Here is a 56797-nt window from a genome sequence, read left to right as displayed (position 1 = left end):
CGACAGCTCGGAGTCGAGGAGCTCGGACTTCAGCTCCGCGACCTCCGCGTCGCCGATCGCGTCGTAGTCGGCGTCCGGCAGGGGGTCCTGCCAGAGCATCGTCTCCTCCGGGACCTCGGGACCGAGGAACCGCTCCGGCGGGCCCATGTCGCGGTGGATGAGCTTGTACCACGCCTTCGCGAACGTCTCCTGGAACTCGTCGGGGTCGTCGCGGAACTCCTCTAAGACGGCCCGGAAGTCGTCGTCGTGCTTCAGGGCGACGTCCGTCGTGAGCATCATGATGTCCTCCTTGTCGGAGGGGTCCGCGACGCCGGGCGCGGCGTCGTCGAGCTCGTCGTTCTTCGTCGTCCACTGCCAGGCGCCGCCGGGACCCTTCTCCGGCTCCCAGTCGTAGCTGAGCAGGTTGTTGACGTAGCTCATGTCCCAGACGGTCGGGGTGGCGTTCCACGGTCCCTCGATGCCGCTGGTGATCGCGTCGGGACCCTTCCCCTCGCCGAACTCGTTGTCCCAGCCGAGACCCTGGAGGTCGATGGGGGCGTCCTCGGGTTCGGGACCGAGGTTGTCGCCGTCGTCAGCGCCGTGGACCTTCCCAAACGTGTGGCCGCCGGCGATGAGCGCGACGGTCTCTTTGTCGTTCATCGCCATCCGGCTGAACGACTGCCGGATGTTCTTTGCCGAGCCTTCCAGATCTGGCTCGCCGTTGGGACCCTCGGGGTTGACGTAGATGAGGCCCATCACGGTGTTGCCGAGCGGGGGCTTCAGGTCGCCGTTCTCGTCGAAGCGCTCCTCGGAGGTCACCTCCCACTCGCTTTCGGGACCCCAGTCGACGGCGTCGTCGCCCCGGAAGTCGTCCTCGCGGCCGCCCGCGAAGCCGAACGTCTCGAAGCCCATCGACTCGAGCGCGACGTTCCCGGCGAGCACGATGAGGTCGGCCCACGAGAGCTTGCTGCCGTACTTCGTCTTCACCGGCTCCAGCAGCCGCCGGGCCTTGTCGAGGTTCACGTTGTCCGGCCAGCTGCTGATCGGCGGGAGGCGCTGGTGTCCGCCGGACGCGCCGCCGCGCCCGTCGAGCGAGCGGTACGTCCCGGCGCTGTGCCACGCCATCCGGATGAACAGCGGTCCGTAGTGCCCGTAGTCGGCCGGCCACCACTCCTTCGAGTCGGTCATCACGTCTTCGAGGTCGGATTTGACCTCCTCGAGGTCGAGCTCCTCGAACTCCGCCGCGTAGTCGAAGTCCGCGCCGTACGGACTGATGTCGGCGGAGTTCTGATCGAGTAGCTCCAAGTCCAACTGGTCCGGCCACCAGTTTTGAGTATTACTAACCATCAAGAAATAGTCGGTCCTCGTCGCTCATAATATTGTCTAATTCGGAGAGAGAAACATCGTTATACCAGAGGGATTGTATCGAAATAATGAAGTTCTATTTGTGGATCTGCGAAGTCGGTGCCGGGGACCGCCGCGTCTATCTTCGAGGGTTGAGGGACCGAGAGACGGCAGTCGGAGCGCAGGCTGTTCGGGAGTCTGACAGGTTAGGGAGCAAAAGGGAAGATCGCAACCGCGACCCAGAAGGGCTGTCAGTCACCGCGAGTGCGACGCGTTCTCATCGGACCGCGAGAGCGACGCGTTCGGCGGTTCAACGTCAACTGCGATCCGATCAGCGGTTCAGCGTGTGGATCGCCTGCCCGCGCGCGTTCTCGGCGGCCTCCATCACGGCCTCCGCGAGCGTCGGGTGGGTGTGGACGGTCGCCGCCACGTCTTCGAGCGTCGCGCCCATCTCGATCGCGAGCGCGACCTCGGCGATCAGCTCCGAGGCCTCCGGCCCGACGATCTGCGCGCCGAGCACGAAGCCGGTCTCGTCGTCGGCGACGATCCGGACGAACCCCTCGGTGTGGCCGGTCGTCATCGCCCGCCCGGAGGCGTTGAACGGCATCTCGCCGACCGCGGGGTCGAAGCCGGCGTCTTCGGCCTCGCTCTCGGTCATCCCCACCGTGCCGATCTCGGGGTCGGTGAAGACGGCCGCGGGGATCGCCTGCTGGTCCATCGCGGCCGGCTCGCCCGCGATAACCTCGGCGGCGACGATCCCCTCCTTCGAGGCGGCGTGCGCGAGCATCGGGTCGCCGGCGACGTCGCCGACGGCGTGGATGTGCTCGACTCCCGTACGAGTGCGGTCGTCGGTGTCGATGAACCCTCTCTCGTCCGTCTCGATCCCGGCGTTCCCCAGGTCGAGACCGTCGGTGACCGGCTGGCGGCCGACCGCGACGAAGATCTTGTCGACGCCGTACGACGACTCCTCCCCCTCCTCCGTCTCGGTGTGGAGGAGGTAGCCGCCGTCGGGCGCCTCCGACCACTCGCTCGCGCCCTCGCCGAAGTGGAACTCGACGCCCAGCTCCTCGGCGCGGTTGCGGACGATCCGCTTCACGTCGTCCTCGTAGGGGTCGAGGATGTCGGCGAGCATCTCGACGACGGTCACGTCGGCGCCGAGCTTGGCGTACGTCGTCGCCAGCTCCATCCCGATGTAGCCGCCGCCGACGATCCCGAGCCGGTCCGGGACGGTGTCGGCGTCGAGCGCGTCGGCGGAGCTCCAGACGTGGTCCTCGCTAAACTCGAAGCCGGGGATCTGGATCGGCCGCGAGCCGGTCGCGACGATCGCGTGTTCGAACGACAGCGTCTCGGACCCCTGCCCGTCGCCGCCGTGCGCGACGCGGACGGTGTTCTCGCCGACGAACGAGGCGGTCCCCGGAACGAGGTTCACGCCGTTGGCCTTACAGAGCTTCTCGACGCCGCTCGTCAGCCGGTCGACGACGCCGTCCTTCCACTCGACCATCCTCCCCATGTCGACGGCGGGGTCCGCGTGGACGCCCATGAACTCCGCGTTGCCGGCCTCGTGGGCGAGTCCGCTGCCGGTGATCAGCGCCTTCGAGGGGATGCAGCCGCGGTTGAGACAGGCGCCCCCGTAGGCGTCCTTCTCGACCAGCGTCGTGTCGAGTCCCTCCTGTGCGGCGCGGATGGCGGCGACGTAGCCGCCCGGTCCCGCCCCGATGACCAGTACCTCCGTTCCCGTGGTGACGTCTCCGACGACCATTATTCGTTGAGTAGCAGCAGGGGGTTTTCTAAGCGTTCCATGACGGTGTTCGCGAACTCGGCCGCGACCGCGCCGTCGACGACCCGGTGGTCGATCGACAAGGAGAGCGGGAGCGTCGGCGCCGGGACGACCTCGCGTTCCCCGTCGCGCTCGCGCACGACCGGGCGCTCCTCGATGGCGCCCAACCCTAAGATCGCGGTCTCGGGGTAGTTGATGATCGGCGTGGCGTACTCGCCACCGATGGCGCCGAAGTTGGTGATGGTGAACGTGCCGCCCTTCATCTCCGCGGGCTTGAGCTTGCGCTCGCGGGCGCGGGAAGCGAGGTCGTTCACCTCCGCGGCCAGCTCGAAGAGCCCCTTCTCGTCGACGTCCTCGACGACCGGGACCATGAGTCCGGCGTCCGTCGCGACCGCGATCCCGAGGTTGTACTCGCCTTTCAAGACTATCTCCTCGTCGTCCTCGCGGAGCTCGCTGTTGAGGTACGGGTGTTCCTTCAGGCCGGCGACGATGGCCTTCATCACGAACGGCATGTAGGTGAGCTTCACCTCCGCCGCTTCCGCCTTCGGCTTCAGCTCCGCGCGCGCCTCCACGAGCGCGTCGACCTCGGCGGTGTCGTGGTGGGTGACGTGCGGCGCCGTGAACTTCGACCGCTCCATCTGCTTCCCGATGGTCCGCCTGACGCCGCGGTAGGGGACGGTCTCGTCGCCGGACACGGGCGTGGTAGAACCTGCGGAAGCAACGTCCGTCGCGGTCGGTTCCGCGCCCTCGTCGACTTCGGCCGCTCCCGGTTCGGGCGTCGACTCCGCGGCCGACTCCAGCGCGTCCGCGTACGCCCGGACGTGGTCGGCCGTGACGAACGCCTCGCCGTCGCGGGTCTCGTCGGTCGGCACGTCGTCGAGGTCGACGCCGCGGTCGCGCGCGACCTTCCGCGTCGCGGGCGTCGCGAGCGTCGTGTCGCGGCCCGCCGGCTCGGGACCCCCGGCAGAAGTCGTCGCCGAGGCGTCGGCGGAGCCGTCGTCGCCGCGCTTGCTGACCGCGGACTTCCGCCCCGCCGATCCGGCGTCGGTCGGCGTCGGGGAGGGTCGCGGTTCGGGACCGTCGTCCGGACCGTCCGCCTCGGCGGATCCGGCGTCGCCCTCGGCGTGCGCTCGCACGTCGGCCTCGGTGACGCGACCGCCGGGACCGCTCCCGTCGACGGACGCGACGTCGACGCCGAGTTCGCGGGCGAGCCGGCGGGCCGACGGCGGCGCGAAGGTGCGCCCGGAGGGCGTGTCGAGTTCGCCGGGTTCGGCGTCGCCCGGCCCGCCGGCGGCCGCGTCCGGTTCCGGCTCCGGCTCGTCGGCCGGAGCCGAGTCGACTTCCGGTTCGGCCTCGGTCTCCGCGTCGTCGCCGGCCGCGTCGTCGCCCGGCGTCTCCTCGCCGCCCCCCTCCTCGTCCACGCGGAACGAGATGATCACGTCGCCGACGGGGACCATCTCCCCCTCCTCGACGAACAGCTCCTCGACGACGCCGTCGTAGCTCGACGGCACCTCGACGAGCGCCTTGTCGGTCTCGACCTCGGCGACGGGCTGGTCCTCCTCGACGCGGTCGCCGGGCGCGACCAGCCACGAGACCAGTTCGCCCTCCGCGACGCCCTCGCCCACGTCCGGCAGCTTGAACTCCTTGACTGTCATGCGTTCCCCTCCTCGGCGGTCACGCGTCGCCCCGCGACGGTCGTGTTAGCCTCCTCGACTGTCATGGGTGTATCTGCGGCGGTCATCTTAAAATTCGACCGCCTCCAGGATCCCCTCCTCGATGCGCGCCGCCGACGGGAGGTAGTAGTCCTCCAGCGCGTACAGCGGGTACGGCACGTCGAATCCGGCGACGCGGCCGATCGGCGCCTCCTGGTGTAACAGCGCCTCCTCCTGGAGGATCGCCGTTATCTCGCCGCCGAGTCCGCCCGTCTTGGGCGCCTCGTGGACGACGACCGCGCGGCCGGTCTTCTCGAACGCCTCGACTATCGCCTCGCGGTCGAGCGGCGATATCGTCCGGAGGTCGACCACCTCGCACTCGATCTCCTCCTCGCCGAGCGTCTCGGCGGCCTCCAGCGTGGGGCGCGTCATCGCGCCGTAGGTGAACACGGCGACGTCGTCGCCCTCGCGCCGGGTGGCCGCCTCGCCGATCGGCACGGTGTACGGCTCCTCGGGGACCGCCTCGCGGAACGCCCGGTAGATCAGCTTCGGTTCGAGGAAGATCACCGGGTCGGGGTCGCGGATCGACGCCGCGAGTAACCCCTTCGCCTCGTAGGGGGTCGAGGGGACGACCACCTTCAGCCCCGCCTCGTGGGCGTAGAACGCCTCCTTCGACTCGGAGTGGTGCTCCGGCGCTCGAATTCCACCGCCGTAGGGAGCTCGCAGCGTCATCGGGAGCGTGAACCGGCCGCGGCTGCGGGCCCGGAACCGCGACATGTGCGAGACGATCTGGTCGAATCCGGGGTACATGAACCCGGAGAACTGGATCTCCGGGACCGGTCGCATCCCCATCGCGGCCATCCCGACCGCGGTGCCGACGATGCCGGACTCGGCGAGCGGGGTGTCGATCACTCGGTCGCCGCCGAACTCGTCGAACAGCCCCTCCGTCGCGCGGAAGACGCCGCCGTTCTTCCCGACGTCTTGCCCCATCACGACCACGTCGTCGTCCTCGCGCAGTTCGGTGTGTAACCCGTCTCGTACCGCCTGTACCAGCGTGAGGTTCTGTGTGTCGGTCATTTACTCCTCCAGGAACGCCGCGTCGCCGCGGTCGTCGCGCAGCGCGGCGAGCGCCTCGTACTGTCGCTGCAGTTCGGGCGGCATCTCCGCGTAGGCGTGCTCGAACAGCTCCCGCACGTCGGGACGCGCCATCGACTCCGCCTCGTCGATGGCGTCCGCGACCCGCGCTTCGACCGACGACTCGATCTCCGCGACGCGCTCGTCGTCGAGGACGCCCTCGTCCCGGAGGTACGACTCCAGCCGGTCGATCGGGTCCTTCGCCTTCCAGCGCTCGACCTCCTCGTCGTCGCGGTAGACGGTGGGGTCGTCGGCGGTCGTGTGCGCGCCGAAGCGGTACTGGACCGCCTCGATGAGCGTCGGCCGCGGCCGGTCGGCGTCGGGGTCGCGCGCCTTCTCCAAGGCGGCCGTCGTGACGCCGTAGACGGCGAGCGGGTCCATCCCGTCGACCTGAACGCCGTCGATGCCGTACGCCTCCGCCTTCTGCGCCAGCGTCGCGCTCCGGGTCTGCCGCTCGCGGGGCACGGAGATCGCCCACTGGTTGTTGTTACAGAAGAAGATGGTCGGCGTGTCGAACACGCCGGCGAAGTTGACCCCCTCGTGGAAGTCGCCCTCGCTCGTCGCGCCGTCGCCGAAGTAGCAGATGAACGCGTCGTTCTCCCCGCGGAGCTTCGAGGCCCACGCGGCGCCCGTGGCGTGGGGCACCTGCGACGCGATGGGGACGGCGACGGGGAACACGTTGACGTCGTCCGGCGCGTGGTTGCCGTCCTCGTGGCCCATCCAGTAGAGCAGCGTCTGTTTCAGCGGCAGCCCGTGGACCAGCGCGGCGCCGTGTTCGCGGTACGACGGGACCATCCAGTCGTCCGCGTCGAGCGCGTACGCCGACCCGATCTGGGCGCCCTCCTGGCCGGACAGCGGGGGATACGTCCCCATCCGGCCCTGCCGCTGGAGGCTCACCGCGCGGCCGTCGAAGTGACGCGCCAGCCGCATGTGCCTGTACATCTCGACGAGCGAGTCGTCGTCGAGGTCGGGGACGTCGCCGACGACCTCGCCGTCCTCGTCGAGGACGCGAACCGTATCGTCGTACGCCCTGTCGAACACGGTCACGGTCGAACCCACCTTCGCATGTGCGATCCGTCCACCGCCCGGGTAATATCGTTTTCGTAAATAATTTAGTATACGCAGAAATAGCGGCCTCGCGCTGAGAAACCGTCCATCAGACGGGGAGAGAACCGGACGTTTCTGAACAAACTACGAGCAATTCGGCAATATTTTCGTCAAGATGGGCGTTTCGCGGGTCAGTAACGGACGAACAGGAAGGTTTCGGCGCGAGGGAGCGCGAACCGCGACGCGGCGGCTCGGCGGTCGAGGGCGACGCCGCAAAACGAGTGACGCGGGCGAGTTCGCGGAGCCTGAGCGTCAACCGAGCCGGAAGGAGGGTTCGTCCGGTTCGCCGTCGAGGTCCTCCAGGTGGATCACCTCGTCGTCGCCGTCGTCCAGCTGCTCGCGGAGGTAGTTGACGTACCGCTTGTGCTCTTCGAGCTGCTCGCGGAGGTGTTCGGTCTCGAGCTCCAGGCGCTCGTGTTCGCGGACGAAGCTCTTCGGGACCTCGATCTTCGGGGGGAACGACTCCCCGCCCTCGCCGGTGCTCTCCAGTTCCGCCTCCGGGATGACCCGGACCTGGCCGTCGTGGGCAACGAGCGTGTCCACGTAGTCCCGGAAGACCGCCGACAGCGAGATGTCCCGCTCCTCGGCGATGTCGCGGAGGGCCTCGAACGCGCCCTCGTTGACGCGGAACGAGATCGTCTTGTTCTTGTTGCCCATTACCGGACCGTTCGTTCCGCGTCTCACTTAAGCGTTTGTCAGACGGTGCCAAGAACGAAGCCCGCGTTCGACGACCGGGTCGCGCCGACTACCGCAGATCTCCCCGGCGCGCCGGCCGCCTCACGGCTCCGGCGTGCCGGCCGGATCCGTCTCGTCTACGGTGGCGTCGTCGCCCGCGGCGTCGTCGTCCGCGGACTCGTCGCCCGCGAGTTCGTCGCCGGTCTCGTCGAGGTCCTCGAGCGCCGACAGCGCGGCGGCCTTGTACGTCTCGGGGTCGTAGTCGTACTCCTCGCGGGCCATCCGCGCGTACTCGTTGCCCTCGTCGTCGAACGCGGCGACGCGCTCGACGGTGCGGCGGGCGGTCTCCGCGACCCAGCGGTCGCGGGTGGCGGCGTCGACCTCGGTGATCGACTCGGGGCGGACGGAGACCCGGACCGTGCCGTCGTCGGTCTCGTAGGTCCGGGGCTTCCCCACGACTGCGACGTAGGCGGGCGGCTCCAAGTCCCGGAGTTTGGAAGCGGCCTCGGGCTGATACTGGCCGGCGTACACGAAGAACGTGCCCGTCGGGTCGACGATGCGGCCGCGCCAGTACTCGCTGTCGTCGCCGACGTCCTCCTTCTCCGTGAGCGTGCCGACGAAGAACACGCGGTTCGAGGACTCGCCCGTCGGCAGCAGCGCGTAGACGGGGGCGCGCTCGTCGTCGGACTCGGTGAACGTGAAGCCGGCGTCGTTGAACTCGGTGGCGAACACGCGCCGGGCGACCTCTCGGGTGGGTGCGGATTGGCTCATTTCAAATCGACCTCGCTTCGATCAGCGCGCTTTCAACGTCGACCGTACCGGGATCTTCCATCTCGTCGACCAGGACGTACCGGCCGAAGGTGGGACCGGTGACGCGGTAGTAGCGGCCGAGCACGTCCTCGCCCATCTCCTCGGCGACGACGGTGGTGTCGAGCGCGTCCATCGCCATGTCCTTGGCCTCCTCGAGGGTCATGCCGGTGAGGTCCTCGGTGGCCTCGCGGTCGAAGATGACCTCGGTGACGGTCTCGCCGTCGTCGAGGACGCCCTTGATCCGGAGGTCGAACTCGCCTTCGACCTGGCCGTGCTCGGAGCAGCGCCCGTTCTGGAGGACGCGCGTACAGTCCTCCTCGGGGCAGCGCTTGATCAGCCCGGAGCCGGACTGGATGTCGACGAGGGCGCCCTCGACGGTGTCGGCGTTGTCGCCGACCTCGATCTCCTCGTCGATCTCGGTGATACCGGTCGTCCGGTTGAGCTTCACCGAGTAGCTGCCCTCGTACTCGTCGGTGACGACGTTGGAGAGCTCGTACGCCTGCCCCTCCGTCAGCTCGGGGAGGTCCGAGGTCTCGAAGGCGACGAACTTGATCGTGCCCGACTCGTCGCCGAGGAGGCCGACCTGCGAGACCGAGTCGCTGCGCGGCTCCCAGAGGTCGACCAGCTTCACGCGCAGGTCGACCCACTGCTCGTCTGCGTCGATGTCGTTGACGAGGACCTCCTCGCTGCCGCCGCGGCCGAGCTCGTCGCGCTCCATCCCGGCGTCTTCGAGGTAGCTGTTGGTGACGCTCCGGCTGGCCTCGTCGAGGGGGACGCGGTACTCGTCGACGAGCGTCTCCAGCCGCTCCTCGACGTCGTCGGGATCGACGTCGGTGTGGTCCGAGAACTGTTCCGCTATCGCTTCCGCTTCCTGTCGCAGTTCGCTCATGGGGTGTCTCCGCCTCCGGTCTTGTTTCGGTGGGAGGCGTACGGGGGTTGGGTCCAGATGGTATTAAAACGTACGTGACCGCGGTGAAAGTGGAACGAAACGCCTGTTTGAGGGCCGCTGCGCGGTGTTCTTCCAATCCGTGGAGATCGGCCGACGGGACTACCTCGCTCGCGTCAGACGCCCGTCAGCCGTGCGCGGGCTTCGTTTCGAGTGGAACTATCACACGGGTCGGAGTCACACAGATGACGGTCCGACGGAGGTGACGAAGCAGAGCGGTGGCGCGTGCCTCCGAGTGGCCGCCTTTGGCGGCCGCGAGGAGCACGCGCGAGGGAGTCGGTGGTTCGGAGCGAAGCGGAGAACCACCGACGAGGCTGGGGAGGTGTGAGGTGCTGTGCGGTACGGAGGTGGGACTCGAAGGGGCAGCCGCGAGGCGGGCGTAGGGGAAGCAAGGACCGCAAGGAGCGAGCGAAGCGAGCGACTGAGGACCGCAGCGAGCGTGCGCCCGCCTCGTGGCTGGGGCTTCGGTGGCGTTCGTGCCGATCGGCTATTTATAAAAGCGCTCGTCATACAGCCGAGCGACCGGGGCTTCGGCGGTCCCCATGCCGGTCACGAAGTCATCCGAGTGGAACCGGCCGGTCGAACCGTCAACGTCTCAGTCGGCGTCGGGGAACGGCACCTCGATCAGGTCGCCGTCGTCGGGCAGGATACACTCGCCGTCGAACTCCTCGCGGGCGTCCCGGCGGATCGGTCGCGCGTCGGCCGCGTAGCGCGAGGAGATGTGAACCAAGGCGAGCCGCTTCGCGTTCGCGCGGGCCGCGATCGATCCCGCCTCGCGGCCGGTGGAGTGCGCCGTGTCGCGGGCGCGGTCGGCCATGTCGTCGGCGAAGGTGGCGTCGTGGATCAGCAGGTCGGCGCCTTCGGCCGCCTCTACCGTGGTTTCTCGCGGGCGCGTGTCCGCGGTGTAGGCCAGCTTGCGACCCGGGCGCGGCGGGCCGACGACCTGCTCGGGTTCGACGACCGTGCCGTCCTCGGTCTCGACCGACTCGCCCTCGTGGAGACGGCCGAACTTCGGCCCGACGGGGACCCCCAGCTCCTCCGCCTTCGGGCGGTCGAACCGGCCGGGGCGGTCGTCTTCCTCCAGGACGTAGCCCTGAGACTTCGTCCGGTGTTCCGTCTCGAACGCGCGCACGACGTACTCGTCGGCCTCGTAGGCGACCTCTCCGGGCGCGACGGGGTCGATCCGGACGGGAAACGCCGGGTCGTGGCCGACAGCGTGGACGAGGTCGCGGAGGTGGTCGCCGGTCCTCGGGGGACAGTGGACCGTCAGCGGGTCGGTGCGGTCGTTGAAGCCGAGCGTCTGGACGAGACCGGGGATCCCGAGGACGTGGTCGCCGTGGAGGTGCGAGACGAACACGCGGTCGACGGCGAACCCGGTGCCGCTGCGCATCATCTCGCGCTGGGTGCCCTCGCCGCAGTCGAAGAGGAAGCGGTCGCCCTCGCGGTTGACGAAGACGGCGCTCGCCGCGCGCTCGACGGTCGGGACGGCGCCGCCCGTCCCGAGGAAGGTGACGCGAAGGGACATGGCGACTCGTCGGGGCGGCGGTTGTAAACCGGTGTCGATGCGGCCGGGACGAACCGCGCGGCGTCCCCGGCTTCCGCGCCGTCCGCGGCCGACACCCACATGTGTCCGGCCGCCCGAAGGCGAGCATGCGAGAACCGATCGCCGCCTTGGTCCGACAGGAGGGGTGGCGCGCGGAGGGGGCGGCCGCCCGCGTCCACTACGAGGGGGGCAGCGACCGGTTCGCGGTGGAGTTCTACGCCGAGACGGCCCGCGTCCTCTACTGGTCGGTCCCGACCGACGAGGACGAGGGCGGAACGGCCGCGCCGGTCCCGCGCGACGGCGTCCCGGATCCGCTCCGGCGTCGCGTCCGGGAGGACCTCGACGAGGCCGGGATCGACCCCGCGGTCGAGCGGCGCGATCTCTGAGTTCGTCGCGCGGGCGACGGGTTTCGAGACCCGGTGCGCTCGTCGAATCCGCGGCCGACGTGCGCGCCGGTCGGAAAGTCGGTCGAACGGGGTCGACCGCCGTTTCGCAGGAACGCGACGGACAAAATCCTCCGAACGCCCGCCTGTTACCGGCGTTTTCTGCCGACGTATTTCGGTTCGAAGGAAACCTATTTGCCCGCCTACCCGATACGACTGGGTGATGAGTGGCGTCGACTGGGAAGAAGACGATCCCTTCGAGGAGCAGCGGGACAAGATCGAGAATCCGATGAAGCGGCTGTTCGTCGAGTACGGCCGCGACTACGCCCCGCAGGTGACGGTTGGGGTCCTCGCCAGCGTCTTCGCCCGCCTGCTGGACCTGCTCCCGCCCCTGATGCTCGGGATCGCCCTCGACGCGATCTTCCGCAGCGACGGCGAAGCCCAGTTCTCCGAACAGATCCCGCTCGTGGTCCTCCCCGACGCGTGGCTCCCGACGGCTCAGGTCGACCAGTTCTGGTTCACCATCGCGGTGCTGGCCGGAGCGTTCCTCTTCGGCGCCGGGTTCCACTGGGTCCGGAACTGGGGGTTCAACGCGTTCGCGCAGAACATCCAACACGACGTCCGGACCGACACGTACGACCAGATGCAGCGGCTCAACATGGACTTCTTCTCGGACAAACAGACAGGGGAGATGATGTCGATCCTGTCGAACGACGTGAACCGGCTGGAGCGGTTCCTCAACGACGGGATGAACTCCGTGTTCCGCCTCTCCGTGATGGTGGTCGGGATCAGCGTCCTCCTCTTCTGGATCAACTGGCAGCTCGCCTTGGTCGCGCTGTTGCCCGTCCCCGTCATCGCCGGATTTACCTACCTGTTCATCAAGATCATCCAGCCGAAGTACGCCGAGGTGCGGTCGACGGTCGGGAAGATGAACTCCCGGCTGGAGAACAACCTCGGCGGCATTCAGGTGATCAAGGCCGCCAACACCGAGTCCTACGAGTCCGAGCGCGTCGACGACGTCTCGTTCGACTACTTCGACGCCAACTGGGACGCCATCGAGACGCGGATCAAGTTCTTCCCCGCGCTCCGCGTGCTCGCCGGCATCGGCTTCGTCCTCACGTTCATCGTCGGCGGGCTCTGGGTGTTTCAGGGACCGCCCGGCCCGTTCACCGGCGAGCTCTCCGAGGGGATGTTCGTCGTGTTCATTCTCTACACCCAGCGGTTCATCTGGCCGATGGCGCAGTTCGGGCAGATCATCAACATGTACCAGCGCGCCCGCGCCTCGTCGGCCCGCATCTTCGGGCTGATGGATGAGCCCTCGAAGCTGGCGGAGGACCGCGACGCCGAGGAGCTCGCCGTCGACGAGGGCGAGGTGGTGTACGACGACGTGAGCTTCGGCTACGACGACGAGACCATCGTCGAGGACGTCGACTTCGAGGTCGAGGGCGGCGAGACGCTCGCCCTCGTCGGTCCCACCGGGGCCGGCAAGTCGACCGTGCTCAAGCTCCTCCTCCGGATGTACGACGTCGACGACGGGGAGATCCGGATCGACGGCCAGAACGTCAGCGACGTGACGCTGCGGTCGCTGCGCCGCTCGATCGGCTACGTCGGGCAGTCGTCGTACCTGTTCTACGGCACCGTCCGCGAGAACATCACCTACGGCACGTTCGACGCGACCGACGAGGAGGTCCGCGAGGCCGCGGAGGCCGCCGAGGCCCACGACTTCATCGAGAACCTCCCCGACGGCTACGACACGATGGTCGGCGAGCGCGGCGTGAAGCTCTCCGGCGGCCAGCGCCAGCGGATCACCATCGCGCGCGCGGTCCTGACCGACCCGGACATCCTCATCCTCGACGAGGCGACCTCCGACGTCGACACGGAGACGGAGATGCTGATCCAGCGCTCGCTCGACCGGCTCACGACCGACCGCACCACGTTCGCGATCGCCCACCGGCTCTCGACTATCAAGGACGCGGACACCATCCTCGTGTTGGAGGGCGGGAAGATCGCCGAGCGGGGCACCCACGACGAACTGCTCGACAACGACGGGCTGTACGCGCACCTGTGGGGCGTTCAGGCGGGCGAGATCGACGAGTTGCCACAGGAATTCATCGACCGCGCGCAGGAGCGCACCGCGCGGATCGTCGAGGACGCCGAAAGCGACGACGACTGAGCGGGACCGCGCGAGCAGGCGGGGCGACGCGCCGCTCGGAGCAAGCCGAAACCGCGGGAGCCGACGGCCGAGTCACTGCGGGAGTTCGGACCACTCGTCCGCGGGCGCCTCCGGGGACGCGTCGCCGTGGCCGAGCGCGTCGAGGACCGCCTCGCGGACCTCAGACGGCTCCCGGAACTGCGTCTCCTCGCGGCCTTCGAGCAATCTGTCGAGCCGCGCCGTCGCTGTCGGGGTCTCCACGGCCGCGGCGCCGTACTGCTCTATCAGCTCCGCCGCCGTCACCGGGTAGCGGTGTTCGCGGAGCGCCCGCTTCAGCGGGCCGAACGTCACGGCGGGAGCCGGATCGTGCGTCTCCGGATCGCGTTCCGCGTTGTCACCGCTCATGCGGTCGCGATCGGCGGGAAGCGGCATAATACCTCGGGAGCGTTCGCTCGCCGGTGACCGTCGCCTATACCACGCCGCGCGTCGAGGTGTCGGTATGCGCCTCAGCGAGGTCGCCTGGACCGACGTCCGCGACGCCGACGTCGACGTCGCGTTCGTTCCGGTCGGCAGCACGGAACAGCACGGGCCGCACGCCCCGCTCGGCACCGACACGCTCAACGCCGTCGCCGTCGCCGAGAGCGGCGCCGACGCGTACGAGGGGTCGGGTGGCGAGTCGGGAGCGGACCGCGGCGAGGTCGCGGTCGCGCCGCCGATCCCGGTCGGCGTCGCGGAGGAGCACCGCGCGTTCGACGGGACGATGTGGGTCTCGCCGGAGACGTTCCGCGCGTACGTCCGCGAGTCCGCCGAGTCGCTCGTCTCGCACGGGGTCGACCGCGTCGTGTTCGTCAACGGCCACGGAGGGAACGTCGAGGCGCTCGCGGAGGTCGCCCGTCGGTTCTCGCGCGACCCGGATCACGGGGGGTACGGCGTCGCGTTCACGTGGTTCGACGCGGTCGGCGACCACGCGAGCGACATGGGCCACGCCGGGCCGCTGGAGACCGCGCTGCTGCGCGCGACGAACCCGGACCTGGTGCGGGAAGAGCGAGTCGACGAGGCGGGCGCGGGCGCCGCCGACCGGTGGGGAGAGTGGGTCGCCGGCGTGAACCTCGCGCACGACTCGGACGAGTTCACCGACAACGGCGTCGTCGGCGACCCGCGGGAGGGCGACGCGGAGCGCGGCGAGATCCTGCTCGACCGCGCGAGCGACGCGCTCGCGGAACTGGCGGCGGCGGTCGCCGAGCGGGGCGGGAAGTGAGAGCGTGGCGCGGTCACTACTCCTCGTCGTCGTCCGCCGCGTCCTGGAGCGCCCCGCGGATCGCGGGGACGGTGCCGGTGAGGGAGGCCACCTCGTCGGCGGCGCCCTCGATGTCGCCGACGAGCGATTCCAGCTCCTCGATTTCGTCTTTCAGGTCCTCGGCGTCCTCGAAGGCGTCGGCCCGCTCGCCGAGGACGTACGCCTTCTTCGCCGAGCGCACGCTGTCGACCGCGTCGCCGGCGTCGAGCGCGGACTTCAGCCCGTTGAGCGCGCCGAGCACGTTGTCCGCGTCCGTCTCCCACACCGCGTCCGGGTCGGGGAGCTGATCGCGCGCCGCCGCGAGGTGCTCTTCGACCTCGGCGCGGGTCTCCTCGGCCGCCTCGCCGAACAGGTCGTCGTCGTCGAACGTGGACTGGCTCATGGCAGGAGTGTCGTGCCCGCACCTTTTAAAAACGCGCCCGAAAGCGGAAGTGAAACCGGCGGTGAGGGCGGGTCCGTCGCCGGATCGAGTGGATATCGCGTTCAGTTTCGGTTCGCCGGGAGGGCCGGAAAGCGGATCGGGACCGGAAAGCGGATCGGGACCGGAAAGCGGGCCGGAGATCCGAGCCGCCGGCGACTCAGATCCGGACGAGCAGCTCCGCCGCGATAAGCGTCACGAGGAGACCGAGAACGACGGCGAGGAGGGCGAGCGTCCGGAGCTGTTCGAACACCGCGTCGGCGTCCGGCGTCGCCGCGAGGAGGGACGGGCGGTCGCGGGAACGGGACTTCGTGTCGGAATCGAGGCCCGTATCGGAGGCGGTGCCGGGGTCGGCGGTGGGGGCGGCGTCGGAGGCTGGACCGGCGTCGGTCTGGGGGTTCGGGTCCGGCACGATCGATAGTTCGAGCGGGAGGACCGTTAAAATCGACTATGAGGGGACAGTACCGGTATTTAGCGCTCCGGAGATCGGGACCCGTTCCACGGCGCCTCCTCGAAGTCGACGAGCCGCTCGCCGCGGTCGAGCGCGTCGATCCGGGCGATCTGGTCGTCCGTCAGGTCGATCCCGCGGGCGGCCCAGTTCTCCTCGACGTGGCGGAAGTCGGCCGCCTTCGGGATCGGCGCGACGCGCTCCTTCGAGAGCAGCCACGCGAGGCTCACCTGCGCCGGCGTCGCGTCGTGAGCCGCGGCGATCTCTCGGAGTGCGTCGACGTCGGCGACGCGGTTGCGCGCGATCGGCGAGTAGGCCACGAGCCAGTGGTCGTGCTCGACCGCGTACTCGCGGAGCCGTTCCTGTTGAAGCAAGGGGTGACACTCCACCTGGTGGGCGAACACGTCGTTCGCGAGGCGGTCGATCGCCTCGTCGAGCTGGTCGGGCCGGAAGTTGGAGAGACCGATCCGGTCTACCACGCCGTCGTCGACGAGGTCGTCGAGCGCGGGCAGCGTCTCGTCCGGGTCGTAGCTGTCGATCGGCCAGTGGACGTACAGCAGGTCGAGCGAGTCGACGCCGAGCCGGTCGCGGCTGGCCCGGGCGGTCTCGACGGCGTCGTCGTACGAGAGGTTGTCCGTCGAGAGCTTCGTCGCGACGAACAGGTCGTCGCGGTCGACCTCGCCCCGGTCGATCCCGTCGCCGACGGAGGCCTCGTTGTCGTACCCCTGCGCGGTGTCGACGTGGCGGTAGCCGGTCTCGATCGCGTGTGCGACCCCCGAGGCGCACTCCTCACCGTCGGTCAGCTCGTACGTCCCGTACCCGAGTCGGTCGAAGGCGTCTGCCATGGCCTCTCCTTCCGGCGGCCGCGGGAAAAACCCGGACGTTCCGGCGGTCGGCTCGGACGTTCCGACGGTCTCGGGGACCGACCCGACGGCCAGACGCGGAGTCGGCTCGGGACGCGTCGCGGAGATCGGGATTCGGCTGCGTGTCGGTTGAGTTATCGATCGTGAGATCTGGCGAGAAGTTATTATACCGGTCGGGATGCTCTGAACGGACACATCATGGACAAGGGACCGATCGCCAGGGTTCGGTCCAGCTACGGCACACGGCTCGCGCTGTCGCTGGTCGCGGTTATGGGGGTTTCGGTGGCGTACGGGGCGGTAGTGTACCTCAGAGCGACGGAGCTCGGCGGGGCCGGAGCGGAGGTCCGTTCCGGGCTCGTCGGCATGTCGCTTCTGACGGTGATCGGACTCGCGCTCATCGGGGTCACCGTCGGCTCGAACACGGTGATCGCGCTCCGTCAGCTCACCGGGAAGGCCGAGCGGATGGCCGAGGGCGACCTCACGGTCGAGCTTGAGTCCGGCCGGCCCGACGAAATCGGCCGCCTGTTCGGCGCGTTCGACGAGATGCGCGGCTCGCTGCGCTCGGAGATCGACGACGCGGAGCAGGCCCGCGAGGAGGCCGAGCGGGCCCGACGGGAGGCGGACGCGCGCGCCGAGACGGTCGAGCGGAAGGCGACGGAGTACGAGGCCGCCATGCGCGCGCTCGCCGACGGCGACCTGACGCAGCGGGTCGACCCGGAGGGCGACAACGAGGCGATGGCGCGGGTCGGCGCCGCGTTCAACGAGATGGCCGCGGAGCTGGAGGGGACCGTCGCCTCGGTCGCGACCGTCGCGGAGGACACCGCCGACGTCGCCGGTACCGTCGACGACCGGACCGACAGCCTGCGGGCGACGACAGGAACCGTGAGCGAGGCGGTCTCGGAGATCGCCGAGGGGGCGCGGACGCAGCGCGACGACCTCCAAGCCGCGACGGACGAGGCGGAGAACCTCGCCTCCTCCGCCGAGGAGGTCGCCTCGACCGTCACGGACGTCGCGGAGACGGCCGAACACGCGGCCGAGGTGGGCGAGGAGGGCCGCGAGGCGGCCGAGGAGGCGCTCGCCGAGATGGACGCGGTCGAGGAGACGACCGCGGAGACGACCGCCGAGGTCGAAGCGCTCGCCGCGGAGGTCGAGGAGATCGGCGAGGTGGTCGACACCATCTCGGAGATCGCCGAGCAGACGAACCTGCTGGCGCTGAACGCGTCGATCGAGGCGGCCCGCTCCGGCGCGGACGGCGCCGGCTTCGCGGTCGTCGCGGAGGAGGTGAAGTCGCTCGCGGAGGAGACCCAGGAGTCCGCGGGCGAGATCGAAGCCCGGATCCACGCGGTCCAGGAGCGCGCCGAGACCGGCGCCGAGGCGATGGCCCGCACCGAAGAGCGGATCTCCGCCGGGGTCGACACCGTCGAGACGTCGATCGACGCGCTCGAACGGCTCGCGGAGGCCTCCGAGCGGACGGACACGAGCATGACCGAGATCACCAACGCGACCGAGACGCAGGCGGACTCCGTCGACGCGGTCGTCGGCCACGTCGAGGACGTCTCCGCGATCAGCGCACAGACCGCGAGCGCGGCCGGCGACGTGACCGGCGCGGTCGACGAGCAGGAACAGACTCTCGGCGCGGTCGAGAACGCAGCCGGGTCGCTGTCCGAGCGGGCGCGCGCGCTCAGGCGCGCCGTCGACGGCTTCTCGTTCGACGCCGACGAGAGCGAGATTTCGGGGGCAGTCGACGCCGACGCCGGGACGGGGGGCGAGACCGTCGCCTCCGACGGCGGCGAGTTCGAGTTCGTCAGCGGCGCGCCGAACGACGGCGACGCCGAGGGAGGTGATTCGAGATGATCGTCGACACGGCCGTCTGGGCGTGGCTCGGAGTCCTCGCGATGGGCGCGGGAACCGTCCCGCCGCTGTGGCGCTGGGTCGCGGGGTCGGACGAGGGCGACTCTCACGCGCTCCACTACGCCACGCTCGCCGGGGTTACCGGCGTCGCGGCGCTGGCGTACCTGGCGATGGCGCTCGGGTTCGGCGTCGTGTCGACCCCCGGCGGCGACCTCGAAGCCGCGCGGTACCTCGACTGGCTCGTGACGACGCCGCTTCTCATCCTGTTCCTCGGCCTCCTCGCGCGGCCGCCGCGCCGGGTGCTCGTCGGGCTGATCGGGGTCGACGTAGTGATCATCGCGGGCGGCGTCGTCGCCTCCACGACGACCGGGACGACATCGTGGGTCGCGTTCGGCGTCGCCGGCGCCGCCTACGCCGCGCTGGTGTACGGCCTGCTCGTCACGCTCCCGCGGTCGGCGTCGGCGGAGGCGGACCGGGTCACGGCCGTCTTCGGCACGCTCCGGAACATCACGGTGGTCCTGTGGACGCTGTACCCCGTGGTGTGGCTGCTCGCGCCGACTGGCTTCGGAATCCTGACGCCCGCGACGGAGATGCTCGTGTTCGTCTACCTCGACGTCGTCTCCAAGGTGGGGTTCGTCGCGGTCGCCGTCGCGGGCGCGGACGCGCTCGACCGCCTCGGAGTCGGCGATGCGAGCGACCTGGCGGCGGCGTTGGAGTCGCCGGACGCGGCCGCCGCGGAGCCGAGCGACGACTGAGCGGAAACCGCGGCCGTTTTTTCGGTTACTCCGGCCCCGAACCGGGCGAATCGGCGACGAGATCCTCGTAGCGCGCGCCGGTCTGTTTCAGCGTCTCCGTCGAGTAGAGCCGCTCGTGTGAGAAGGGGAGGTGGTCGGCCGCCAGCTCGTCGATCTTCGCGTCGACGGCCTCGGCCTCGCGGCCGTGGATCATCGTGAACAGGTTGTACTCCCACTCCTGTTCGGGGCGGCGCGGCCGGTGGTAACAGAGGGTGACGTACGGGAGGCTCCCGACCGCCTCGCCGCGCTCGTCGAGCTCCTCGTCGGGCACGTCCCAGACCACCATACAGTTGTTCGTGAACCCGGTGACGACGTGGTTGACGACACAGCCGATGCGCTTGATACAGCCGTCCGCGAGCAGTCGCTCGACCGCCGCGAGCACGTCGTCGACCGGGGCGTCGATCTCGCTCGCCACGTCGGCGTAGGGGGTCGCGGACAGCGGGAAGCCGCCTTGGATCGTGAGGAGGAGGTCGGCCTCCAACGGGGAGAGATCGCCGCGGGCGTTCTCGGAGATGCGGGTGGCGGAGACGTCGGTCTCGGACGCCCGCGGGTCGCTTCGCTCCCCGCTCGCGGAGTCCGAGGCGCTTCGCGCCTCGCCGGACTCCCGGGCGAACCGATCGCCGTTGACGACGGGGAACTCCAGGTCGATGTAGTAGTCCGTGAGCATCGGGAGCGCCAGCACCTCGCAGCCGGTGCGTTCCTCGATATCGGCGAGGATCTCGTCCCGTCGCTCTCGGGAGCTGGCGGTGACGACGAACCACTGGTTCCACTCGTGGTCGCGGCGGTAGTTGTGGTTCACCTGCCGGTAGCCGTTGATGACCTCCGCGACCTCGTCGAACCGGTCCTCGGGGGCACGCACCGCCGCGAGCGTCGAGGAGCCGATGACCGGCGGGTTGAGCACGGCGCCGAACCGCCGGAACACGCCGCGGTCGCGGAGGTCGCGGACGCGGTCGAGAACGTCGGCGGCGTCGACGTCGACGCCCGTCTCGGCCGCTATCTCGCGGGCGACCCGCTCGAACGGGCGCGACTCGACGGGGAAGCCGCTCTGGTACTCGTCGATGAGGGCCGCGTCGACCGCGTCGAGGTCGGCCCGCCAGTCGGCGTCCAGACTCATTACGTCGAGTTGGAGTCGCGCCTACGTACGGGTTTCGGAGACGGTTCGAGGGTCACAGGGGATCCGGACCGACCGGTCGTCAGCGGGGTGCGGTGGACGCCGAACGCGTCAGTCGGCGGCGGGATCCTCGCCCGGCGTGGGCGCGAACGCCCGAGCGCTCTCCTCGAGCTGCGTCGTCGAGCAGCCGCCGACGGTCGCGGCCTGTTCGAGCGTCAGCGTGCGGGAGCGATACAGCGTGAGCGCGGTCGCGACGGATTTGGACGTCATCGGGAACAACTTCTCAGTAGATGGACGAACATATAACTCTAACGCCTTTTGAGGTGTATTACAGAATATGAAAAGCGTATAAGCACATGTATTTAGATATTTTTAGCCAAAGAAGAGACGTTCGTCCAGTTAACTTATGTGAACGTGTGTCACGGAGTCGGCGCGAGCCGGCGGCTCGACGGTGTTCGTCGCTCGCGCGCGTCGCTTCGGCCTCGTGTCGGCGGCGCTGGAGGAGGTCGGAGGCGTTCCCGTCGCGCGGGAGTCGAGCGGGGGACTTTTCGTCGGAGAACCCGAACGGAGCGTATGGCTCAGGCGACCCAGGAGTTCGGCGAGTGGCCCCTCAAGCGGCTGATGACCGAGGTCTGCGGCTCCGGCCACAAGTCGGCCGACGACCTGACGCGCGCGCAGGCGACCGAGGCGTTCGAGCGCATCCTCGCGGGCGAGCCGGACCCGACGACGCTCGGGGCGTTCTGGCTCGCGAACCGCTGGAAGCGGAACACGCCCGAGGAGCTGGGCGCGTACGTCGACGTGATGTGCGATCGCGTCGAGTACGCCGAACCCGACGCCGACCCCGTCGACTGCGGCGCCAACTACGACGGGAAGGGGCGGACCGCGATCCTCGGCGTGGCCGCGGGAGCGGTCGCGGCCGCCGCGGGCACGCCGGTCGTCGTCCACTCGGGCGACCGGGTTCCCACGCAGAAGCAGGACGCGTACAAGCACGTCCTCGACGAACTGGGCGTCCACACGGAGCTGACCCCGTCGGACTCCGCCGACATGGTCGACGAGACCGGCTTCGGCTTCTACTACCAGCCCGCGTTCAACCCCGCCATCGACGACCTGTTCGAGCGCCGCGACATGATGGGCGTCCGGTCGTTCGTCAACACCGTCGAGACGCTGGCGAACCCCGCGGGCGCCTCGACGCACCTCGGCTCCTTCTACCACCTCGCGTTCGCGAAGAAGGTGGTCGACACGTTCGTCGAGAGCGAGTTCCACGACCTCGACCGCGTCCTGATGTTCCAGGGCATGGAGGGGTACGACGACGTGCGTCCCGGCTACACGAAGGTCGCCGAGTGGGACGCAGCGGGAGACGGCGACGCGGACGGAGCCGACGGCGGCGCCGGCAGCGAGGGTGCCTCCTTCGACGACTTCGAGATCGAGACCGCCGACTACGGGATGGACCTCGAAGAGGAGGACCTCGCGGTCGACGACGTGGCGGGCGAGTCGGCCGCGATCACCGAGGACGTGCTGGCCGGCGAGCGCGACGGCGCCTTCGCGGACGCTGTCGCGGTCAACGCCGCGCTCCGGATCTACGCGGGCGAGGGCGCGGAGTCGATCGAAGAGGGCCTCGACGCGGCCCGCGAAGTGATCGACGACGGCTCGGCGTACGAGGTGCTGGAAGCGCTTCGGGAGTTCTGAGAGCGACGATACCCTCGATCTCTGCTTTTAACTGCCGCCTTCTACCGACGGATCGAGGTAGGCGATCAGGGCGGTTGTAACGCGCTCCGTGAACTCGTCCGTGACCGTTCCCTGAGTTCCGACAACGTGGATCCCGTCTTTCAGCGTCACTACTGACCACGGCAGGACGTGACTCTGCGTACTCGGTTCTCCCCGAATCCACGCCTCGCTCGGTACCGCAAAACTATCGGAGTGGTGTGATTGCGTGGTGAACGCGATCGCGATCGACTCCTCGTTTCGCTACGGCAGGCGCTCGGCCGACACGACCAGCCACGGCCTGGGGTTCCCGTCGCCCGATGTGAACGGGTCAGGAGCCCACCGACATCGCCTCGCGACGCCATCTACGCGTCCTCGTCGTCGCGCTCCTCGATGGGGTCGACGGCGGTCTCCATCCACGTCTCGACCTCCTCGTCGGAGAAACCGCCGTCTCTCGCGTCGGCCGCGGCGGCGCCGAGGCGGGCCGCCGACGCGGTCGCGTGTTCTGCGTCGGCGATTTTCCAGTACCGACCGCGGTGGGTGACGAGCCCGTGCCGTTCGAGGCGCTTGAGGGTGGGTCCGACGCTTCCCTTCGGGACGTCGACGCCGTCGACGACCTCGCGCTGACGGAACGCCTGATCGGCGTTTTCGAGCAGGAACCGGTGTATCTTCCCCTGCGTCGTGTCCGGTCCGAGGTCCACGGTCCCCTCCTGCTCGTCTATCGTTTGGAAGTCGTCCTTCGAGATCGGCATCGTGTGTATCAAGTTGTATCTAATCGTATTAAATCGCATCGGCCAGCCGTGATCGAACCGGCCGACGGGGGAAGAGTGGTTGACTCCCTCGCAAATCCCAGCCGCTCATTTATAAATAACTGCCGACGGACCGACGGAGAACATCTTCAAAGCCCCAGCCTTTGAGTCCCGCCCCGCACAGCAACCGCACCTCACGCCTCCCCAGCCTCGTCGCTCACGCCCTGCGGGCGTTCGCGACTCCCTCGCGCGTGCGACTCGCGCCCTCCAGGCGCTCGTCGGCACGCGCCACCGCATCAGTTCTTTATAAGTCGCGTTCGGGCGCCGGCGGCATCGCTCGCTTGTGGGCGCTGCGCTCGTAGAGGTCGACCACGCGGTCGACGGCCGCCTGGGGGACATCGAGTTCGCGGACGGTCGCCGCCCGTGAGAGGCCGCCGTCGACGTGGACCGCGAGGATCGCGTCGACGGTGTCGTAGTCGAGTCCCATCTCCGCGGCGTCGGTCTGTCCCTCCCACATGCCCGCGGTCGGCTCCTGCATCACGAGGTCGCGGGGGACGCCGACGTGCGCGGCCAGCTGTCGCACCTGCTGTTTGTAAAGGTTCCCGATCGGGTTGCAGTCGACCGCCTGGTCGCCGTACTTCGTGAAGTAGCCCGTCATCGCCTCCGCGCGGTTCCCGGTCCCGAGGACGACGCGGTCCTCCGCGTTGGCGACGAAGTAGTTCAGCACGGCGCGGGTGCGGACGTAGACGTTGCCCGCGGCGGTGCGGTCGTCTGCCGCCTCGGGGAACGCATCGAAGAACGCCTCCGCGATCGGCTGTATCTCGACCACGTCGTACTCGATGCCGAGGTCGTGGGCGACGCGCTCCGCGTCGCTCATCACGTCCGCGTCGTTCACCGACGAGGGCATCGTGATCCCGTGGAGACCCTCCTCCCCGAGCGCCTCGACCGCGAGGTGCGCGGTGAGCGTCGAGTCGATACCGCCCGAGAGACCGAGGACCGCACCCTCGGCGCCCGCGTCGTCGACCACGTCGCGGACGAACGAGACGATGCGCTCGCGGGTCGCCTCCAGCTCCGCCTCCGAGAGGCGGAGGTCGAGCGGCGGGTCGTCCGACAGCAACACCGACTGCTCCGAGGTCTGACTCATGGTGGGACACAGGGACCGAGGCGACTAATACCTCCCCGTCGTCGCGGGGAACTGGACGTACGTCGGGTTCTTCGGCGGGCTGAGAGGGGTTCGCGGGCGACCGCCGGTTCTACAGCAGCCCCTCGCGCTCGGCGAGGAGCAGGCCCTCCAGCGTCGCGTCGTTCGTCGGCGGCGAGCGCGCGACTTCCAGGGCCTCGTCGACCGGGACCGCCCGCGGCGCGAGGAACTCGTTGCTGTCGTGGTCGACGTCGACCGGCTCCAGCCCCTCCGCGAACACGTAGCCGCGCTCGTGGCGCAACACGCCGGTCGAACACCACACCTCCTGGAGCAGCGACGTCGAAGACGGCTCGAAGCCGGTCTCCTCGGCGAGTTCGCGCGCCCCCGCCTCGGTGTAGGACTCGCCGGATTCGACGATTCCCGCCGGCAGCTCCAGCTGGGTGTTCCGCACGGTCGGACGGTACTGCTCGACGAACAGCACCTGCCCGTCGGCGACCGCGACGATCACCGTCGCGGGCGACAGCTCGGCCCAGTAGTACTTCTTCTCGGTCCCGTCGGGCTGCTCGACGCGGTCGTAGCCGCCGACGAACCAGCCCTCGTCGTACTCGACGACGACGTCTCTCACCGGCCACTCCGGCTCGCCGGGCAGCGAGTGGTTGCGGCCGTCGGAGAACGCGGGGAGGTCGCGGAGGTCGGCGGCTGGTTCGTCGGGATCCGATTTTTTATCGGTCACGGGCGAACCACCTCCGCGTGGTACGTCTCGCCGTTACGACGCACCCTGACGCCGGTCTCCGTCGAGGCGTTCGGCACCTGCTGGGTGAGCGCGTCGACCTCGTCGAACGGCGTGTGCGTGAACCACTCCTTCATCCCGTACGGGCCGGTCTGGTACCCCTCGGAGCGCCCGTCGCTCTCTATCGCGCCGATGAGGTACGGGTACCGCCGGTCGGAGACGTTGTTCACGTCGGCGGCGGTGCCGTTCGTCTCGATCGGTTCGACCGTGAGGTAGTAGGGGTCGCCGCTCCCGAGGTAGCTCGGGAGCGCGCCGAGCGCGAGCAGCGCGACGACGACCAGGGCGATGGCGACGAGGAGATTCCGGGTGACCCGGCGCATGGTCGCGGTAGGGGGCGGCGGGGAATACCGGTTTCGACCGCCGACGCGCTTTAGCCCGCTGCGTCCCTTGCTCCCGCATGGAGTACCGGTTCGAGCTGGCGCTTTGCGCCGCGCTCGAATCCCCGAACCGCGTCGTCGCCCGCCAGCTCGGCGCGGGCGTCGAGACCCCCGGGGCGCGCATCGTCGACGTCTGTCTGCTCTCGCCCGGTCCCGGCTTCGACGACCGCGCCGCGATCAGCGCCGAGCGCATCCCAGACCCCGCCATCGAGACCGCCGTCGGCCCGGGCGAGGCCGTGCCCGTCGCGGACGCGTTCGACCTGACGCCGGAGCGGGCCGCCGCGGTCGTCGAGCGCGCGGTCGAGGTCGGCTACCTCGAACGCGAGCGGCGGAACGGGCGGGAGGCCGTGCGCGCGACCGCGCGCTACCCGGACGACTGGGTCGGCGACCTCGTCGCCGTCGAGAACAAGCCCGACCTCGGGACGCCGGGCGACCTGGAGGCGCAGCTGCGGTACGACGCCGCGCTCGGCCTCTTCGACCGCGTCGTCCTCGCGACCGCCTCCTACGTCACCCGCGCGCACCTCAACCGGATCCCGGAGGCGGTCGGCGTCTGGCGGTTCGACCCCGAGACGGGCGAGCGCGAGGTGGTCCGCGAGCCGACGCCGCTCGACCCGGACGCGCCCGGGGTCGAGATCAGGGCGGAGCGCCCCTCTCGCACGGACGTCGCGCTCGTCGACTCGGAGTCGAAGGCGCGAAAGCGGCGCCGGATCGCCGAGCGCGCGTACGGGAAGGGGTGGCGCCCGGAGCCGCCGGCGTGCGCGCACGGGGAGGCGACCGCCGACGGGCGGCCCCGCTGCGCGCAGTTCGACCGCGTGGTCGATCCCGGCCGCGAGTGCGGGAGCGGCTGTCCCGCCTTCGACCCGGCCGACCCCCCGGATGCGGACCGAGAGCGCCTCCGGGACGAGCGGACCGCGTGGGTCGCGGCGCCCGAGGGAGGCGGGCCGCGCCGACAGTCCGGGCTCTCACGGTATCTGTGAGAACGCTTATACGGCGAGGACGGGTGTTTTCGGGTATGGACGAGATCGAAGACGTGTTCGTGGCGCGACTGATGTCGACGGACCTCCACACGGTGACGCCGGACACGCTGGTCGAGGACGCGGCCGCGGTCCTGCTGGAGAACGACATCAGCTCGGTGCTGGTCGTGGACGACGACGGGGGGCTGGTCGGGATCTTAACCTCGACCGACTTCGTCGACATCGTCGCGAAGAGCCAGCCGAAGGCCGAGACGACCGTCGAGCGGTACATGACCGTCGACCCGATCACGGCGAGCGCGCAGGACGACGTCGCGGCGGTCGCCGCGACGATGCTCGAACACGGCTTCCACCACGTACCGGTCGTCGACGGCGGCGAACCGATCGGCATCATCACCACCTCCGACTTCGCGGCGTACGTCTCCTCGCCGGAGTCGGTCTCGGCGTAGCGCGCTCGCGGGGCCGGTCGGGGTCGCCGCTCGCGTCCTCCATCGCTCGCGTTCTCCACCGCTCGCGTCCTCCACCGCTCGCGTCCTCCACCGCTCGCCGACCGTCCGCGACCGCGACAAGTGCCGCCACTTCCTGTGGTCGTATTACCCCGGAGCGCGTAGCGAGGGGCGTGACCGAACACCTACATCTCAACCTCTTCACCATGAGCTCGGTCGAGCACGTCTCGCCCGGGTCGTGGCGGTATCCCGGCGACCGGTCGGCCGACTACGCCGACCGCGAGTACTGGACCGAGGTCGCGCGCACGGCGGAGCGGGGCGGCTTCGACGCCGTGTTCTTCGCGGACGTACGCGGCATCTACGACGTGTACGGCGACGACCGCGAGGTCGCCGTCGAGAAGGCGGTCCAGACGCCGGCGAACGACCCGCAGCTCGTCGTCCCCGCGATGGCGGAGGTCACCGACGACCTCGGCTTCGCGGTGACGCGCTCGACGACGTACAACCACCCCTACCAGCTCGCGCGGGAGTTCTCGACGCTCGATCACCTCACCGACGGCCGGATCGCGATCAACGTGGTCACCTCCTACCTGGAGTCGGCCGCGGCGAACCTCGGACTCGACGAGCGGATGGACAAGGAGACGCGCTACGAGCGCGCCGACGAGTTCCTCGACGTCTGTTACAAGCTGTGGGAGGACTCCTGGGCGGACGACGCGGTCGAGGTCGACCGCGAGTCCGGCCGGTACAGCGACCCGGAGAAGGTCTCGGCGATCGACCACGAGGGCGACCACTTCTCGGTGCCCGGCCCGCACGGCTGCGAGCCGTCGCCCCAGCGTACCCCCGTCGTCTACCAGGCCGGCTCCTCGGACTACGGGCGGTCGTTCGCCGCGCGCAACGCCGAGGCCGTCTTCGCCAGCCAGCCGACCGAGACGGGCGTCGTCGAGTACATGGAGGACGTGAAGTCGCGCGCGGCCGACGCCGGCCGCGACCCCGAGAGCCTCCGCTTCTTCATCGGCGTGGTGCCGGTCGTCGGCGAGACGGAGGCGCTCGCGGAGGCGAAGTACGAGGAGTACAAGCGCCACGTCGACGTCGAGGCGACGCTCGCGCTTTTGTCCGGCTTCCTCGACATGGATCTGTCCGAACTCGACCCCGAGCAGAAGGTCGAACACATCGAGACGGACGCGATCCAGGGGACGATGAACGCGTTCACGAAGGCCCAGCCCGACCGCGAGTGGACGGTCCGCGAGGTCGCCGAGTTCTGCGGTCTCGGCACCACCTCCCCGAAGATCGTCGGCACGCCGGAGCAGGTCGCCGACGAGCTACAGCGCTGGCACGAGGAGGTCGGTGTCCACGGGTTCAACGTCAAGGAGGTCGTCCGGCCCGACTCGCTCGTCGACTTCGTCGACCTCGTCGTCCCGGAGCTTCGCGAACGGGGCCTCGTTCCCGAGACCGACGCCGAACCCGCGGGGGAGACGCTCCGCGAGCGACTCCTCGGCGAGGGGCAGTCGCGGCTCCGCGCGGATCACCCCGCCCGGCAGTAGCGCGAGGACGAACTTCCGCGCGGCGACCGGGACCGAGGCGCAGTCGGGGGATTCGTCGGCCGTGTTAGCGAACTGTTGTGAACGGATTTCCGCGGTCTAATACGACAGCGCTGCCGGCCCCGGCACGCTTAAGTGTCTACCGCCGCTTGTTTCAGGTGACGCTTCGCTTGGAGGGCCGAAGCGTCAGCGGGGACCTACAGAACGACACGCTCGTGCCACCTTTTCCCGGCACGGGCGTGCCGTTCGTTCCTTTACCTACCGAGCGATTCGCTCGCACAGCGCCGCGTCGACGTGTCGCGCGCGCGGAAGTCAGCCGTTAGAGTCGCTCGCCCTGATACTCGCCCTCGTACGTCCCGTCGTGATCGGCCTCGGCGAGCACCAGCTGGGCGATGCGGGCACCCGGTTCGATCTCGATCGCGTTCCCCACATCGAGTCTCCCCTCGCCGACGCCCTCGTAGCCCGCGTCCCAGACGGCGGTGTCGAGGGTACAGGCGTTCCGCAGCAGCGTCGAGCGCGGGAGGACGAAGCCGATCCGCCCCTCCGGGATCCGCACCGGCTCGCCGTATCGCACGACGTACGTTCCCCGGTCGAGTCGGTAGCGGCCGTCCTCCGGCTCCAGTTCGCGGCGCTCGCCCACGCGCTTCCCGTCGCGCGCGAGGAGTCCGGGTTCGGTCCCTTCGAACACCGCGTCGACGGTGAGGTCGACGCCGTTCGGCTGTCGCTGCGCGTCGTCGAGGTCGGCGCCGGCCGCGGTGAGCGCCGCCGCGACCGCGGCTCCGGAATCGAACATGCGCGTTCGGAACCGCGGGCGAACCTAAACGGTGTCGCCCGCGCCGCGCGCCGATCGCGGTCGAAGCGGCGGGTCTCGCCGGGATCGGCGAGACACCCGAATTCGGCCGTTTCAGACGTTTAATGACCTAAAACACTCGGCAGGGCTACGTATTTCACGGTGAATGATACCACACGGAGATCGAAGCGAACGTTGCCGGAGCGCGGGATCTAACACGGTCGATCTTCGGGAAACTCGCGGGTTTTATATCCACGGGAGAGCCATCTTTGCGTGATATGGGACAAACGATTACGGAGAAGATCCTCGATGACCATCTCGTCGAGGGCGAGCTGACGCCCGGCGAGGAGATCGGCATCGAGATCGACCAAGTGCTGACGCAGGACACGACGGGGACGATGGTGTGGCTCCAGTTCGAGGCGCTCGACCTCGACGAGGTCCAGACGGAGCTGGCCGCGCAGTACTGCGACCACCAGACGTACCAGTTCGACTTCAAGAACACCGACGACCACCGCTTCCTCCGCTCCGCGGCCGGCACGTTCGGCGCGTACTTCTCCCGGCCCGGCAACGGGATCTGCCACCAGGTCCACAAGGAGAACTTCGCGGCGCCCGGCAAGACGCTGCTCGGCTCCGACTCGCACACGCCGACTCCCGGCGGACTCGGCCAGCTCGCGATCGGCGCCGGCGGTCTCGACATCGCCGTCGCGATGGGCGGCGGTCCCTACTACGTCGAGATGCCGGAGGTCGTCAACGTCCACCTCGAGGGCGAGCTGCCCGAGTGGGCGACCGCGAAGGACGTGGCGCTCCACCTGCTCGGCGAGCTGACCGTCAAGGGCGGCGTCGGCAAGATCTTCGAGTACACCGGTCCCGGCGCCGAGAAGCTCACGATCCCCGAGCGCACCACGATCACGAACCTCGGCACCGAGCTGGGCGCCACCTCCTCGATCTTCGCGACCGACGAGAAGACGAAAGACTGGCTCGCGCGCCAGGACCGCGAGGAGGAGTACGTCGACCTCCAGCCCGACGACGACGCGGAGTACGCGGAGACGATCGAGGTCGACCTCGGCGAGCTCGAGCCGCTCGTGGCCGCGCCCTCGATGCCCGACAACGTCGCCCCCGTCAGCGAGTACGAGGGCACCGACGTCGAGCAAGTCATCGTCGGCTCCTGTACGAACGGCGCCTACGAGGACATCCTCCCCAGCGCGAAGATGCTTGAGGACCGCGAGGTCGCCAAGCAGACCGAGATGATCGTCGCGCCCGGCTCGAAGCAGGCGTCCGAGATGCTGGCCCGCGAGGGCTGGACCGCGGAGATGATGGCGGCCGGCGTCAACTTCTCCGAGGCGACCTGCGGCGCGTGTATCGGCATCGGTCACGTTCCCGCCTCCGACTCCGTCTCGCTGCGCACCTTCAACCGCAACTTCGAGGGTCGCTCCGGCATCGAGGACGACTCCGTCTTCCTCTGCTCGCCCGAGGTCGCCACCGCGGCGGCCATCACCGGCGAGATCGTCGACCCGCGCGACCTCGCGGACGAGCTCGGCGACCTCGAGGCGCCCGGTCTGGAGATGGGGACGAAGTACGGTCCCGGCATGGGCCAGGACGACTCCGACATCATCTCGCCCGACGAGGCGATCGACGACGGTCTCGTCAAGGGGCCGAACATCGGCGACGTGCCGCTGAAAGACGACATCGACGTGGACGGCGGTGAGGCGCTCCTCAAGATGGAGGACAACATCACCACCGACCACATCATCCCGGCGACGGCGGACATCCTGAAGTTCCGCTCGAACATCGAGAAGCTCTCCGAGTTCACGCTCTCGCGCGTCGACGACACGTTCGCCGAGCGCGCGCTCGCCGCCGACGGCGGCGTCCTCGTGGCCGGCGAGAACTACGGCCAGGGCTCCTCGCGCGAGCACGCCGCGCTCTGTCCGATGTACCTCGGCATCGAGGCGGTCTTCGCGCAGAGCTTCGCCCGCATCCACAAGGCGAACCTCTTCAACTTCGGGATCGTCCCGCTGGCGATCGACGCGGAGACGTACGAGAAGATCGACCAGGGCGACGACCTCGAGATCGTCGACGACGTGCCCGCGGGCGTCCGCTCCGGGCAGGAGGAGTTCACCGTGAGCGTCAACGGCGAGTGGGAGTTCACCGCCGACCTCGACGCCTCCGAGCGCGAGCGCGACATCCTCGCGGCCGGCGGCAAGCTCTCGTGGGTCAAACAGCAGCACGCGGACGACGGCTCCGGCGCGGCGCCGGCCGACGACTGAGCCGAACCGCGACGCGGACCGCTCGCGACCGATTTTCCTGTTTTTCACGGACCGCCAGCGCCGACGCCGCGGCCGACCGTACCGGTGACCCGTACGCGATCAGTGACCCGCACGCGATCGAGGCGGACCCGTCGGTAGTCGGCGGGAAAGACGAAGAGAGAAAGCGCCGGCGCTGAGTTCAGCGGGCGGCGGCGGCGACGCGCTCGCGCTCCTCCTTCTGGGCGATGGAGTAGGAGCGCTCGGCGTCGTAGTCCGCGGCCGTGGTGAGCTCGTTCGCGAGCGCCTCGGCGGCGGCGGTCGTCGACTTGTACGTCGCGTTGGCGACGCCGTCGGAGATGAAAAGCAGCGCCTGATCGACGCGGCGCTGGGGCGCGACGTCGACCGCCTTCGGAACGGAGATGCCGCCGTACTTCAGGCGGACGGTCTCCTCGCGGGGCGCGGCGTTCTCGACGGCCGTCACGAGGATCTGGGCCGGATTCTCCTCGGTCCGCTCGTGGATGATGTCGAAGGCGTCGCGGACGATCCGCGTCGCCTGCTGTTTCTTCCCCGTGTTCTCGTCCGTCTGCATCAGACGGTTGATGAGGCGCTCGACCAGCGAGATCTCGCTTTTCTTGAACTGCTTGGACGCGTGGCGGCCCATCGTGTGCGCGATGGGCGTCACGGTCATGTATCGCTTCGTCGAGGGGTCCTCGTAGGCGATCTCGGTGACATCCCAGACGCCGAACAGCTTGGCGTTCTCGTTTGCGGCCTCGCTGGACGCGGGCGCGTCCGGGTCCGGCTCGTCGGCGGCGACGTCCTCCTCGGACGGCGCCTCGGTCTCCTCACCGCTCATCTGACCGGTTTCTCCGCGTTACCGCGAACCAGTTCGATCATCGACACGCCGTTGACCTTCTCGACCTTGTAGTTGACGCCGGAAAGGTCGCCCATCGCGCGACCCTTCGCGCCGCCGATCCCGGCGATCGTGACCTCGTCGTGCTCGTCGATGAACGAGATCGCGCCGTCACCGGGACAGAACGCGGTGACCTGCTTCCCGTTTTTGATGAGCTGAACCCGGACGCACTTTCGGATCGCCGAGTTCGGCTGCTTTGCCTCGATGCCGACCTTTTCCAGGACGATGCCGCGCGCCTGCGGGGCACCCTCCAGGGGGTCGGACTTCTTTTTGAGCCCGCGCTCGCGCCGAGCGTACTCGGAGTCGGACCAGCGGCGCTTCTGCCGGTCCTTTTTGAGCTTACGGGCCGCGTACTTGCCGTTCGCCATCGTACGTCTACTTCCGAACGGAGCTACTTAAGCGTCGTCTTTCTCCGCCGAGAAACGCCCTCAGATCCGTCGAGAGGTACCGCTTGGGGTATCTGAGGGCGTTTCGGCGTATCAAACGACGGGCGGAAAACAACGTTGAGCCGATAAGCCGCCGCGAGATGTCGTCGTTCACGCGGTTCACACCGACGAATCGATCCCGGAAACGCCCGGCATCGTCGCGGGCAGGCCGGAACGACGCGCCCTACGTCAGCTGAACGTCGTCGACGTCGTAGTGCCGCTCCGCGAGTCGGCGGGCGGTTTCGATGTTCGCACCGTCCGCGCCGATGGCGACGCCGCGGTCCGCCTCGGGAACCTCGACGTAGGCCACGCGGTCGTTCTGCTCCGAGATCGTCACGGCGTTGACCGCCGCGGGCGAGAGCGCGCTCGCGACGAACCCCGCCGCCGTGTCCGCGTCCTCGACCAGATCGACCGACTTGCCGAGCCGGCGCTCCGCCTCTTCGACGGTCTCGCCGCCCTGACCGATCGCGGCGGCCATCTCGCCGGCCGGGACCACGAACACGAGTCGCTCGCTCTCCACGAGGCAGTCGGTCGGCGTGACGCCGGTCAGCTCGTCGAAGCGACCGATGTAGCGCCGCGCCTCGTCGGAGAGCTCGACGCGCATCAGTCGTCGCTCACGACGCGTGACCCCATCCGGAGATCGACGTCGCCGGTCCCCATCGAGATGGGCTTGCCGGCGATGACGTTCTCGATGACGCCGTCCAGCTCGTCGTACTCGCCGTGGATCGCGGCGTCGAGCAGGTGGTTGACCGTCACCTCGAACGCCGCGCGCGCGAGCACCGAGTCCTTGTTGCCGGAGATGCCGTGCCGGCCGATGGACTCGATCTCGCCGTTGTTCGTCATGATGTCGGCGACGAGCATGAGGTGCCGGACGTTCACGTCGTCGAGCCCCTGCTCTTCGAGCGTGTTCTTCGTCTCGTCGATGATCGTCTCGCGGGCCGCCTCGACCCCGAGGTTGCGGTAGATCTCGTGGATGTTGTTACACGTCGTCCGCGAGGCGTCGACCCCCTCGATCGCGAGGGTGTCGCCGAACGCCGACCCCTCGGTGTAGAGGACGAACTCCTCGTCGCCGTCGATCTCCTCTTTGCGGATGACGACGCGTTCGATCTCCTCGATCCCCTTGAACACGATCTCCCGGAGCCGCTCGACGAGCTGGAGCAGCTCGCGGTAGCTCGGCTCGTTCGGCCCGAACTCGACCACGGTGCCGGCCTGTCGGGCGTCGACGCCCAGCGCGTCCTCGATCGTCTCGGCGATGATCTCCGCGACCGCCGTCGGGTCGGAGTGGGTCGGCCACCGCTCCAAGAGGGTGTCGTCGTTTAAGTCGATCCGCACCAGCATGTCCGCGACGTTCGTCGACACGTCGCCGAGCGCGAGGATGCGCGTCGCCTCGATCGACCAGACGACCTCGTGGGCCTTCTCCCGGTCGGTCGCGTACTCGCCGTCGAGGTGGACCGTCATCATCGGCGTGTCCGGCGTCTTCCGGGCGTCCACCAGCTCGATGAGCCGGGGGAGGCCCTGCGTGACGTCGATCTCCGCGACGCCGGCGTAGTGGAACGTGTTCATCGTCATCTGCGTCCCCGGCTCGCCGATCGACTGCGCCGAGACGGTCCCGACCGGGTCGAGGGGGTCGACGCGCGTCTGCTCGTAGCGGTTCTCGACCCCCTCGACGACGTCGGTCGCCTGCTCGATGGTGACCTCACCGGTCTCCTCTGCCTTGCGGTCTATCGCCTCGTACACCTTCGTCTTGAGCCGGCGGGGAAGCTCGGTCGCCTCCACGACCGCCTCCATGTCGTCGGTGACGCCGTCGAACTCAGTCATCCGACTCCACCTCCAGCTCCGCGGCCTTGTTCAGCCCCGGACCGGCGTGCTCCGAGAGGTTCGTCGGCGGCTCGCGCTCGCCGAGGAACCGCTCTTTCTCCTCGCTGGACGCGAACTCGGCGTCGACGACGCGATCGACGATGTTGTCGACGTCGATCCCGTCCTCCTCGCCGGAGGAGACCTTCACCGGCGAGGTGCCGTCCTCGCCGAACTCGAACTGGATGATCCGACCCGAGGTGTCCCGGACCGTGCCGTCGTACTGCGCCTCCAGCTCGGAGAGCGCGTTGATGAGCCGACGCTGGAGGTAGCCGGACTTGGAGGTCCGGACCGCCGTGTCGACCAGCCCCTCGCGGCCGCCCATCGCGTGGAAGAAGAACTCCTCGGGCGTGAGCCCGCCGCGGTAGGAGTTCTCCACGAAGCCGTGCGCCTCCGAGGAGAGGTCGTTCGGCCGGTAGTGCGAGAGCGTCCGGTCCTCGTAGCCGCGGTTGATCCGCTCGCCGCGGACCGCCTGCTGGCCGACCGATCCGGCCATCTGCGTCAGGTTCAGCATCGAGCCACGCGCGCCGGAGCGGGCCATCACGACCGCCGGGTTGTCGTCGGCGAAGTGCTGGTCGGCGATCTCACCGGCCGAGTCGCGGGCCTTCCCGAGCGTCTGCATGATCTTCATCTCCAGCGTCTCGTCGACGCCGCGGCCGGGCAGCGACTCCAGCTCGCCGGCCTCGTACGTCGCGATTAGCTCCTGGACGCGGTCGTAGGCGCTCTCGATCGCGTCGTCGACCTGCTCTTCGGCCTCCGGCGGGATCGACTCGTCGTCGATCCCGATCGAGAACCCGAAGTTCATGATCGCGCGCATCGCCAGCGACGCAATCTCGTTGATGAACACGCGCGAGCGCGTCTCGCCGTACTCCTTCGTGAGCGTGTCGACGACCTCGCCGCCGAACGCGCCGACCGCGTCCTCGTCGATGGTTCCCTCGATCAGCTGGCCGTCCTCGATGACGACGTCGTCGCCGGCCGAGGAGGTGAAAGAGAGGTCGAGGTCGTCGGGGAGCAGCTCCGAGAACAGCGTCCGGCCGGTCCAGAACTCGCGTCCCTCGTCGTCGACGCCGTCGGCCTCGGGCAGCTCGTCCACGCGCGTGGCGCGGAGCAGGTCGAGCGCCTGCGTCTCCGTGAACTCGGGGTTCGAGTGGGTGAGCAGGTAGGTGCCGGAGATGTGGTCCTGGATCGCGCCGATGATGTTCCCGCCGAACCGGGGCGAGAGGATCTGCTCTTGGACGCGCATGAGGACGCGAGCCTCGGCGCGGGCCTCCTCGTTTTGCAGCGCGTGCATGTTCATCTCGTCGCCGTCGAAGTCGGCGTTGTACGGCGGACAGACGACGGTGTTGAGCCGGAACGTCTTGTACGGCATCACCACGACCTCGTGGGCCATGATGGACATCCGGTGGAGCGAGGGCTGCCGGTTGAAGATCACGATGTCGCCGTCCACGAGGTGGCGGTTCACCTCCCAGTCCGGCTCGACCTTCTCGGCGAGCTCCTCGCAGTTCTTCTCGGTGACCTTCAGCCGGCGGCCGTCGGGGCGGCGCACGTAGTTGGCGCCGGGGTGGGCCTCCGGCCCGTTCCGGACGTACTGCCGCGCCTCCTCGACGTTGCGCTCGGTGACGTTGAGCGTCTGGGTCATCTCCTTAGCGACGCGGTCCGGCACGCCGACCTCGTTCAGCGAGAGCGTCGGGTCCGGCGAGATGACGGTCCGGGCGGAGAAGTTGACGCGCTTCCCGGAGAGCGACCCGCGGAAGCGTCCCTCCTTGCCCTTCAGCCGCTGGCTCAGGGTCTTCAGCGGGCGGCCGGAGCGGTGTCGCGCCGGCGGCGTCCCGCTGATCTCGTTGTCGACGAACGTGGTGACGTGGTACTGGAGCAGCTCCCAGAGGTCCTCAATGATCAGCTGCGGGGCGCCCGCCTCGCGGTTCTCCATGAACCGCTGATTGATCCGGATGATGTCGACCAGCTTGTGCGTGAGGTCGTCCTCGGAGCGCTGGCCGTTGTCGAGCGTGATGGAGGGACGGGTGGTGACCGGCGGGACCGGAAGGACCGTCAGGATCATCCACTCCGGGCGGGAGTGCTCGGAGTCGATGCCGAGCACTTCGAGGTCCTCGTCCGGGATGTCCTCGAACCAGTCGCGGATGTCCGAGGGCATCAGCTTGTTCATGTCCTCCTCGGTGAGGTCGACGTCGAGCGCGTTCTCGATGGCGCGGCGGTCCTCCTTGCGCGGGCGGAACTCGCCGGCCATGATCTCGTTGACCCGGTCGAGGGCGATGTCCGTCTCCTCGGCCAGCTCCTGCGGCGAGGTGCCCGGGTCGTCCTCCTCCTCGTCGGGCTGCATCGCGGCCGCGATGCGCTCGGAGTAGTCGCCCGAGAGCACGTCCTGGACCTCGTAGTAGGTCGTCGGCTTCTCGTGTTTGATGTCCGCCTGCGGCTCGCCGCAGAACGGGCAGGTGGACGCCTTCCGGGCCTGCCGGACGGCGGCCTTCAACACGTCGTGTTCGTCGTCGCCGAGCTCCTTCGCCCGCTCGTAGCGGTCGCGGAACTCGTCGCGCTGCGCCTCGTCGAGCGCGAGCTTCCCGCACTCGCGGCACGTCGAGCGGAGCAGCCGCCGGATGAGCTTCGTGAAGCCCACGTGGATGACGGGCGCCGCCAGCTCGATGTGGCCGAAGTGGCCGTTACAGGAGCCGGAGTGGGACCCGCAGGTCCGACACTCCAGGCCGGGGTCGATGACGCCCAGTCGCGGATCCATCAGCCCCATGTCGATCGGATAGCCGTCGTCGTCGTACGTGTCGGCCGTGATCACCTTCGTCGCGGACATGTCCCGATACGTCTCCGGGTCCATGAGTCCGAAGTCGATCCCGCCGAGCACTTTCGGTGTTTGCATTGACATCTAAATCGCGTCCTCCAGTTCGAGTTTCGGTCGGATGCCGAGGGCGATCATCTCGTCGAGCAGCAGCTTGAACGCGTAGCTGACCTCCAGCTCGTGGATGTCGTCCTCGTCGCCCGTGACCGGGTCGTACACGCGGCGCTGCTCGCGGTCCTCGACGGCGACCAGCCCGGTCTCCGCGGAGACGTGGACCGTCTCGGCGTCGGAGGACTCCAGCAGCCGCTCGTTGAGCACCATCGACGCGCCGTGGCCGATGATCGTGTCGCGCTCCATCTCCCCGACGCGCAGCCCGCCCTCGCGGGCGCGACCCTCGGTCGGCTGGCGCGTGAGCACCTGGACCGGCCCGCGCGAGCGGGCGTGGAGCTTGTTCGACACCATGTGGTACAGCTTGTGGTAGAAGATCGTCCCGACGAAGATCTCGGCGTCGATCTTCTCGCCGGTGACGCCGGAGTACATGACCTCCTTGCCGGAGGACTTGAAGCCGTGGTCCTCCAGCCCGTCGCGGAGCTCCTCCTCGTCTTCGCCCTGGAACGGCGTGCCGTCGACCCGGGAACCGCGCAGCGAGCCGACCTTCCCGCCGAGCATCTCCAGCACGTGGCCGACCGTCATCCGCGACGGCAGCGCGTGCGGGTTCATCACGAGGTCCGGGACGACCCCCTCCTCGGTGAACGGCATGTCCTCCTGTGGCGCGAGGTGGCCGACGACGCCCTTCTGGCCGTGTCGGGACGCGAACTTGTCCCCGAGTTCGGGGACGCGCTGGTCGCGCACCTTCACCTTCGAGAGCTTGGAGCCGTCCTCGCCCTCCATCAGCGTCACCGTGTCGACGACGCCCGACTCGCCCGAGCGCATCGTCACGGAGGTCTCCCGGCGCTTCTGCGGGGAGAGTCCGCCCATGTCGTCCGGCTCCTCGAGGAAGCGCGGCGGGCTGGTCTTGCCGAGCAGCACCGAGGACTCGTCCACCTTCGTCTCGGGGTTGACGAGTCCGTCCTCGTCGAGGTGCGTGTACGCGTCCTCGCCGCGCGCGCCGCGCACGTCCTGGTCGGGGATCTCGAAGCGGTCCTCCTGACCGCCGGGGTAGCGGCGCTCCTCGCCCTCGTACGTCCGGAAGAAGTGCGAGCGGGTGAGCGCGCGGTCGACGGAACCCTGGTTCATCACCAGCGCGTCCTCGATGTTGAACCCCTCGTAGGACATCACGGCGACGACGAAGTTCTGCGCCGCCGGCCGCTTGTCGAAGCTGATCTGGTCGGAGGTCTGCGTCTTCACCATCGCAAGCTGCGGGTAGTGCAGGAGGTGCTGACGCGTGTCCGGCCGGATGCGGTAGTTAGCGGAGGGGAGCCCGAGCGACTGCTTCATCATCCCCGCGCCCATCGTGATCCGGGGGCTGGCGTTGTGCTCGGGGTACGGGATCATCCCCGCGCCGATACCGAACACGAGCTGCGGGTCGATCTCGAGGTGCGTGTGGTCGTCGGTCACGTCCTCCTCGTCGACGGCGACGAGGATGTCCTCCTCCTCCTCGGCGTCGATGAACTCGACGTAGCCGCGCTCGACGAGGTCCTCGAACTCGACGTCGCCGCGTTCGAGCGCCTCGATCTCCTCGTCGCCCAGCAGCGGCTCGCCGTTCTCGACGACGATGAGCGGGCGCCGCGCCCGCCCCGCGTCCGCGTTGACGATGACCTCGCGGGTCCGGTCTTTCACCGAGACGTTCACCATCTCGCTCACGTCGCCGCGGCGGCGCGCCTCGCGGATCTGTTCGGCGAGCTCGTCGGGGTTCTCGTGGGTGCCCACGAGGCTCCCGTTGACGTACACCTTCGCTTCGCGTTCTGCTTGTGCCATATTAGTCGTCCGCCGTCTGTCGTTCGACGCCCTCGATGCCGGGGATTCCCTCGACACCCATCGACGCCAGTTCTCGTTTCAGTCCCTGTTCGTCCTCGACGGTCTGTGACAGCTCCATCGCCTGCGCGAAGTTCTTCACGAGTCCGCAGTTCGGTCCCTCCGGGGTCTCGGAGGGGCAGATGCGACCCCACTGGGTCGCGTGGAGGTCCCGCGCCTCGAAGTGCGGCTGCGACCGCGACAGCGGCGACCGCAGGCGACGCAGGTGCGAGAGCACGCCCATGTAGTCCGTCCGGTCGACGAGCTGCGAGACGCCCGAGCGCCCGCCGACCCAGTTGCCCGTCGCGATCGGGTGTTCGAGCCGCTCGGTCAGCACGTCCGAGCGGACGACCGTGTTGACGGTGAGCTGCCGGTTCCGCATGTTGGCGCGTTCGAGCTGGTACTTCACGTCGCGCGCCAGCTTGTTGAGCGCGGTGCGGAACAGGTCGCGCATGAGGTCGCCGGAGACCTTCAGGCGCTTGTTCGCGTAGTGGTCCTTGTCGTCGGCCTCCCGGCGGTCCAAGGCGAGCTCGAAGCACGCCTCGGCCATCCGGCAGAGGTAGTACGCCTTGTTGATCCGCACGTCCTCCTCGTCGACGCCCTCCTCGTGGAGGTGCGGGAGGAGGTAGCGGTCGATGACGTAGTTCGCCCGCTTGAGCTGGTAGTTCTTCCCCTGACCGGAGGCGACGCGCTCGCCGAGGGTCTCGATCGCCCCCTCGGTCGTCTGGACGTCGGCCTCCTCTAAGTTCTCCAGCATGAACTTCACGATCTCGGGGTCGTCCGAGACGCGGTGGACGATCTCCTCGTCCGACTCAAGCCCGAGCGCGCGGACCAGCGTCACGAAGTCGATCGAACCCGAAACCGAAGGGAACGACACTTCGAGCAGTCCCTCGCGGTTGCGCTCGCAGAGCACCAGCGCGCGGTAGCCGCGGCGCTGAGAGAACGTCTTCGCGACCTGGATCTCGTCGCCGTACTTCGAGTCGTACTCGGCGAGGATCTTGTTCGGCGCCAGGTCCTCCGAGGTCATCAGCACGCGCTCGGAGCCGTTGACGATGAAGTAGCCGCCGGGGTCGACGGGGTCCTCGCCGATGTCGATGAGCTCCTCGTCGGAGAAGCCCGCCATGTTACACTTGTTCGAGCCGACCATGATCGGCATCCGGCCGACCTTGGTCTCGGTCGTGTCGACGACCTGCTCCGGCTCGTCCTCGCCGCCGCGCACGATGGACATCTCCATGAACACGGGCGCCGAGTAGGTGATGTTGCGGAGCCGCGCCTCCTGGGGGTACAGCAGCTCCTCGGAGCCGTCGGCCTCGCGGACGCGTGGAGTGACCATCCGCACGTCGCCGAGTTCGACGTACACCGGCTCCTGCCCCTCCTTGTCGCCGATGTCCGTCTCGATCGTCTCCTTCTCGTCGACGACCTCCTGCATGCCGCGGTCCAGGAAGTTGTTGAACGAGCGGAAGTGGTGTTCGGCGAGCCGTTCGTCTGAGAAGTATTCGCGTGAAACCACGCGTCGGTCTTGCCTATTCATGAGACGACCAGTCGGTACACGACCGCCTCGTCGGTCGTGCGGGAGTTTCGAACGATCTTCACCACGTCGCCGACTTCGGCCTCGTCGGGGAGCGCGGGATCCGTGCGTTTGATCTTCGGTAAGTCAGTCTTCTTCACGTCGTACTCCGCCAGGACCGACTCGACATCCTCGGGGTCGTCGAGGAGCACGTGGTCCGGGACGAGTTCGTGTTGGCTTACGTCTACCATGGGTGCTGGTGGTGGGGAGAAGCTATCACGAGATACTACAGATACGTATATACGCCAGCGGCATAAGACTTACCAAGCGGCGCCGCGCGCGGCTCACGGGTCGGGGGCGTTCGACACTCCCACACACGCGGGGTTCCCACAAAAGGATACCGGACGAGACCAGCGACGCGGCCCGCCGATCCCCCTCGTCGGCACCGCCCAGAAGCCGAAATTTCCTGTCACGGACCCGCACCCTCGTCGGGGATGACAAGCCTTATTTGCCAGACAGGGGTACGAACTGATGCGACAAGCCCGGATGGTGTAGTGGCCCATCATACGACCCTGTCACGGTCGTGACGCGGGTTCAAATCCCGCTCCGGGCGTCCCCCGTTTCGGGGCCAGTCGCTGTTTGCCCGGATGGTGTAGTGGCCCATCATACGACCCTGTCACGGTCGTGACGCGGGTTCAAATCCCGCTCCGGGCGTTTTCGACGAACAATACGGCGAGCGCAGCGAGCCGTTCGTCGCAAACGCTCGCATAGGGATTTGAACCAGGGAGTGAAGCGAGCGGAGCGAGCGGAACGACTGGGGTTCAAATCCCGCTCCGGGCGTCTTTCGCTGCCGCAACAACGAGAACGAGGAGCGGTAGCGACGAGTGAGTCCGGCGTCGAGAAACGGTGTCGGCCTGTCGAGCTACAGACCCAGTTCCGACCGGAGATTTTCGACGAGCGTCTCCGTCTTTCCGTCCGGTTCCTCCTCGGTGTCGACGGGGGTCCGGCCGTCGTACGTCTCGTGGACCATCGAAACGCCTTCGGCGAGCGTGTCGAGTCCGTAGCCGCCTTCGAGGACGTACGCGTCGGCTGCGCCGACGTCGTCCGCGAGCGACCGGATCCGGTCGGTCAGCAGCGCGTACCCCTCCGAAGAGACGCGCATCCGCGAGATGGGGTCATGGCGGTGCGCGTCGAAGCCGGCGGAGACGAGCAGCAGGTCGGGGTCGAAGCGGTCGACGGCGGGCGCGACCGCCTCGTCGACGGCGTACAGGTAGTCGGCGTCTCCGGCGCCGGCCGCCAGCGGGAGGTTCACCGTCGTTCCCTCCCCGTCCCCGTCGCCGGTCTCGTCGAGGGCGCCCGTGTCCGGGTACAGGCCCTCCTCGTGGATCGAGGCGTAGAGGACGTCGCCGCGGTCGTAGAAGATGTCCTGCGTTCCGTTCCCGTGGTGGACGTCCCAGTCGAAGACCGCGACGCGGTCCGCGAGGTCCTCGTCGAGGACGGTCTGGGCCGCGACCGCAGCGTTGTTGAAAAAGCAGAATCCCATCGCGTCGCCGGTGACGGCGTGGTGGCCGGGCGGGCGACCGATCGCGAACGGCGTCTGTCGCCCGGTCAACCCGTTGACCGCCTCGCGGGCCGCCCACTGGGCGAGTCCGGCGGAGGTGAGCGCCGCCTCCCACGTCCCCTCGCTGGCGACGATGTCGGGGTCCCAGCTCCCGCCGCCGTCGGCCACGAACGACTCCAGTTCGTCGACGTAGTCGGCGTCGTGGACCGCCGTGATCGCCGCCTTCTCAGCGGGGTCCGCCTCGACGTACTCGACGCCGTGGCGCTTCGCCAGCCCGCGGCGGATCGCGCGGAGCCGGTCCGGGTTCTCCGGATGTCGCTCGCCGGTGTCGTGTTCGAGACACCGCTCGCTGTAGCCGAACCGCATCTACTCGAACAGCGCGAAGTACGTCTCGATGTCCTCGGCCTGTACGGTTCGTCGGTCCGCGTGGCGGGCCAGCGTCGCGGCCGCGCTCGCGACGTTGTTGGCGTAGTCCTCCAGAATATCGGCCAGCGCAATCCGCGCGTCGACGCCGACGCGATACCGGTCGTCGATACGGAGCCGAGCGATCCGGTCGATGGGCGCGACCGGCAGCGTGAGGTCCTCCCGGGCGACGACCTGTTCGACGCCGAAGTCCGCCGCCATCAGCGTCTTCCGGCCGTCCGCGGTCGCCCGCTCGGCCGCGTCGACGGCCAGTTCCGCGCCGTGCGATTGGATCCGTCGGGCCAGCTCCTCGGCGGCGTCCGCGCTGACGCGGAGTTCCCCCGCGTTCCGCCGGATGATCCCGTCGACCGGCGCGAACGGCAACTCGACACTCATACACACAGACGCGTCCGTGTATCGTATAACGCTTTCCGTTACCCGCATCGCCGCCGGATCCGGACGGAGACCGGCCGCGTCAGAAGACGTCGTCCGCGTCGATGGTGCCGTCGCGCTCCGGGCCGCGGACGGTTATCTCCTCGCCGAGCCGGAGGCTCGCGTCGGTGTCGACGGTTCTCGTCTGCTGACCGTCGTCGAGCACGACCGGGTCGCCCGTCTGGACCACCGTCCCGGTGAACTCGACGTCCTCGCTCGACCGTTCCGTCGTCGCGGCCGCGGCGCCGCCGCTCCCGTCGTCGTCGGACTCGCCGGCGACGGCCTCGGCGGCGGCCTTCTGTCCGTCCTCGGCGAAGGCGCCGAGCCCGGTCTCGCTCGCGTCGCGGTCGGCGCTATCGGCGTCGCCGCTCCCGCCGGCACCGGATCCCGACGCCCCGTTCGCGACGCCGCCCGCCGCCTCGCTCTCGCCGTCGAGGACGGAGACGGTCGAGCGCCAGTTCGCGGACGCCTCCAGGTCGTCCTGCCACCCGTCCTGGATCTCGACGTCGGTGAAGACGACGCGGTCGGCCAGGTCGATCTCGCGGTCGGCCTTGTCGCCCCACAGCGCGACGCGGATCTCTCCCGTCTCGTCTTTGATCCGGACGTTCCGGACCTGTCCCTCGCTGCCGTCGTCGCGGTCGAACGTCCGCTTCGGGTCCGTCTCGATGACGCCGCCGGCGATGTCGACCGTCTGGCCGATCTCGAGGTCGGCGATATCGGTCGTCTCCGGGACGTACTCGACGTCGTCGTCGACGCGCTCGACGGTGCCGCGGTCGCCGACGTGAAGCTCCAGGTCGCCGTCGCGCTCGCGGACGTAGCCGTCGCCGACCTCGACGACCTCGCCGGCGTCGAACTCCTCGGCGAGGTCCGCCTTGTCGTCCCACAACGTGATCCGCACGCGGCCCGTCTCGTCGCCGACGGTGAGGTTGGCCACGCGCCCCTCGCTGCCGTCGTCGCGGTCGAAGGTCCGGATCGAGTCGGTGTCGAGCACCTGTCCGACGAGGTCGACGTCGGACGCGCCGAGCGTGAGGTCCTCGACGCGGTAGGTGTCGAGCACCTGGACGTCCACCTCGGCGTCCTCGTCCGGTTCGACCTTGTCGGCGCTCACTTCGAGGCCGCTGTACCCCTCCTTGGGGCGGCCCATGACGCGGAGCACCTGCCCGACTTCGAGTTCCTCCTCGGCGGCCGCGGCCATGTCGTCCCACAGCGCGACCCGGACGGAGCCGGAGGCGTCGGCGACGTCGACGTTACAGACGCGGCCCTCCTCGGCCTCCTCGTCGTCGCGCTCGAAGGTCCGAATCTCGCCGATTGCGGTCACCTTCCCGAGGAACTTCACCTCGTTCATCCCCGGTTCGATGTCCGCGATGGTGTCGGCCTCCTCGTCGCGAAGCTCGTGCGCGATGAGCATCGCGGCGGTCTCCTCGTCCGCCAGCCCGCCCATCTGTTCGACTTTGTCCTCGACGGCGGCCTCGAACTCCTCGAACTCGACGTCGGTGTCGAGCTCGTCGTACACCTCCTCTATGGCTCCCATACGCGTACCTCCGTGGTCGGCGAGTTCGCGGATAAGCGTTGCCGTTGCCCGGGGTTCGTTCCGGATCCCGCCCGGTCGGCGGGGCGACCGACCCGGGTCGCGCTCGCGGCTCGAAGACGTCTCATAGGCGTTCATGGGTCCCATCGGTACAAAAGGTGTTCATCCCGCGCGGAGCCCGTGCGGACCGCAGGCACGCGGCCGGCGGACCGTAACCGTCTTAAGTTCTACCGCGATACGTAGAGATGAGTCCTGGTAGGGTAGTGGACTATCCTCTTGGCTTGCGGAGCCAGGGACCGGAGTTCAAATCTCCGTCAGGACGTTTTTCGAGGCACCAAACGGCGAGCGTAGCGAGCCGTGCGTGCCTCGAAAAACTCTGCGGAGATTTGAGCAGGAAAGTCGCAGCGGCCGAGCGTAGTGAGGTGCGAGCGCAGCGAGCACCTCAACGAGCGAGCGGCGACGCCGCGAGCAGCGAGGCCGACCGTCTTTCCGAGTTCAAATCTCCGTCAGGACGCTCACTTTGCGGCTGTCTCACTTCGTTCGACAGCCGCAGCGTTCCTGACGTGCCCGACGCTCGCTTCGCTCGCGTCGGACTCCGTCAGGACTTTTTTGATTGTAATCTCACGACGGTTGCGAGCAGTGTGTCGGTCTTGGGCGACACGTTCGGCGATACTTGGTTCTGCGGTGGCGCGCGCCTCCGAGCGCCCGACGGGCGCGAGGAGCGCGTGCGAGGTCGCCGGCGCTACGCGCCGGCTGCCAGAGGGACCTTCGGTCCCTCACTGGAGTCAGTCGCCGGAGCAAAGCGGAGGCGACTGACGAGGCTGGGGAGGTAGAGGTGCTGTGCGGGTGGGACTCAAAGGGGCAGTCGCGAGGCGGGCGCAGGCGAAGCAAGCACTGGAACGAGGGAGCGAACCGAGTGAGCGACCGAGTGAAGCGCGTGGTTCGAGAGAGCTTCGCTCTCTCGTCATCACGAAAGGCGTGAAGCGCCTTTCGAACGACAGCGAGCGTGCGCCTGCCTCGCGGCTGGGGCTTTGGAGGTGTTCACCATCGACTCATGATCGACTATTTTTAGGTAACCGGCTGGCGGTTAAGCGGCCGTCATCGCCGTTTCTCGGTTCGCTGTTTATCAGCGATCGGTCGGAGATTAAGCGGAAGCCATCGGACCGATACCGACTTTTTATAAACGGTCGATCAGCGATCCGATCTCCCACACCCTCGCTCCACGAACGGTCCGAACGACCTGATCCACCGCTTAGTCGTGTGGGTGGAAGCGGTCCATCGCCCGGCGGACCGCGTCGGTGTCACCGATGAACGTCACGTAGTCGCCGATTTCGAGGACGCTGTCCGCCGAGGGGACGCGGTTTTCGCCGTCGCGGCTGACGACGGCGACGAAGGTGCCGTCGGGGATCTGCGCGTTGAGGTCGCGGATCGTCTTGCCAGCGAGCTTCTGGGAGGTCACCTCGACCTCCTGAACGTCGTGGCTGTCGCCGAGCTCGTTCATCCAGTGGGTGAGCGCGGGGCGCTCTATCTCGTCGTCGATGGCGACCGCGGTCGCCGTCGACGCGTCGATACCGGTGACGCCGATACTGTCGAAGGCGTCGACGTTGTCGGGGTCGTTCACGCGCGAATACACGGACTCGACGTCGAACTTGGTGATCGCGAGCTGACACGCGAGGAGGTTGATATCGTCGTCGCCCGTCGTCGCGATGAACCGCTTGGCGTCCTCGATACCCGCGCCGCGAAGCGTCTCGGTGTCGCTGCCGTCGCCCTCGTAAACGGTGTACCCCTCCGAGCGCGCACGCTCGACCACCTCCGGATCCGACTCGACGACCACGACGTACTCGCCCCTGTTCTCCAGTCGTGTGGCGAGCGCCTGGCCGACCCGACCCCCGCCGATGATTATCGTGCGCATTGGTGACACTCCGAGGAACTCGCCGATCTGTCGCGCGAATCCCGCTTCGACGAGGACGGTCGCAAAGATGACCGCGAACACCGTGCCGACGAGCAGCTCGCCGGCCGCGACGCTGCCGGCGAGCTCCAGCTCGATGGCGAACAGCGTCGCCACGCTCGCCGGGATGATCCCCCGCGGCCCGACGCTTGCGATGAACAGCCGCTCGGGCCGGGTGAACCGCTCGACGCCGAGGGTCGCGATGAACGCGCCCAGCGGCCGGAGGACGAGCATGATGACGGCGACGATCGCGATCACGCCGGCGCCGAGCGCGGCGATCGCCTCGACGTCGATCAGCGCGGCGAGCGAGATGAACACGAACGAGAGGACGATCGTGGTCGTGTTCTGCGCGAACTTCTCTATCTCCTCGCGGTTGTCCAAGTCGAGGTTGCCGAGGAGGATCCCGCTCGTCGCGGCCGCCGCGATGCCCGCCTCCGCGGCGACGGCCTCGGCGGCCGCGAACGACCCGATAGCGGCCGCCAGCACGAGGAACTGCGACGCCTGCACGTCGCGTTCGGGGACGAGGTCGCTGTCCAGCAACACGTAGATGATGACGGTGGCGAGCAGCCCCGCGGCGATCCCGACGCCGAACCGCTGAAGGAAGGACAGCACCGTCGCGGGGACGCCGAGGTCGTCGAGCAGCAGCGTCTCGAAGATCACGACCGCGACGATCGCGGCGGTCACGTCGTTGACGATCCCCTCCGTCTCCAGCGCGGTCGCGACGTGGTCCCGCACCCGGACCACGTTGAGGATCGGGGTGATGACGGTCGGGCCGGTCGCCACCAGCAGCGCCCCGATCAGCAGCGCGATCTCCCACTCGCCGTCGGTGAAGGTGTGAACCGCCGCCGCCGTGCCGAGGAACATCACGACCGCGCTGACCGTCACCAGCCGGAGCGACACCGTCGAGGCGCGCCGGATCCGGTCGACCCGAAGCGCGAACGCCCCCTCGAAGACGATGATCGCGACGCTGAGCCCGACGATGATCTCCAACCCGTCGCCGAACGTCTCCAGCGTGACGAGGCCCAGCACCTCCGGACCCAGCACCACCCCAATCGCGAGGTAGAAGATGACGCTCGGCACCCGAAGGCGGTGAGCGAGTAGCTGTACCGCGAGCCCCGACACGAGAATCACCGCGATCACCGGCAGCAGGCTACTGGACACGTCTACCGGCGGTATGCCCTCCGCCCCCCTTAGTGTACTGGTGGATCGGTCGCGTGGACTGTATAGTCGACCCGATCGGCTCGGCCGACTCGACTTCTCCGGCCGACCCGACTTCTCCGGCCGGCTCGACGCGACGGCCCGGCCGCGCCATTGGTTCACACACGCAGAGAACTATTAATTCGGTTCCGTCACTCGGTGAGAACGCGCCCGGTCGGTCCCCCACCGCCGGGTGGAAACCCATGACCGTCCGCGACCCCATCCCGACGTTCGCCCCCCGCCGGAGCGTCCGGAAGCGGGTCCGCGGACCGGTCGCCGCTCTCCTCGGCACCCCCGCCGCGTGACCCCGAACGGGAGACGGCCGACTCGTGCCCGAAGCGAGCGCCGCCTTCCCTCGGACGTTCCCCGACACCGCTTCGTCGCCCGCAGACCGCACGACGCCGTCCTCGGCGACCGAACCGACTCGAACCGCGAGGCGGACGCCTCGCGCCGCGATCCACATCCGACGATGAATCCAGACCGATCCCCCTCCAGACGCACCGTCCACCCCGATCTGTACGCGAATCCCCACCGGTCGGCGGCCCTCCCGTCACTCGGCGTCGCGATCGCCTTCGCGGCGCTGCCGGTGTTGACGGTCGCGGCCCTCTCGTTCCCGACCGCGGCCGCGGTCGCGCTGGCGGCCCTCTGCGGCGCGATCGCCGGCGCGGCGCTTCACCGGCGGTACCCGAGCGCGGTCGACCGGACGATCCGCCTGCCGGACGACGAAGGCGCCGTCCGAGAGACCTGATCCGCCCGCCGCGGGCGACGATCTCTCCCCCGCTGACCGCTCGCCCTCCGCTCCCCCGCTGACCGCTCGCCCTCTGCCGGTCGCGGAACTCGCCATTTATCAGTCGTCGCCGCCGACCGCGAGGCGTGACCGACCGCGACTCCGGGCAGAACGAAAACGCGCGCGACACGCCGTCCGCGTTAGCCGCGATCACCGCCGGCGCCGCGCTGTTCAACGAGGACCGGTTCCTCGCGGCCCGCGACGTCTGGGAAGGCGAACGGCGACCGCCGGACGGCGGCGATAACGACGGCACCGAGCGGCTGCTCCGGGGGCTAGCGGCGACCGCGGCGGCGACGCAGGGCGCGATCGACGGCGACCGCTCCGAGACGATCGAACACGCACAGGCCGCCGCCGCGGCGCTGAACGGAGTCGCCGACCCGCAGGGGATCGCGATCGAACCCGTCCGCGAGTGGGCGGAGCGACTCGCTGCGGCCCCGAGAGACGTGGAGTCGGCGAGCGTGCCGCGGATTCGCGTCGGCGACGAGACGCCGGGTTTCGACGGGCTGTCGCTCGTCGGGGCGGGGATCGCGGCGCCGGCGCTGGCGAGGACGGGGGAGCCGGGCGACGCGGAGGCGCTCGCGACCGCGGCCGACCTCGCGCGCGAAGAGCGCGGGACGGGCCGGACCCGCTTCGCGGAGCTGCTGTTCGCGTACCTCCGCACCCCCGACGCGCGGCCGCAGGTGGCGGCGCGGCTGCGCGATCACGTCGATATCGAGGAGCGGAAGCGGCGCGACGTCGACGACCTGTTTTAGCGGCGCGGTATCGCGGCGTCGGAGCGGCGGCGCGGGCGACGGCCACCGGGATCGATCAGGCGTCGTCGCTCGGCGCATCGGGGTCGGCGGGGAAGTTGGGTTCCGCGGGCGCGTCGTCGTCAGCGTCGGGCGCGTCGGAATCGGCAGCGGACCCCTCCCCCGCCGCGTCAACGTCACGGTCCGCCTTCGGTTCGCCCTCGAAGGTGTAGTCCGCGGAGTTGTCGGCCGGATCGTAGCCGAGCGCCTCGCGGGCGCGTTCGATCGAGTAGTAGCGGCGGTCGTTGTCCGAGATGCCGTACACGATCTCGTAGCCGTAGTCGGCCCGGAGACACCGGTCGAACAGGTGCGCGCAGTCGCGGTGCGAGAGCCACATCGCCTGCCCGCGCTCGTACTCGCGGGGCGGGTGGTCCCTGGTGAGGTTCCCGATGCGGACGCAGACGACGCTCATGCCGAACTCGTCGTGGTAGAAGCGCCCGAGCGACTCGCCCGCCGCCTTCGAGACGCCGTAGAGGTTGCCGGGGCGGGGGAGTTCGGTGCCGTCGAGCCGGTAGTCGTCGTCGGGGCGGTACAGGTCCGGCGTACGCTCGTCGGTCTCGTAGCCGCCGACGGCGTGGTTCGAAGAGGCGAACGCGAACTTCTCGACGCCGGTCTCGGCGGCGGCGCGCATCACGACCTGCGCCCCGTCGATGTTGTTTCGGAGGACCGAGTCCCACGGCGCCGTCTTCCGGGGGTCGCCGGCGAGGTGGATCACCGCACCGACGTCGGCGACCGCCTCGCGGACGGCGCGCTCGTCGGTGATGTCGGCGACGTACCGGTCGGCGTCGGTGACCCCGTCGGGCACCTTCGCGGCCGGGAGCGGCTCGCGGTCGAGGAGTCGCCACTCGTAGTCGTCGCCGAGACCGCGGAGGATGGCCTGTCCCACCCGTCCGCCGGCGCCCGTCAGCAGGACCGGCTCGTCCATTCGACTCTACGTGGGCGGGAGAACGGCATATATGACACGGTTCGACCGGTACGCCCGGGTCCGGGTCGCAGATGCGGGATACCTGGAGGAGAGGCGGATCGAGACCGCCGGAACGAGGTGCCTACAGTTTCTGTCGCGAGACCTTCACGCCGGTGGGAGTGACGATGATCTGGTCGTCGCCCTTCTGGACGATGTCGCCGTCGACCTCCTGGACCACCTGCCGAAGCTCGTCGTAGACGTGTTCTATCGTCCGGTCCGACGTGGAGTGGCGGGTGATGTCGGCGATGACGAAGTCGCCGTCGTAGACGGCGTCTTTGATCGGAATGATGTCGCTCTGATCGCCGATTTCGGCGAAGTGTACCTGCGTACCCGTCTCCGCGTGCGCGTCGGCGAAGTCGTCCGTGTCGAGCTCGACGTAGTCGTCGACGGAGCGGCTCCCACTTCCGCCGAGGATCTTGCTCATGATGCCCATACACACCACACGACGAGGTCGGACATTAGTTCTTACGTCAGACGCAGTCAGTCCAGCCGCTCCTGCCACTCCTGGACCCGCGAGAGCAGCTCCACCGGGGGGATCTCCGCGACATCGACGTCGCTCAGCTCCTCGATCACGGCGCGGGTGTCGGGATCGAGGCGGTCGGTCTCCGCGGTCTCCGCGGTCTCCGCGGTCTCCGCGCCCCCCACGTCGTCGGCTGCGGCCGACCCGGAAGCCGTCCCGTTTCGACCCGTTTCCGAGGCCGAGGCGTCGGCCGCCGTCGCTCCACCCTCGTCGCTCCCCGAGAACGACCCGGACGAGAGATCGAACACGACCTGCCGCGTGTCGCCTCCAGCCTCGCCGCCGAGCCCCTCGCCGGCGTCGCTCCCGCTCCCCCGCGAGCCGCCGCGGGCCTCGATCGCCTTCTCCTCGCGGAGCCGGTCGAGGACCTCGTCCGCGCGGGAAACGACGGGGTCGGGGACGCCCGCGAGGTCGGCGACGTGGACCCCGTACGAGCGGTTCGTCGGCCCGTCGCGGACGGTGCGGAGGAACGTCACCTCGCCGTCGCGCTCGTCGACGGCGACGTGGACGTTCGCGACGCGCGGGAGGTGGTCCGCGAGCGTCGTCAGCTCGTGGTAGTGGGTGGCGAAGAGGGTGCGCGCGCGGACCTCGTTGTGGAGGTACTCGGTCGCGGCCCACGCGATGGAGATGCCGTCGTAGGTGGCGGTACCGCGGCCGACCTCGTCGAGGATGACGAGCGAGTCCTCGGTCGCCGAGTGGAGGATGTTCGACAGCTCCTGCATCTCGACCATGAACGTCGACCGGCCCTGCGCCAGCTCGTCGAGCGCGCCGACGCGGGTGTAGATGCCGTCGACGAGTCCGACCTCGGCGGCGCGGGCGGGGACGAACGAGCCGGCCTGCGCGAGCAGCTGGATCAGCGCGGCCTGCCGCATGTACGTCGACTTCCCGCTCATGTTCGGGCCGGTGACGATGAGGAAGCCGCGCTCCGCGTCGAGCCGCAGGTCGTTCGGCACGAAGTCGGTCGTCCCCTCGACGACGGGGTGACGGCCGGCCTCGACGTCGAGCCGCCGATCCTCGGTCAGCTCCGGGCGCGTCCAGTCACGCCGGGCGGCGTGGGTCGCGAGCGAGGCGAGCGCGTCGAGTTCCGCGACAGCTCGCCCGGCGTCCTGGAGCAGCTCGGCGCGCTCGGCGACGCGCTCGCGCAGCGCCTCGAACAGTTCGTACTCCAGCTCGCCGCGGGCCTCCTCCAGCCGGAGTACCTCCCGCTCCTTCTCCGCCAGCTCGTCGGTGACGAACCGCTTGGAGTTCTTCAGCGTCTTGATCTCGCGGTAGTGCTCGGGCACCTGATCCGCGACCGACTTGCCGACCTGGATGTAGTAGCCGTCCGTCTTGTTGCGGTCGACGGTGACGTGGCTGAGTCCGTGCTCGCGCTTCTCGCGCTCCGCGAGCCCGTCGAGCCACGAGTTCACCGACTCGTGGCGCTCGATCAGCTCGTCCAGCTCGTCGTCGTACCCCTCCTTCAACAGCCCGCCGCCGGTCTTCGCCTTCGGCGGGTCCTCGGCGAGCGCCTCGGCGAGCTCCTCGCGGAGTCCGGCGGCGAGGTCGCGGTCGACCCGGTCGAGAACGGCGGCCGCCGGGGAGTCGGCGAGGGCGGTGCCGTCGATCGCGTCCGCGAGGTCCGGGAGCAGCGCGAGCGTGTCGCGGACCGAGAGCAGTTCGCGCGCGCCCGCGCTCCCGCTCGTCGTGCGCGCCGCGAGGCGTTCGAGGTCGTACGCGTCGCCGAGGACCTCCCGGATCCGGTCGCGCGCGAGCGCCGCGGACGCCAGCGCCTCGACCGCGTCGAGCCGGGCCGCGAGCGTCTCGCGGTCGCGTCGCGGGCGGGTGAGCCACTCGCGGAGCAGCCGCCCGCCGGCGGCCGTGACCGTGTGGTCGACGGTGTCGAACAGCGAGCCGTCGGCGTCGCCCCGCATCGTCTCCGTGATCTCGAGGTTGCGCTGCGTGGTCGCGTCCACGTCGACCCGGTCGTCGGCGCCGTAGGCGGTCAGGCGGGTCATCGAGGCCAGCACGCCCGCGCCCGTCTCCTCGACGTACGAGAGGACCGCGCCCGCGGCGCGGACCGCGAGCGCCGAGTCCAGTCCGACGCTGTCGGTCGTCTCGCGGCCGAACTGCTCGCGTACCGCGTGCTTCGCGCGCCCCGTCGCGAACGCCTCCGCGTCGAAGGCGGTGACGCGTCCCGAGAGGTCCTCGCGGACCGCGGCGAGCAGTCCGTCGTCGTTGCGTACCCGCGGCCCCGGGAGTACCTCGGCGGGGTCGAACCGGTAGAGTTCGGCGCGCAGGTCCCCCCCGTCGTCGACCGTCGTGGCGAGGAACCGCCCCGTGGTCACGTCGGCGAAGGCGAGTCCGTACGGGCCGTCGGCGTCGGCGCCGCCGTCGGCGTCTCCGGTTCCGCCGCTCGTCCCGGCCCCGCCGGACCCGTCCTCCTCCCGCACCACCGCCGCGAGGTAGCGCGCGTCGTCGTCGCTCGTTTCGAGGACGGTCCCGGGGGTGACGACGCGGACGATCTCGCGGGCATGGTCGCCCCCGTCCGTCTCGTACTGGTCTGCGACCGCGACCCGGTAGCCGCGCTCGACGAGGGCGTTCACGTACGGCGTCAGCTCCGAGAGCGGCACGCCCGCCATCGGGTACGACGAGCCGTGAGAGGACTTCTGCGAGATCGAGAGGTCCAGCTCGTCGGCGACAAGCTCGGCGTCGTCCGCGAAGAACTCGTAGAAGTCGCCGCACTGCATCGCGAGCACGTCCGCGTCCGTCTCCGCCTTGAGATCGAGGAACTCCCCGACGATCCCCGTTGCCATATGTCCGTACTCCCGCCGTGCGCGGCTAAAACCCTGCGGGTCCGCGGACGACTGCGCCCGCGGGACGGTCGGCGGGAGCGGGGCCCGGCGGCCGTAGTTACAAGCTCCCGCCGCGCGTAGGGGGTGTATGGACACGCCGGGCGGCTCGCTCGTCGACCGGATCCGACAGCCAGAGTACACCGGCGAGAACCGCTGTCTCCCCTGTACCGTCGTCAACGTCGCGATCGGAGTCGCGCTCGGCGCGGCGGTCGCCGTCGCCGTCGCCCCGCCCGTCGGCGCGGCCGCGACGACGGTCTCGCTCGCGGCGGTCTGGCTGCGCGGCTACCTCGTGCCGGGCACGCCCGAACTCACGAAGCGCTACCTCCCTAAGTCGGTGCTCCGACTGTTCGGGAAGGCGCCGACGGGCGCGACGCGGGCGTCGGCGGACGCGTCGCGAGGGGCGTCACCCGACGGGACCGCCGTCGACCCGCAGTCGTACCTGCTCGACGCCGGCGCGCTCGTCGAGACCGACGACGGGAGCGACCTGACGTACGCCCCGTGGTTCGCGTCGGCGTGGCGGGACGCGCTCGACGACGCCCGGAAGGCGGACGACGCCGCGGCGGTCGCGCGGCTCGCCGACGTGGACGCCGCCGACGAGCCGGGGCTGTCGGTCGAGGAGCGGGGGAACGCGGTGTTCGCCGCCGTCGACGGCGATCGGATCGGCCACTGGGTGTCGCAGCCGGCGTTCCTCGCGGACGCCGCCGCGGACCGGGTGCTGCGAGCGAACGACGACGGGTGGACCGACCTCCCGCAGCCGGCGCGGAGCGAGGTGCTCGGCGGGCTGCGGCTGTTCGTCGAGGAGTGTCCGGCCTGCGGGGGCGAGGTGACGGTCGGAGAGGAGGTCGTCGCGTCCTGTTGTACCACCCGCGACGTGGTTGTCGGGCGCTGTGAGGGCTGTGAGGCTCGCATCTTCGAAATCGAGCCTGCCGGGCTCGGCGGAGCCGAGTGACCGGTGACGCGGGATGGGAGATCCGGTGGCCTCGTCTCACTATCCGCCCGGCGTCGTCGGGGTGACCACGCCACGCAAAAAGGGGAGCGTCAGTCGCCGCGTCGCGTTACTGGTCTCGCAGCCACGCCTTCGCTTCCTCGTTGCTCGCGAACGCGCGGAACTCGAACTCGGGGGCGATCGAACTCAGCTGTTTCTCGACCTCCTCCATCTCCATGCTCGCGATCGCGGAGTCCGCGTACACGCCGGCGCCGCGCGTCACTCCCTTATCGATGAGGTCGGGGACCCACTCCTCGCCGAGCCATCGCTTGTCGGCGTCGTCGTGTGCGGTCACGCCCGCGGTGTTCACGATGTACTTGTCCGCGTTCCGGTCCGCGATGATCTCCTCCCAGCGCCGAGCGCCCTCGCGGAACGCCTCGCCGGCGGCGTACTCGTCCCACGTGAACACGGGGAGGTCGAGCGACGCGTCCCACTCGACGGTGTAGATGTCGGTCTCCTCGATCACTGTCGTCGATGTTGCCATGCTTACAATCGGCCAACACTTCCTGAAAAGCGTTTTCCAGCAATTATCATACCGGAGATTTTGAGAATGACTGCGTTCGAGACGTTGTCCACAAGCAACCACTTACACGGCCACAGAACCCTGAATTACTTCCGATCCTACACCGCTCCTGTTGCGTTATCCGTTCTGGTAATTTCACCGTCAATTTAACCACCGCCCCGGGGGGAGAGGTTCGTATGGCAACCCGATCGAACGGATCTGAGGCGGATGACCCTCCTGAATCGGACGTGCAGGCGGAAATCGGCGAGACCGTAGAGCAGCTGCTCCGGATCTCGCAGATCGTTTCGAAAGGGTCGAACGAGGTGACCGAGCTGACCGAAGAGCAGTCGGCGTCCATGCGGGAGATCTCCGAGGAGGTGTCGAACCTGTCGGCGACGGTCGAGGAGATCGCCGCCAGCGCCGAGGAGGTCGAGACGGTGAGCAGCCACGCCCAGGAGCTGACCGAGGAGGGGTGTGCGGTCGCCGAGAACGCGATCGACGCGATGGAGACCGTCGAGTCGGCCAACGACGAGGTGTCCGAGACCGTCTCGCGGCTCGAAGACCGGATCGGGCGGATCGACGAGATCGTCGACGTGATCGACGACATCGCCGACCAGACGAACATGCTCGCGCTGAACGCCTCCATCGAGGCGGCCCGGGCGGGCGAGGCGGGCGACGGCTTCGCGGTCGTCGCCGAGGAGGTGAAGAATCTCGCGGAGGAGTCACAGCGGAACGCGGAGGACATCGAGGAGCTGGTCGACGAGATCAAAGCGGACACCCACGAGACGAGCGAACGGATCGAGAACGCGAGCGACGAGGTCCGAACGGGTCTCGACCGGGTCGACGAGACGGTCGACGTGCTCCACGACATCGACGACGCGGTCACCGAGGCCACGGAGGGCGTCGGCGAGGTTGCCGACGCGACGGACCAGCAGGCCGCCTCCACCGAGGAGGTGTCGTCGATGATCGACTCGGCGGCCGACACCGCCGACGACGTCGCGGCCGAGGCGGAGCGGATCGGGGCGGCCAACGAGGAGCAGACCGAGAAGATCGACGAACTGGGCGAACTCGTCGAGTAGCGCCCGGCGACCGCCTTCCCGGGACGCGGATGCGCCCACCGGAGTTATCACCGAGACGGGCGTACCGCCGCCCGATGGTCGCGCTCGACGCCTACGCGTTCGTCTTCGTCGCCGGCCTGATCACGGCGCTGGCGACCGGGATCGGGGCGCTGCCGTTCTTCTTCTTCGACGCCATCAGCGACCGCGGGAACGTTGCGCTGTGGGGGTTCGCGTCGGGGATCATGCTGTCGGCGTCGCTGTTCGGCCTGATCCAAGAGGGGCTCGCGGAGGGGACCCCCGCGGAGATCGGGATCGGGATGCTCGCGGGCGTCGTTCTCGTCGTCCTCGCGCACGACGTGTTGACCGACGCCGAGATCGACCCGCGGGAGTACGCGGAGGCCGACTTCAAGAAGCTACTTCTGATCCTCGGCGTGCTGACGGTCCACAGCTTCCCGGAGGGGATCGCTGTCGGCGTCTCCTTCGCGGACCTCGGACTGGAGGGCGGCACCGCGCTGTTCGGCTTCACGGTCCCGCTACTGGCCGTGTTCATGACCGTCGCCATCTCGATCCACAACGTCCCGGAGGGGACGGCCATCTCGATCCCGCTGCGGGCGATGGGCGTCTCGAAGTGGAAGATGGTGTGGTGGTCGGTGTTCTCCAGTCTCCCGCAGCCGATCGGGGCCGTGATCGCGTTCGCGTTCGTGCGGTACGCCCGCGAGTTCCTCCCGTACGGCTTCGGCTTCGCCGCGGGCGCGATGATCTACCTCGTCTGCTCGGAGTTCATCCCCGAGGCGCTGGAGACCGGTTCCGACCTCCCG

52 protein-coding genes and 3 tRNA genes (2 of these 55 running past the window's edge) are annotated in these 56797 nt (G+C 69.0%); 18 read left to right on the top strand and 37 right to left on the bottom strand.

Annotation, left to right across the window (positions count from 1 at the left end):
• From katG to rnz, 9 genes are all read right to left on the bottom strand, one after another.
• On the bottom strand, window positions 1-1326 hold the 5' portion of the coding sequence (gene katG / locus J2744_RS12425) for a catalase/peroxidase HPI (protein WP_210113668.1). Its footprint begins 810 nt before the window's first position; only the first 1326 of its 2136 coding nucleotides appear in the window; the start codon lies at window positions 1324-1326; its stop codon lies beyond the left edge, outside the window.
• Between the two features lie 328 nt (window positions 1327-1654).
• The gene (gene lpdA, locus J2744_RS12420) at window positions 1655-3082 is read right to left on the bottom strand and encodes a dihydrolipoyl dehydrogenase (protein WP_210113667.1); all 1428 of its coding nucleotides are present in this window, start codon (window positions 3080-3082) and stop codon (window positions 1655-1657) included.
• Window positions 3082-4755 carry a 2-oxo acid dehydrogenase subunit E2 gene (locus J2744_RS12415; RefSeq protein WP_210113666.1) on the bottom strand — a complete coding sequence of 558 codons (1674 nt, stop codon included), beginning with the start codon at window positions 4753-4755 and terminating at the stop codon, window positions 3082-3084. The genes lpdA and J2744_RS12415 overlap by 1 nt, the downstream gene beginning before the upstream one ends.
• Before the next feature lie 87 nt (window positions 4756-4842).
• A complete protein-coding gene (locus J2744_RS12410; protein WP_210113665.1) occupies window positions 4843-5829 on the bottom strand; it encodes an alpha-ketoacid dehydrogenase subunit beta in 987 nt (328 codons plus the stop codon).
• Window positions 5830-6933: a pyruvate dehydrogenase (acetyl-transferring) E1 component subunit alpha gene (gene pdhA / locus J2744_RS12405; RefSeq protein WP_210113664.1), complete on the bottom strand. Its 1104-nt coding sequence runs from the start codon at window positions 6931-6933 to the stop codon at window positions 5830-5832. It abuts the gene before it with no gap.
• Between the two features lie 312 nt (window positions 6934-7245).
• Complete coding sequence (locus J2744_RS12400; protein ID WP_210113663.1) at window positions 7246-7650, bottom strand: CopG family transcriptional regulator; 405 nt, start codon at window positions 7648-7650, stop codon at window positions 7246-7248.
• A gap of 120 nt (window positions 7651-7770) precedes the next feature.
• Window positions 7771-8439, bottom strand: coding sequence for an RPA family protein (locus J2744_RS12395; RefSeq protein ID WP_210113662.1), 669 nt, complete (start codon window positions 8437-8439; stop codon window positions 7771-7773).
• A gap of 1 nt (window position 8440) precedes the next feature.
• Window positions 8441-9367, bottom strand: a complete 927-nt coding sequence (locus tag J2744_RS12390; RefSeq protein ID WP_210113661.1) for a replication factor A — start codon at window positions 9365-9367, stop codon at window positions 8441-8443.
• 652 nt (window positions 9368-10019) lie between these two features.
• A complete protein-coding gene (rnz, locus tag J2744_RS12385) occupies window positions 10020-10949 on the bottom strand; it encodes a ribonuclease Z (protein ID WP_210113660.1) in 930 nt (309 codons plus the stop codon).
• A gap of 125 nt (window positions 10950-11074) precedes the next feature.
• Between rnz and J2744_RS12380 the strand changes: the two genes are divergently transcribed.
• Window positions 11075-11353 (top strand): DUF7538 family protein, encoded by a 279-nt coding sequence (locus J2744_RS12380; RefSeq protein ID WP_210113659.1) that lies wholly within the window; start codon window positions 11075-11077, stop codon window positions 11351-11353.
• 220 nt (window positions 11354-11573) lie between these two features.
• A complete protein-coding gene (locus J2744_RS12375; protein WP_210113658.1) occupies window positions 11574-13523 on the top strand; it encodes an ABC transporter ATP-binding protein in 1950 nt (649 codons plus the stop codon).
• Window positions 13524-13595: 72 nt separating this feature from the next.
• On the opposite strand, the gene J2744_RS12370 is transcribed toward J2744_RS12375, so the two are convergent.
• Window positions 13596-13934, bottom strand: a complete 339-nt coding sequence (locus J2744_RS12370) for a DUF5789 family protein (RefSeq protein WP_210113657.1) — start codon at window positions 13932-13934, stop codon at window positions 13596-13598.
• Between the two features lie 67 nt (window positions 13935-14001).
• Here J2744_RS12370 and J2744_RS12365 point away from each other — a divergent pair, with 67 nt between their 5' ends.
• Window positions 14002-14760, top strand: a complete 759-nt coding sequence (locus J2744_RS12365) for a creatininase family protein (RefSeq protein WP_210113656.1) — start codon at window positions 14002-14004, stop codon at window positions 14758-14760.
• 16 nt (window positions 14761-14776) lie between these two features.
• Here J2744_RS12365 and J2744_RS12360 read toward each other — a convergent pair whose 3' ends face one another.
• The 3 genes from J2744_RS12360 to J2744_RS12350 all read right to left on the bottom strand — a co-directional run bounded on the left by J2744_RS12360 (window position 14777) and on the right by J2744_RS12350 (window position 16510).
• A complete protein-coding gene (locus J2744_RS12360; protein WP_210113655.1) occupies window positions 14777-15181 on the bottom strand; it encodes a DUF5790 family protein in 405 nt (134 codons plus the stop codon).
• A gap of 196 nt (window positions 15182-15377) precedes the next feature.
• The gene (locus J2744_RS12355) at window positions 15378-15629 is read right to left on the bottom strand and encodes a hypothetical protein (RefSeq protein ID WP_210113654.1); all 252 of its coding nucleotides are present in this window, start codon (window positions 15627-15629) and stop codon (window positions 15378-15380) included.
• Window positions 15630-15688: 59 nt separating this feature from the next.
• On the bottom strand, window positions 15689-16510 hold the full coding sequence (locus tag J2744_RS12350; RefSeq protein ID WP_210113653.1) for an aldo/keto reductase: 822 nt from the start codon (window positions 16508-16510) through the stop codon (window positions 15689-15691).
• A 216-nt stretch (window positions 16511-16726) separates the two neighbouring features.
• Here J2744_RS12350 and J2744_RS12345 point away from each other — a divergent pair, with 216 nt between their 5' ends.
• Together J2744_RS12345 and J2744_RS12340 are read left to right on the top strand one after the other, a co-directional pair.
• A complete protein-coding gene (locus J2744_RS12345) occupies window positions 16727-18382 on the top strand; it encodes a methyl-accepting chemotaxis protein (RefSeq protein ID WP_210113652.1) in 1656 nt (551 codons plus the stop codon).
• Window positions 18379-19134 (top strand): bacteriorhodopsin, encoded by a 756-nt coding sequence (locus J2744_RS12340; RefSeq protein WP_210113651.1) that lies wholly within the window; start codon window positions 18379-18381, stop codon window positions 19132-19134. Before J2744_RS12345 ends, J2744_RS12340 begins: the two co-directional genes overlap by 4 nt.
• 25 nt (window positions 19135-19159) lie before the next feature.
• Here J2744_RS12340 and ahbB read toward each other — a convergent pair whose 3' ends face one another.
• Entirely contained in the window at window positions 19160-20287 is a 1128-nt protein-coding gene (ahbB, locus tag J2744_RS12335; RefSeq protein WP_210113650.1) for a siroheme decarboxylase subunit beta, read from the bottom strand.
• A 108-nt stretch (window positions 20288-20395) separates the two neighbouring features.
• A complete protein-coding gene (locus tag J2744_RS12330; protein ID WP_210113649.1) occupies window positions 20396-20554 on the bottom strand; it encodes a DUF7317 family protein in 159 nt (52 codons plus the stop codon).
• A 303-nt stretch (window positions 20555-20857) separates the two neighbouring features.
• Here J2744_RS12330 and J2744_RS12325 point away from each other — a divergent pair, with 303 nt between their 5' ends.
• Entirely contained in the window at window positions 20858-21970 is a 1113-nt protein-coding gene (locus tag J2744_RS12325; protein WP_210113648.1) for an anthranilate phosphoribosyltransferase, read from the top strand.
• A 27-nt stretch (window positions 21971-21997) separates the two neighbouring features.
• Here the strand turns inward: J2744_RS12325 and J2744_RS15450 are convergent, their stop codons facing one another.
• The 5 genes from J2744_RS15450 to J2744_RS12305 all read right to left on the bottom strand — a co-directional run bounded on the left by J2744_RS15450 (window position 21998) and on the right by J2744_RS12305 (window position 24985).
• Window positions 21998-22120, bottom strand: a complete 123-nt coding sequence (locus J2744_RS15450; protein ID WP_280921421.1) for a hypothetical protein — start codon at window positions 22118-22120, stop codon at window positions 21998-22000.
• A 230-nt stretch (window positions 22121-22350) separates the two neighbouring features.
• The gene (locus J2744_RS12320; RefSeq protein WP_210113647.1) at window positions 22351-22737 is read right to left on the bottom strand and encodes a helix-turn-helix domain-containing protein; all 387 of its coding nucleotides are present in this window, start codon (window positions 22735-22737) and stop codon (window positions 22351-22353) included.
• Window positions 22738-23038: 301 nt separating this feature from the next.
• The gene (locus J2744_RS12315) at window positions 23039-23878 is read right to left on the bottom strand and encodes an NAD+ synthase (RefSeq protein ID WP_210113646.1); all 840 of its coding nucleotides are present in this window, start codon (window positions 23876-23878) and stop codon (window positions 23039-23041) included.
• A gap of 109 nt (window positions 23879-23987) precedes the next feature.
• Window positions 23988-24608 (bottom strand): NUDIX hydrolase, encoded by a 621-nt coding sequence (locus J2744_RS12310; protein WP_210113645.1) that lies wholly within the window; start codon window positions 24606-24608, stop codon window positions 23988-23990.
• Window positions 24605-24985 (bottom strand): hypothetical protein, encoded by a 381-nt coding sequence (locus J2744_RS12305; RefSeq protein ID WP_210113644.1) that lies wholly within the window; start codon window positions 24983-24985, stop codon window positions 24605-24607. Before J2744_RS12305 ends, J2744_RS12310 begins: the two co-directional genes overlap by 4 nt.
• A 77-nt stretch (window positions 24986-25062) precedes the next feature.
• Between J2744_RS12305 and J2744_RS12300 the strand changes: the two genes are divergently transcribed.
• The 3 genes from J2744_RS12300 (at window position 25063) to J2744_RS12290 (ending at window position 27997) form a co-directional block, all read left to right on the top strand.
• Window positions 25063-26019 carry a DUF5787 family protein gene (locus J2744_RS12300; RefSeq protein WP_210113643.1) on the top strand — a complete coding sequence of 319 codons (957 nt, stop codon included), beginning with the start codon at window positions 25063-25065 and terminating at the stop codon, window positions 26017-26019.
• Window positions 26020-26054: 35 nt separating this feature from the next.
• Complete coding sequence (locus J2744_RS12295) at window positions 26055-26462, top strand: CBS domain-containing protein (protein WP_210113642.1); 408 nt, start codon at window positions 26055-26057, stop codon at window positions 26460-26462.
• A 170-nt stretch (window positions 26463-26632) separates the two neighbouring features.
• Complete coding sequence (locus tag J2744_RS12290) at window positions 26633-27997, top strand: LLM class flavin-dependent oxidoreductase (RefSeq protein WP_210113641.1); 1365 nt, start codon at window positions 26633-26635, stop codon at window positions 27995-27997.
• Window positions 27998-28313: 316 nt separating this feature from the next.
• Here the strand turns inward: J2744_RS12290 and J2744_RS12285 are convergent, their stop codons facing one another.
• Window positions 28314-28787, bottom strand: coding sequence for a deoxyuridine 5'-triphosphate nucleotidohydrolase (locus J2744_RS12285; protein WP_210113640.1), 474 nt, complete (start codon window positions 28785-28787; stop codon window positions 28314-28316).
• A gap of 275 nt (window positions 28788-29062) precedes the next feature.
• Here J2744_RS12285 and J2744_RS12280 point away from each other — a divergent pair, with 275 nt between their 5' ends.
• Window positions 29063-31048, top strand: coding sequence for an aconitate hydratase (locus J2744_RS12280; protein WP_210113639.1), 1986 nt, complete (start codon window positions 29063-29065; stop codon window positions 31046-31048).
• Between the two features lie 178 nt (window positions 31049-31226).
• Here J2744_RS12280 and J2744_RS12275 read toward each other — a convergent pair whose 3' ends face one another.
• The 8 genes from J2744_RS12275 to J2744_RS12240 all read right to left on the bottom strand — a co-directional run bounded on the left by J2744_RS12275 (window position 31227) and on the right by J2744_RS12240 (window position 40730).
• Window positions 31227-31880, bottom strand: coding sequence for a 30S ribosomal protein S7 (locus J2744_RS12275; protein ID WP_210113638.1), 654 nt, complete (start codon window positions 31878-31880; stop codon window positions 31227-31229).
• Window positions 31877-32305, bottom strand: a complete 429-nt coding sequence (locus tag J2744_RS12270) for a 30S ribosomal protein S12 (protein ID WP_004599087.1) — start codon at window positions 32303-32305, stop codon at window positions 31877-31879. Before J2744_RS12270 ends, J2744_RS12275 begins: the two co-directional genes overlap by 4 nt.
• A gap of 241 nt (window positions 32306-32546) precedes the next feature.
• A complete protein-coding gene (locus J2744_RS12265; protein WP_210113637.1) occupies window positions 32547-32966 on the bottom strand; it encodes a NusA-like transcription termination signal-binding factor in 420 nt (139 codons plus the stop codon).
• Entirely contained in the window at window positions 32966-34180 is a 1215-nt protein-coding gene (rpoA2, locus tag J2744_RS12260) for a DNA-directed RNA polymerase subunit A'' (protein ID WP_210113636.1), read from the bottom strand. The genes J2744_RS12265 and rpoA2 overlap by 1 nt, the downstream gene beginning before the upstream one ends.
• Window positions 34173-37100, bottom strand: a complete 2928-nt coding sequence (locus J2744_RS12255) for a DNA-directed RNA polymerase subunit A' (protein ID WP_210113672.1) — start codon at window positions 37098-37100, stop codon at window positions 34173-34175. The genes rpoA2 and J2744_RS12255 overlap by 8 nt, the downstream gene beginning before the upstream one ends.
• Before the next feature lie 6 nt (window positions 37101-37106).
• Complete coding sequence (gene rpoB, locus J2744_RS12250; RefSeq protein ID WP_210113635.1) at window positions 37107-38936, bottom strand: DNA-directed RNA polymerase subunit B; 1830 nt, start codon at window positions 38934-38936, stop codon at window positions 37107-37109.
• 1 nt (window position 38937) lies between these two features.
• Complete coding sequence (locus tag J2744_RS12245) at window positions 38938-40503, bottom strand: DNA-directed RNA polymerase subunit B'' (protein ID WP_008444332.1); 1566 nt, start codon at window positions 40501-40503, stop codon at window positions 38938-38940.
• Entirely contained in the window at window positions 40500-40730 is a 231-nt protein-coding gene (locus tag J2744_RS12240) for a DNA-directed RNA polymerase subunit H (RefSeq protein WP_210113634.1), read from the bottom strand. Before J2744_RS12240 ends, J2744_RS12245 begins: the two co-directional genes overlap by 4 nt.
• Before the next feature lie 289 nt (window positions 40731-41019).
• Here J2744_RS12240 and J2744_RS12235 point away from each other — a divergent pair.
• Window positions 41020-41092, top strand: a tRNA-Asp gene (locus J2744_RS12235).
• Between the two features lie 28 nt (window positions 41093-41120).
• Window positions 41121-41193: transfer RNA gene (locus J2744_RS12230), tRNA-Asp, on the top strand.
• A gap of 208 nt (window positions 41194-41401) precedes the next feature.
• Here J2744_RS12230 and J2744_RS12225 read toward each other — a convergent pair.
• From J2744_RS12225 to J2744_RS12215, 3 genes are all read right to left on the bottom strand, one after another.
• Entirely contained in the window at window positions 41402-42406 is a 1005-nt protein-coding gene (locus J2744_RS12225) for a histone deacetylase family protein (RefSeq protein ID WP_210113633.1), read from the bottom strand.
• Entirely contained in the window at window positions 42407-42838 is a 432-nt protein-coding gene (locus J2744_RS12220; RefSeq protein ID WP_210113632.1) for a histone family protein, read from the bottom strand.
• Window positions 42839-42917: 79 nt separating this feature from the next.
• Complete coding sequence (locus tag J2744_RS12215) at window positions 42918-44405, bottom strand: single-stranded DNA binding protein (RefSeq protein ID WP_210113631.1); 1488 nt, start codon at window positions 44403-44405, stop codon at window positions 42918-42920.
• 246 nt (window positions 44406-44651) lie between these two features.
• Here J2744_RS12215 and J2744_RS12210 point away from each other — a divergent pair.
• Window positions 44652-44724, top strand: a tRNA-Arg gene (locus J2744_RS12210).
• Window positions 44725-45654: 930 nt separating this feature from the next.
• On the opposite strand, the gene J2744_RS12205 is transcribed toward J2744_RS12210, so the two are convergent.
• On the bottom strand, window positions 45655-47490 hold the full coding sequence (locus J2744_RS12205) for a cation:proton antiporter domain-containing protein (protein ID WP_210113671.1): 1836 nt from the start codon (window positions 47488-47490) through the stop codon (window positions 45655-45657).
• A 526-nt stretch (window positions 47491-48016) separates the two neighbouring features.
• Between J2744_RS12205 and J2744_RS12200 the strand changes: the two genes are divergently transcribed.
• Window positions 48017-48295, top strand: a complete 279-nt coding sequence (locus J2744_RS12200) for a hypothetical protein (RefSeq protein ID WP_210113630.1) — start codon at window positions 48017-48019, stop codon at window positions 48293-48295.
• Between the two features lie 125 nt (window positions 48296-48420).
• Window positions 48421-49086: a hypothetical protein gene (locus J2744_RS12195; RefSeq protein WP_210113629.1), complete on the top strand. Its 666-nt coding sequence runs from the start codon at window positions 48421-48423 to the stop codon at window positions 49084-49086.
• 55 nt (window positions 49087-49141) lie between these two features.
• On the opposite strand, the gene azf is transcribed toward J2744_RS12195, so the two are convergent.
• The 3 genes from azf to mutS all read right to left on the bottom strand — a co-directional run bounded on the left by azf (window position 49142) and on the right by mutS (window position 53395).
• A complete protein-coding gene (gene azf / locus J2744_RS12190) occupies window positions 49142-50047 on the bottom strand; it encodes an NAD-dependent glucose-6-phosphate dehydrogenase Azf (RefSeq protein WP_210113628.1) in 906 nt (301 codons plus the stop codon).
• 121 nt (window positions 50048-50168) lie between these two features.
• Complete coding sequence (locus J2744_RS12185) at window positions 50169-50519, bottom strand: cell division protein SepF (RefSeq protein ID WP_210113627.1); 351 nt, start codon at window positions 50517-50519, stop codon at window positions 50169-50171.
• Between the two features lie 47 nt (window positions 50520-50566).
• Window positions 50567-53395 carry a DNA mismatch repair protein MutS gene (mutS, locus tag J2744_RS12180; RefSeq protein WP_210113626.1) on the bottom strand — a complete coding sequence of 943 codons (2829 nt, stop codon included), beginning with the start codon at window positions 53393-53395 and terminating at the stop codon, window positions 50567-50569.
• A 127-nt stretch (window positions 53396-53522) separates the two neighbouring features.
• Between mutS and J2744_RS12175 the strand changes: the two genes are divergently transcribed.
• Window positions 53523-54383: a hypothetical protein gene (locus tag J2744_RS12175; RefSeq protein ID WP_210113625.1), complete on the top strand. Its 861-nt coding sequence runs from the start codon at window positions 53523-53525 to the stop codon at window positions 54381-54383.
• Window positions 54384-54489: 106 nt separating this feature from the next.
• Here the strand turns inward: J2744_RS12175 and J2744_RS12170 are convergent, their stop codons facing one another.
• The gene (locus J2744_RS12170) at window positions 54490-54903 is read right to left on the bottom strand and encodes a hypothetical protein (protein ID WP_245203349.1); all 414 of its coding nucleotides are present in this window, start codon (window positions 54901-54903) and stop codon (window positions 54490-54492) included.
• 215 nt (window positions 54904-55118) lie between these two features.
• On the opposite strand from J2744_RS12170, the gene J2744_RS12165 reads away from it, so the two are divergent.
• Together J2744_RS12165 and J2744_RS12160 are read left to right on the top strand one after the other, a co-directional pair.
• Window positions 55119-56000, top strand: a complete 882-nt coding sequence (locus J2744_RS12165) for a methyl-accepting chemotaxis protein (protein WP_210113624.1) — start codon at window positions 55119-55121, stop codon at window positions 55998-56000.
• 74 nt (window positions 56001-56074) lie between these two features.
• Window positions 56075-56797: the 5' portion of a ZIP family metal transporter gene (locus tag J2744_RS12160; protein WP_210113623.1), read on the top strand. It continues 75 nt past the right edge of the window; only the first 723 of its 798 coding nucleotides appear in the window; it begins with the start codon at window positions 56075-56077; its stop codon lies off the right edge, out of view.

The sequence above is a fragment of the Halorubrum trapanicum genome (assembly GCF_017873555.1).
Classification (GTDB): Archaea; Halobacteriota; Halobacteria; order Halobacteriales; family Haloferacaceae; genus Halorubrum; species Halorubrum trapanicum.
Note: the sequence above shows the minus strand (reverse complement) of the source record. Positions and strands in the feature narration are given on the sequence as shown.

Coding starts and splice junctions, on each gene's coding strand:
- J2744_RS12390 (WP_210113661.1), bottom strand. CDS start 9,367: ATGAGCGAACTGCGACAGGAAGCGGAAGCGATAGCGGAACAGTTCTCG.
- rpoA2 (WP_210113636.1), bottom strand. CDS start 34,180: ATGACTGAGTTCGACGGCGTCACCGACGACATGGAGGCGGTCGTGGAG.
- J2744_RS12325 (WP_210113648.1), top strand. CDS start 20,858: ATGGCTCAGGCGACCCAGGAGTTCGGCGAGTGGCCCCTCAAGCGGCTG.
- rnz (WP_210113660.1), bottom strand. CDS start 10,949: ATGTCCCTTCGCGTCACCTTCCTCGGGACGGGCGGCGCCGTCCCGACC.
- azf (WP_210113628.1), bottom strand. CDS start 50,047: ATGGACGAGCCGGTCCTGCTGACGGGCGCCGGCGGACGGGTGGGACAG.
- mutS (WP_210113626.1), bottom strand. CDS start 53,395: ATGGCAACGGGGATCGTCGGGGAGTTCCTCGATCTCAAGGCGGAGACG.
- J2744_RS12185 (WP_210113627.1), bottom strand. CDS start 50,519: ATGGGCATCATGAGCAAGATCCTCGGCGGAAGTGGGAGCCGCTCCGTC.
- J2744_RS12350 (WP_210113653.1), bottom strand. CDS start 16,510: ATGGCAGACGCCTTCGACCGACTCGGGTACGGGACGTACGAGCTGACC.
- rpoB (WP_210113635.1), bottom strand. CDS start 38,936: ATGGCACAAGCAGAACGCGAAGCGAAGGTGTACGTCAACGGGAGCCTC.
- J2744_RS12315 (WP_210113646.1), bottom strand. CDS start 23,878: ATGAGTCAGACCTCGGAGCAGTCGGTGTTGCTGTCGGACGACCCGCCG.
- J2744_RS12240 (WP_210113634.1), bottom strand. CDS start 40,730: ATGGTAGACGTAAGCCAACACGAACTCGTCCCGGACCACGTGCTCCTC.
- J2744_RS12305 (WP_210113644.1), bottom strand. CDS start 24,985: ATGCGCCGGGTCACCCGGAATCTCCTCGTCGCCATCGCCCTGGTCGTC.
- J2744_RS12410 (WP_210113665.1), bottom strand. CDS start 5,829: ATGACCGACACACAGAACCTCACGCTGGTACAGGCGGTACGAGACGGG.
- J2744_RS12370 (WP_210113657.1), bottom strand. CDS start 13,934: ATGCCGCTTCCCGCCGATCGCGACCGCATGAGCGGTGACAACGCGGAA.
- J2744_RS12345 (WP_210113652.1), top strand. CDS start 16,727: ATGGACAAGGGACCGATCGCCAGGGTTCGGTCCAGCTACGGCACACGG.
- J2744_RS12175 (WP_210113625.1), top strand. CDS start 53,523: ATGGACACGCCGGGCGGCTCGCTCGTCGACCGGATCCGACAGCCAGAG.
- lpdA (WP_210113667.1), bottom strand. CDS start 3,082: ATGGTCGTCGGAGACGTCACCACGGGAACGGAGGTACTGGTCATCGGG.
- J2744_RS12295 (WP_210113642.1), top strand. CDS start 26,055: ATGGACGAGATCGAAGACGTGTTCGTGGCGCGACTGATGTCGACGGAC.
- J2744_RS12220 (WP_210113632.1), bottom strand. CDS start 42,838: ATGAGTGTCGAGTTGCCGTTCGCGCCGGTCGACGGGATCATCCGGCGG.
- J2744_RS12365 (WP_210113656.1), top strand. CDS start 14,002: ATGCGCCTCAGCGAGGTCGCCTGGACCGACGTCCGCGACGCCGACGTC.
- J2744_RS12320 (WP_210113647.1), bottom strand. CDS start 22,737: ATGCCGATCTCGAAGGACGACTTCCAAACGATAGACGAGCAGGAGGGG.
- J2744_RS12255 (WP_210113672.1), bottom strand. CDS start 37,100: ATGCAAACACCGAAAGTGCTCGGCGGGATCGACTTCGGACTCATGGAC.
- J2744_RS12270 (WP_004599087.1), bottom strand. CDS start 32,305: ATGGCGAACGGCAAGTACGCGGCCCGTAAGCTCAAAAAGGACCGGCAG.
- J2744_RS12300 (WP_210113643.1), top strand. CDS start 25,063: ATGGAGTACCGGTTCGAGCTGGCGCTTTGCGCCGCGCTCGAATCCCCG.
- J2744_RS12330 (WP_210113649.1), bottom strand. CDS start 20,554: ATGACGTCCAAATCCGTCGCGACCGCGCTCACGCTGTATCGCTCCCGC.
- J2744_RS12415 (WP_210113666.1), bottom strand. CDS start 4,755: ATGACAGTCAAGGAGTTCAAGCTGCCGGACGTGGGCGAGGGCGTCGCG.
- J2744_RS12225 (WP_210113633.1), bottom strand. CDS start 42,406: ATGCGGTTCGGCTACAGCGAGCGGTGTCTCGAACACGACACCGGCGAG.
- J2744_RS12280 (WP_210113639.1), top strand. CDS start 29,063: ATGGGACAAACGATTACGGAGAAGATCCTCGATGACCATCTCGTCGAG.
- J2744_RS12215 (WP_210113631.1), bottom strand. CDS start 44,405: ATGGGAGCCATAGAGGAGGTGTACGACGAGCTCGACACCGACGTCGAG.
- J2744_RS12375 (WP_210113658.1), top strand. CDS start 11,574: ATGAGTGGCGTCGACTGGGAAGAAGACGATCCCTTCGAGGAGCAGCGG.
- J2744_RS12275 (WP_210113638.1), bottom strand. CDS start 31,880: ATGAGCGGTGAGGAGACCGAGGCGCCGTCCGAGGAGGACGTCGCCGCC.
- J2744_RS12200 (WP_210113630.1), top strand. CDS start 48,017: ATGAATCCAGACCGATCCCCCTCCAGACGCACCGTCCACCCCGATCTG.
- J2744_RS12395 (WP_210113662.1), bottom strand. CDS start 8,439: ATGAGCCAATCCGCACCCACCCGAGAGGTCGCCCGGCGCGTGTTCGCC.
- J2744_RS12400 (WP_210113663.1), bottom strand. CDS start 7,650: ATGGGCAACAAGAACAAGACGATCTCGTTCCGCGTCAACGAGGGCGCG.
- ahbB (WP_210113650.1), bottom strand. CDS start 20,287: ATGAGTCTGGACGCCGACTGGCGGGCCGACCTCGACGCGGTCGACGCG.
- J2744_RS12165 (WP_210113624.1), top strand. CDS start 55,119: ATGGCAACCCGATCGAACGGATCTGAGGCGGATGACCCTCCTGAATCG.
- J2744_RS12380 (WP_210113659.1), top strand. CDS start 11,075: ATGCGAGAACCGATCGCCGCCTTGGTCCGACAGGAGGGGTGGCGCGCG.
- J2744_RS12265 (WP_210113637.1), bottom strand. CDS start 32,966: ATGCGCGTCGAGCTCTCCGACGAGGCGCGGCGCTACATCGGTCGCTTC.
- J2744_RS12285 (WP_210113640.1), bottom strand. CDS start 28,787: ATGTTCGATTCCGGAGCCGCGGTCGCGGCGGCGCTCACCGCGGCCGGC.
- J2744_RS12245 (WP_008444332.1), bottom strand. CDS start 40,503: ATGAATAGGCAAGACCGACGCGTGGTTTCACGCGAATACTTCTCAGAC.
- J2744_RS12340 (WP_210113651.1), top strand. CDS start 18,379: ATGATCGTCGACACGGCCGTCTGGGCGTGGCTCGGAGTCCTCGCGATG.
- J2744_RS12360 (WP_210113655.1), bottom strand. CDS start 15,181: ATGAGCCAGTCCACGTTCGACGACGACGACCTGTTCGGCGAGGCGGCC.
- J2744_RS12170 (WP_245203349.1), bottom strand. CDS start 54,903: ATGGCAACATCGACGACAGTGATCGAGGAGACCGACATCTACACCGTC.